General features: G+C 69.2%; 50 protein-coding genes and 1 riboswitch (2 of these 51 only partly in view). Of the genes, 21 read left to right on the top strand and 29 right to left on the bottom strand.

The window, feature by feature from the left end:
* Nucleotides 1-477, top strand: the 3' portion of a protein-coding gene (locus ASD84_RS23565; protein ID WP_056716600.1) for a peptidylprolyl isomerase. 273 nt of this gene lie to the left of the window's left edge; only the last 477 of its 750 coding nucleotides appear in the window; its start codon lies off the left edge, out of view; the stop codon is at nt 475-477.
* Here ASD84_RS23565 and ASD84_RS23560 read toward each other — a convergent pair.
* Nucleotides 464-1,345, bottom strand: coding sequence for an SDR family NAD(P)-dependent oxidoreductase (locus ASD84_RS23560; protein ID WP_056716598.1), 882 nt, complete (start codon nt 1,343-1,345; stop codon nt 464-466). The two genes, ASD84_RS23565 and ASD84_RS23560, sit on opposite strands and share 14 nt — an antisense overlap.
* A gap of 49 nt (nt 1,346-1,394) precedes the next feature.
* On the opposite strand from ASD84_RS23560, the gene pepN reads away from it, so the two are divergent.
* The 3 genes from pepN (at nt 1,395) to ASD84_RS23545 (ending at nt 5,926) form a co-directional block, all read left to right on the top strand.
* Nucleotides 1,395-3,851, top strand: coding sequence for an aminopeptidase N (gene pepN, locus ASD84_RS23555; protein WP_056716595.1), 2,457 nt, complete (start codon nt 1,395-1,397; stop codon nt 3,849-3,851).
* Between the two features lie 51 nt (nt 3,852-3,902).
* The gene (gene rmuC, locus ASD84_RS23550) at nt 3,903-5,285 is read left to right on the top strand and encodes a DNA recombination protein RmuC (RefSeq protein WP_082574215.1); all 1,383 of its coding nucleotides are present in this window, start codon (nt 3,903-3,905) and stop codon (nt 5,283-5,285) included.
* 74 nt (nt 5,286-5,359) lie between these two features.
* Nucleotides 5,360-5,926, top strand: a complete 567-nt coding sequence (locus tag ASD84_RS23545) for a hypothetical protein (RefSeq protein WP_056716592.1) — start codon at nt 5,360-5,362, stop codon at nt 5,924-5,926.
* 12 nt (nt 5,927-5,938) lie between these two features.
* On the opposite strand, the gene ASD84_RS23540 is transcribed toward ASD84_RS23545, so the two are convergent.
* From ASD84_RS23540 to ASD84_RS26135, 16 genes are all read right to left on the bottom strand, one after another.
* Nucleotides 5,939-6,790, bottom strand: coding sequence for an acyl-CoA thioesterase domain-containing protein (locus ASD84_RS23540; RefSeq protein WP_056716590.1), 852 nt, complete (start codon nt 6,788-6,790; stop codon nt 5,939-5,941).
* 25 nt (nt 6,791-6,815) lie between these two features.
* Complete coding sequence (locus ASD84_RS23535; RefSeq protein WP_056716588.1) at nt 6,816-7,301, bottom strand: hypothetical protein; 486 nt, start codon at nt 7,299-7,301, stop codon at nt 6,816-6,818.
* A 9-nt stretch (nt 7,302-7,310) separates the two neighbouring features.
* Nucleotides 7,311-8,582, bottom strand: coding sequence for a serine hydrolase domain-containing protein (locus tag ASD84_RS23530; RefSeq protein ID WP_056716585.1), 1,272 nt, complete (start codon nt 8,580-8,582; stop codon nt 7,311-7,313).
* Nucleotides 8,583-8,584: 2 nt separating this feature from the next.
* Nucleotides 8,585-11,407 carry an aminomethyl-transferring glycine dehydrogenase gene (gene gcvP, locus ASD84_RS23525; RefSeq protein ID WP_056716582.1) on the bottom strand — a complete coding sequence of 941 codons (2,823 nt, stop codon included), beginning with the start codon at nt 11,405-11,407 and terminating at the stop codon, nt 8,585-8,587.
* An 83-nt stretch (nt 11,408-11,490) separates the two neighbouring features.
* Nucleotides 11,491-11,580, bottom strand: a riboswitch (glycine riboswitch).
* Nucleotides 11,581-11,631: 51 nt separating this feature from the next.
* Entirely contained in the window at nt 11,632-12,237 is a 606-nt protein-coding gene (locus ASD84_RS23520) for a MerR family transcriptional regulator (RefSeq protein WP_056716577.1), read from the bottom strand.
* Nucleotides 12,238-12,379: 142 nt separating this feature from the next.
* On the bottom strand, nt 12,380-12,868 hold the full coding sequence (locus ASD84_RS23515; protein WP_056716574.1) for a bifunctional nuclease family protein: 489 nt from the start codon (nt 12,866-12,868) through the stop codon (nt 12,380-12,382).
* A 41-nt stretch (nt 12,869-12,909) separates the two neighbouring features.
* Nucleotides 12,910-13,647, bottom strand: coding sequence for a MerR family transcriptional regulator (locus ASD84_RS23510; RefSeq protein WP_056716571.1), 738 nt, complete (start codon nt 13,645-13,647; stop codon nt 12,910-12,912).
* A gap of 2 nt (nt 13,648-13,649) precedes the next feature.
* Complete coding sequence (locus ASD84_RS23505; protein ID WP_056716570.1) at nt 13,650-14,171, bottom strand: FHA domain-containing protein; 522 nt, start codon at nt 14,169-14,171, stop codon at nt 13,650-13,652.
* A gap of 50 nt (nt 14,172-14,221) precedes the next feature.
* The gene (gene gcvH, locus ASD84_RS23500; RefSeq protein ID WP_056716567.1) at nt 14,222-14,611 is read right to left on the bottom strand and encodes a glycine cleavage system protein GcvH; all 390 of its coding nucleotides are present in this window, start codon (nt 14,609-14,611) and stop codon (nt 14,222-14,224) included.
* A 10-nt stretch (nt 14,612-14,621) separates the two neighbouring features.
* Entirely contained in the window at nt 14,622-15,362 is a 741-nt protein-coding gene (locus tag ASD84_RS23495; RefSeq protein ID WP_056716565.1) for a DUF881 domain-containing protein, read from the bottom strand.
* Nucleotides 15,355-15,687: a small basic family protein gene (locus tag ASD84_RS23490; protein ID WP_056716562.1), complete on the bottom strand. Its 333-nt coding sequence runs from the start codon at nt 15,685-15,687 to the stop codon at nt 15,355-15,357. The genes ASD84_RS23495 and ASD84_RS23490 overlap by 8 nt, the downstream gene beginning before the upstream one ends.
* On the bottom strand, nt 15,684-16,529 hold the full coding sequence (locus ASD84_RS23485) for a DUF881 domain-containing protein (protein WP_056716559.1): 846 nt from the start codon (nt 16,527-16,529) through the stop codon (nt 15,684-15,686). Before ASD84_RS23485 ends, ASD84_RS23490 begins: the two co-directional genes overlap by 4 nt.
* The gene (locus tag ASD84_RS23480) at nt 16,522-17,145 is read right to left on the bottom strand and encodes a CDP-alcohol phosphatidyltransferase family protein (RefSeq protein WP_056716897.1); all 624 of its coding nucleotides are present in this window, start codon (nt 17,143-17,145) and stop codon (nt 16,522-16,524) included. The genes ASD84_RS23485 and ASD84_RS23480 overlap by 8 nt, the downstream gene beginning before the upstream one ends.
* A gap of 10 nt (nt 17,146-17,155) precedes the next feature.
* Entirely contained in the window at nt 17,156-18,223 is a 1,068-nt protein-coding gene (locus tag ASD84_RS23475; RefSeq protein ID WP_056716557.1) for a hemolysin family protein, read from the bottom strand.
* The gene (locus ASD84_RS23470) at nt 18,216-19,556 is read right to left on the bottom strand and encodes a hemolysin family protein (RefSeq protein WP_056716554.1); all 1,341 of its coding nucleotides are present in this window, start codon (nt 19,554-19,556) and stop codon (nt 18,216-18,218) included. The genes ASD84_RS23475 and ASD84_RS23470 overlap by 8 nt, the downstream gene beginning before the upstream one ends.
* 9 nt (nt 19,557-19,565) lie before the next feature.
* Complete coding sequence (locus ASD84_RS26135) at nt 19,566-20,234, bottom strand: acyltransferase (protein WP_056716551.1); 669 nt, start codon at nt 20,232-20,234, stop codon at nt 19,566-19,568.
* An 80-nt stretch (nt 20,235-20,314) separates the two neighbouring features.
* On the opposite strand from ASD84_RS26135, the gene ASD84_RS23460 reads away from it, so the two are divergent.
* The 3 genes from ASD84_RS23460 to ASD84_RS23450 all read left to right on the top strand — a co-directional run bounded on the left by ASD84_RS23460 (nt 20,315) and on the right by ASD84_RS23450 (nt 24,790).
* Complete coding sequence (locus tag ASD84_RS23460; protein WP_056716547.1) at nt 20,315-21,445, top strand: CDP-glycerol glycerophosphotransferase family protein; 1,131 nt, start codon at nt 20,315-20,317, stop codon at nt 21,443-21,445.
* A 12-nt stretch (nt 21,446-21,457) separates the two neighbouring features.
* Nucleotides 21,458-22,792 (top strand): TIGR04338 family metallohydrolase, encoded by a 1,335-nt coding sequence (locus ASD84_RS23455; protein ID WP_056716543.1) that lies wholly within the window; start codon nt 21,458-21,460, stop codon nt 22,790-22,792.
* Between the two features lie 78 nt (nt 22,793-22,870).
* Nucleotides 22,871-24,790, top strand: a complete 1,920-nt coding sequence (locus tag ASD84_RS23450) for a DUF3106 domain-containing protein (RefSeq protein ID WP_056716540.1) — start codon at nt 22,871-22,873, stop codon at nt 24,788-24,790.
* 17 nt (nt 24,791-24,807) lie between these two features.
* On the opposite strand, the gene ASD84_RS23445 is transcribed toward ASD84_RS23450, so the two are convergent.
* The 4 genes from ASD84_RS23445 to ASD84_RS23430 all read right to left on the bottom strand — a co-directional run bounded on the left by ASD84_RS23445 (nt 24,808) and on the right by ASD84_RS23430 (nt 28,195).
* On the bottom strand, nt 24,808-25,713 hold the full coding sequence (locus ASD84_RS23445; protein ID WP_056716537.1) for a hypothetical protein: 906 nt from the start codon (nt 25,711-25,713) through the stop codon (nt 24,808-24,810).
* An 86-nt stretch (nt 25,714-25,799) separates the two neighbouring features.
* The gene (locus tag ASD84_RS23440) at nt 25,800-26,732 is read right to left on the bottom strand and encodes an LLM class flavin-dependent oxidoreductase (RefSeq protein WP_200954706.1); all 933 of its coding nucleotides are present in this window, start codon (nt 26,730-26,732) and stop codon (nt 25,800-25,802) included.
* Nucleotides 26,729-27,457 (bottom strand): SDR family NAD(P)-dependent oxidoreductase, encoded by a 729-nt coding sequence (locus tag ASD84_RS23435; RefSeq protein ID WP_162251590.1) that lies wholly within the window; start codon nt 27,455-27,457, stop codon nt 26,729-26,731. Before ASD84_RS23435 ends, ASD84_RS23440 begins: the two co-directional genes overlap by 4 nt.
* A 66-nt stretch (nt 27,458-27,523) precedes the next feature.
* Nucleotides 27,524-28,195 (bottom strand): HAD family hydrolase, encoded by a 672-nt coding sequence (locus tag ASD84_RS23430; RefSeq protein WP_056716892.1) that lies wholly within the window; start codon nt 28,193-28,195, stop codon nt 27,524-27,526.
* A gap of 76 nt (nt 28,196-28,271) precedes the next feature.
* Here ASD84_RS23430 and ASD84_RS26065 point away from each other — a divergent pair, with 76 nt between their 5' ends.
* On the top strand, nt 28,272-28,406 hold the full coding sequence (locus tag ASD84_RS26065; protein ID WP_268788489.1) for a hypothetical protein: 135 nt from the start codon (nt 28,272-28,274) through the stop codon (nt 28,404-28,406).
* Here the strand turns inward: ASD84_RS26065 and ASD84_RS23425 are convergent.
* A complete protein-coding gene (locus tag ASD84_RS23425) occupies nt 28,398-28,709 on the bottom strand; it encodes a hypothetical protein (protein WP_056716531.1) in 312 nt (103 codons plus the stop codon). The genes ASD84_RS26065 and ASD84_RS23425 overlap by 9 nt on opposite strands.
* Nucleotides 28,710-29,083: 374 nt before the next feature.
* Here ASD84_RS23425 and ASD84_RS23420 point away from each other — a divergent pair, with 374 nt between their 5' ends.
* Nucleotides 29,084-29,779 carry a sigma-70 family RNA polymerase sigma factor gene (locus ASD84_RS23420; RefSeq protein ID WP_056716528.1) on the top strand — a complete coding sequence of 232 codons (696 nt, stop codon included), beginning with the start codon at nt 29,084-29,086 and terminating at the stop codon, nt 29,777-29,779.
* A gap of 528 nt (nt 29,780-30,307) precedes the next feature.
* Nucleotides 30,308-30,751: a DUF5709 domain-containing protein gene (locus ASD84_RS23410; RefSeq protein ID WP_056716521.1), complete on the top strand. Its 444-nt coding sequence runs from the start codon at nt 30,308-30,310 to the stop codon at nt 30,749-30,751.
* Between the two features lie 235 nt (nt 30,752-30,986).
* On the opposite strand, the gene ASD84_RS23400 is transcribed toward ASD84_RS23410, so the two are convergent.
* Nucleotides 30,987-31,313, bottom strand: a complete 327-nt coding sequence (locus tag ASD84_RS23400; RefSeq protein WP_056716513.1) for a hypothetical protein — start codon at nt 31,311-31,313, stop codon at nt 30,987-30,989.
* Between the two features lie 81 nt (nt 31,314-31,394).
* Here ASD84_RS23400 and ASD84_RS23395 point away from each other — a divergent pair, with 81 nt between their 5' ends.
* The 3 genes from ASD84_RS23395 (at nt 31,395) to ASD84_RS23385 (ending at nt 35,561) form a co-directional block, all read left to right on the top strand.
* Nucleotides 31,395-31,892, top strand: coding sequence for a DUF6328 family protein (locus ASD84_RS23395; protein WP_056716510.1), 498 nt, complete (start codon nt 31,395-31,397; stop codon nt 31,890-31,892).
* Between the two features lie 311 nt (nt 31,893-32,203).
* Nucleotides 32,204-32,878 carry a GAF and ANTAR domain-containing protein gene (locus tag ASD84_RS23390; RefSeq protein WP_056716506.1) on the top strand — a complete coding sequence of 225 codons (675 nt, stop codon included), beginning with the start codon at nt 32,204-32,206 and terminating at the stop codon, nt 32,876-32,878.
* A 274-nt stretch (nt 32,879-33,152) separates the two neighbouring features.
* A complete protein-coding gene (locus ASD84_RS23385) occupies nt 33,153-35,561 on the top strand; it encodes an ATP-binding protein (protein WP_056716504.1) in 2,409 nt (802 codons plus the stop codon).
* A gap of 25 nt (nt 35,562-35,586) precedes the next feature.
* Here the strand turns inward: ASD84_RS23385 and ASD84_RS23380 are convergent, their stop codons facing one another.
* From ASD84_RS23380 to ASD84_RS23365, 4 genes are all read right to left on the bottom strand, one after another.
* Nucleotides 35,587-36,195 carry a hypothetical protein gene (locus tag ASD84_RS23380; RefSeq protein ID WP_156392269.1) on the bottom strand — a complete coding sequence of 203 codons (609 nt, stop codon included), beginning with the start codon at nt 36,193-36,195 and terminating at the stop codon, nt 35,587-35,589.
* On the bottom strand, nt 36,192-42,305 hold the full coding sequence (locus ASD84_RS23375; RefSeq protein WP_156392267.1) for an RHS repeat-associated core domain-containing protein: 6,114 nt from the start codon (nt 42,303-42,305) through the stop codon (nt 36,192-36,194). The genes ASD84_RS23380 and ASD84_RS23375 overlap by 4 nt, the downstream gene beginning before the upstream one ends.
* Nucleotides 42,302-45,895, bottom strand: a complete 3,594-nt coding sequence (locus tag ASD84_RS23370) for a LamG domain-containing protein (RefSeq protein ID WP_156392265.1) — start codon at nt 45,893-45,895, stop codon at nt 42,302-42,304. The genes ASD84_RS23375 and ASD84_RS23370 overlap by 4 nt, the downstream gene beginning before the upstream one ends.
* Before the next feature lie 125 nt (nt 45,896-46,020).
* Nucleotides 46,021-46,920, bottom strand: coding sequence for an MBL fold metallo-hydrolase (locus tag ASD84_RS23365; RefSeq protein ID WP_200954705.1), 900 nt, complete (start codon nt 46,918-46,920; stop codon nt 46,021-46,023).
* Nucleotides 46,921-47,142: 222 nt separating this feature from the next.
* Between ASD84_RS23365 and ASD84_RS23360 the strand changes: the two genes are divergently transcribed.
* From ASD84_RS23360 to ASD84_RS23335, 5 genes are read left to right on the top strand one after another with little or no spacing between them, the layout of a single operon-like run.
* A complete protein-coding gene (locus ASD84_RS23360; protein ID WP_056716487.1) occupies nt 47,143-47,940 on the top strand; it encodes an enoyl-CoA hydratase/isomerase family protein in 798 nt (265 codons plus the stop codon).
* Nucleotides 47,940-48,818 (top strand): MBL fold metallo-hydrolase, encoded by an 879-nt coding sequence (locus ASD84_RS23355; protein ID WP_056716484.1) that lies wholly within the window; start codon nt 47,940-47,942, stop codon nt 48,816-48,818. The genes ASD84_RS23360 and ASD84_RS23355 overlap by 1 nt, the downstream gene beginning before the upstream one ends.
* Nucleotides 48,819-48,876: 58 nt before the next feature.
* Complete coding sequence (locus ASD84_RS23350) at nt 48,877-49,653, top strand: SDR family oxidoreductase (RefSeq protein WP_056716481.1); 777 nt, start codon at nt 48,877-48,879, stop codon at nt 49,651-49,653.
* 43 nt (nt 49,654-49,696) lie between these two features.
* Nucleotides 49,697-51,817, top strand: coding sequence for an MBL fold metallo-hydrolase (locus ASD84_RS25935; RefSeq protein ID WP_235531240.1), 2,121 nt, complete (start codon nt 49,697-49,699; stop codon nt 51,815-51,817).
* Complete coding sequence (locus ASD84_RS23335) at nt 51,814-52,062, top strand: hypothetical protein (protein ID WP_056716478.1); 249 nt, start codon at nt 51,814-51,816, stop codon at nt 52,060-52,062. The genes ASD84_RS25935 and ASD84_RS23335 overlap by 4 nt, the downstream gene beginning before the upstream one ends.
* 67 nt (nt 52,063-52,129) lie before the next feature.
* Here ASD84_RS23335 and ASD84_RS23330 read toward each other — a convergent pair whose 3' ends face one another.
* Both ASD84_RS23330 and ASD84_RS23325 read right to left on the bottom strand, forming a co-directional pair.
* On the bottom strand, nt 52,130-52,972 hold the full coding sequence (locus ASD84_RS23330; RefSeq protein WP_056716476.1) for an enoyl-CoA hydratase/isomerase family protein: 843 nt from the start codon (nt 52,970-52,972) through the stop codon (nt 52,130-52,132).
* A 137-nt stretch (nt 52,973-53,109) separates the two neighbouring features.
* Nucleotides 53,110-54,138, bottom strand: coding sequence for an AraC family transcriptional regulator (locus ASD84_RS23325; protein WP_200954704.1), 1,029 nt, complete (start codon nt 54,136-54,138; stop codon nt 53,110-53,112).
* A gap of 87 nt (nt 54,139-54,225) precedes the next feature.
* Between ASD84_RS23325 and ASD84_RS23320 the strand changes: the two genes are divergently transcribed.
* The 3 genes from ASD84_RS23320 to ASD84_RS23310 form a co-directional block, all read left to right on the top strand.
* Nucleotides 54,226-55,182, top strand: a complete 957-nt coding sequence (locus tag ASD84_RS23320) for an AraC family transcriptional regulator (RefSeq protein ID WP_200954703.1) — start codon at nt 54,226-54,228, stop codon at nt 55,180-55,182.
* 107 nt (nt 55,183-55,289) lie between these two features.
* The gene (locus tag ASD84_RS23315; protein ID WP_056716473.1) at nt 55,290-56,195 is read left to right on the top strand and encodes an alpha/beta hydrolase; all 906 of its coding nucleotides are present in this window, start codon (nt 55,290-55,292) and stop codon (nt 56,193-56,195) included.
* A 10-nt stretch (nt 56,196-56,205) separates the two neighbouring features.
* Nucleotides 56,206-57,671 carry the 5' portion of an acetoacetate--CoA ligase gene (locus ASD84_RS23310; protein WP_200954702.1) on the top strand. It continues 538 nt past the right edge of the window, so the window shows 1,466 of its 2,004 coding nt (coding positions 1-1,466); it begins with the start codon at nt 56,206-56,208; its stop codon lies off the right edge, out of view.

Below are 57,671 nucleotides of genomic sequence, written 5' to 3'. Positions count from 1 at the left end.
ACCCTCGACGCTGACAAGGCACCCTGCACGGTGGAGTCGTTCGCGTCCCTCGCCGAGCAGGGCTACTACGACAACACGTCGTGCCACCGCCAGGGCAACGACCCCGGCTTCGAGTTCCTGCAGTGCGGCGACCCGAACTTCGACCCGAAGGCCGCGACGCCCGGCCAGGAAGTCGGCTCCGGCGGTCCCGGCTACACGATCCCCGACGAGATCACCGGCGACGAGACCTACCCGGCGGGCACGCTGGCCATGGCCAACACCGGTGCCCCGAACTCCGGCGGCGGCCAGTTCTTCATCGTCTTCGGCGACTCCGGCTTCTCCCCGGCGTACACCGTCTGGGGCAAGCTCGACGACGCCTCGCTCAAGACCCTGCTCAAGGCGACGGCGTCCGGCAACGACGACTACTGGACGTCCATCGGCAGCAGCGGCGGCCGCCCCAACACCCCGGTCACGTTCAAGAGCATCACGATCGGCTGAGCTCCACCGACTTCGCCCACAGGGCGGCGGCGAGCACCTCGTCGTCGGCCTTGGGCGACATCCGCGCGGGCGCGGGCCAGCCCCACAGCTCGGTCCGCCCGTGCGGACCGATGTAGGAACCGCCGGGGACGTCCATCGTCGCGGCGTACACCGAGCACAGCGCTCCCCGCCACGCGGGCATGCTGACCAGACGCTGGCCGTAGTGGCCGACAGCGGTCAACACCGGGTGGCCGGAGCCGCTGGTGATGGCGGTCGCCGTCGCCCCCGGGTGCGCTCCGACCGAACGCAGCGGCGAGCCCTCGGCGCGGAGCCGGCGATCCAGCTCCCTCATGAACAGCAGGTCTGCCAGCTTCGATGCACCGTAGGCCGCGAAGGCGCGGTACGGGCGCCGCTCCCAGGCCAGGTCATCGAGGTCGATGTCCCCCGACCGGTGTTCGCGCGAGCCGATCACCACGACGCGGTCGGTCAGCAGCGGCAGCAGCCCCTGGGTCAGCGCGAAGTGACCGAGGTAGTTGGTCGCGAAGTGCATCTCCACCCCGTCAGGCGACAGTGCGTGCGGGAGGCCGAGCACCCCCGCATTGTTGATGAGTACGTCGACCGGTCGGCCCTCGTCCGTCAGGCCGGCCACGAAGGCACGGACCGAGGCGAGGTCGCTGACGTCGACCTGCCTCACCTCGACGCGACCCTTGTCGTGACCGGGCACCGAACGGGCAGCCGCTTCGCCCTTCTCGACGCTGCGGCAGGCCATCACGATCTCGGCACCACGGGACCCGAGGATCCGGGCAGTCTCCAGGCCGAGGCCTCCGTTGGAGCCGGTGATCACGAATCGGCGCCCCGACTGGGGCGGTACCTGGGTCCATGGACGCATGGCCGAAAGGCTCCCACATCGCGGTTGGCCTGCTCACTACGCTGGCCCGATGAGCACCGAGTCGGGGGCGATCAGCCTCACCCGCGCCGAAGCAGAGCACCGGGCGAGCGTGCTCACCGTGACGTCGTACGACGTGGAGCTGGACCTGACCGTCGGCGACGACGTGTTCGCCTCACGCACGACGATCCGGTTCACCAGCAACACTGCCTCGACCTTCGTCGACGTGAAGCCGACAGCGCTGCACACGATCAGCCTCGATGGTGCGTCGATCGATCCGACGGCCCTGGCTCGTGGACGCGTCGCTCTCACGCTGGGTGCCGGTGAGCACGAGCTGGTGGTCGAGGCGACGATGCCGTTCCGCAACGACGGCGAGGGCCTGCACCGGATGGTCGACCCGGCCGACGGTCTGGCCTACGTCTACGGAATGTCCTTCATGGATGCCGCGCCGTCGATCTTCGCGTGCTTCGACCAGCCCGACCTCAAGGCGCCGTACACGATGCGGGTGACCGCTCCCGCCGACTGGATGGTCGCCGGGAACGCCCCTGCGCGCGAGGTCGGCAGCGAGGGGAACGCCCGCCGTTGGGAGCTCGGCCCCACTCCCCCGCTCTCGACGTACTTCGTCACGGTGGTCGCCGGCCCGTACCACCGCCTGACCGACGAGCACGACGGCATCCCGCTCGGACTCAGCTCACGGCAGAGCCTGGCTGCGATCCTCGACCGCGAGGCTGACGAGCTGTTCACCCTGACCCGGCAGTCGTTCGACGAGTTCCACCGGTTGTTCGGGGTGCGGTACCCGTTCGGTGACTACCACCAGGCGTTCGTGCCGGAGTTCAACGCCGGCGCGATGGAGAACCCCGGCTGCGTCACGATCCGCGACCCCCTGCTCTTCGAAGGCACCAGCACCCGCGCCGATCGCAGCTTCCGCGCGGCGCTGATCGCCCACGAGATGGCGCACCAGTGGTTCGGCAACATCGTCACCCCGCGCTGGTGGGACGACCTCTGGCTCAACGAGTCGTTCGCCGAGTACATGGGCTACCGGGTGATCGCCGACGTCACGCAGTACGACGACGCGTGGCTGCACCAGTCGTACGCACGTCGCGTGTGGGGCATCACCGCCGACTCCCGCCCCACGACGCACCCCGTTGCCGGCAATGCCGCTGAGGACGCGCTCGCTGCGTTGCAGAACTTCGACGGGATCTCCTATGCGCGCGGCTCCAACGTGCTCCGGCAGCTCGCCACCCGGCTCGGGGACGAAGCGTTCTTCAGCGGGGTGCGCGAGCACTTCGCGCTGCACCGCTTCGGCAACGCGACGATGCACGACCTGTTCGCCAGCTGGTCGAAGGCTGCCGGCGGGACCGACCTCGACGGCTTCGTCCGCGACTGGCTGCTCACTCCCGGCCCGGACACGCTCACGATCGACCGCAGCGCTGGCCTGGTGCTCCGTTCGTCCCCTGTCGACCACCCAGCCGACCGCACCCATCTGCTCGCCGTCGCCGTGCACCGCGACGGCGCCTGGGTGCAGGCGCCGCTCGTGGTCGACCGGGCCGACGTCGCGTTCGATGCAGGTGAGGCACCGGTGCTCCTGGACGCGAACGAGACCACGTGGGCGGTCAGTCCGCCTGACCCGGTCACGCTGGCGGCACTCCCCTGGCTCGCGCCGGCGATGACCGACCCCCAGCTCCGGGCAACGATGTGGAACAGCGTCCGTCTGGGTCTCTTCAACGCCACCGTTTCACCCGCGGCCGTCGCCGACCTGCTGGCAGCCTCCCCGCCCGTCGAGGACACCGCCGACGGGATCCGCAGCCTGATCCAGTGGACCCTCGACACGGCCCTCCCGCTGGCACCCGAGGGATCCACCGCCCGCTTCCACGCCGCGGTCAGGGACGCGGTTGCTCGTGCCGACACCGGCTCGGAGCTCCAGCTGTCCGCCTTCCGGGCAACGGTCCTGTCTGCCGCCGACCCGTCGGAGCTCGAGCGCTGGGCCGCCGGGGAGGACCTCCCGGACGGCATCGCTCCCGACTCGGACTTGCGCTGGAAGGCACGCCGCCGGCTGGCCGAGATCGGCGCGACGGACCGGGCTGCTCTCGACGCAGCCCTCGCCGCCGAGCCCAGCGGGTCCGCGACGGTGCACCACGCCCGCTCCGTCTCCTCGCTGCCGCTGCTGGAGGCCAAGGAGTTCGCCTGGGCGCGGGCGACCGGGGAGGTGTCGGTCGCCAACTACGAGATCGAGGCAGCCGGCAAGGGACTCTGGCGACCCGACCAGCTCGCCCTCACCGAGCCGTTCGCTGTCGCCTACTTCACGCGGCTCGGGGAGCTGATGGCTGCGCACAAGGGCTGGGTGCAGGGCGTCGTGATCGAGGCGTTCTTCCCGATCACGCACCGCGACGACGCCACGGTCGCGGCGGCTCGGGCCGCCCTCGAACAGGAGCTCCCGGGCGCCGTACGACGGCGGCTGGCGGACCGCTTGGACGAGCTGGAGCGCAGGCGGGCCGCGGTTGTCGCCTGAGTGCGGCGTGCCCAGCGGGGTTCTGTCGCCCCCCGCTGTTTGACTGTCTCCATGCTCACGATCGTTGCTCTGCTCATCGGACTCCTGCTCGGCGCAGGTGCCAGCTGGCTGGTCCTGCGGGCCCAGCAGGAGTCGTCGATCGCCGCGCTGACCCAGGCGCACGACGGCGAGGTCCGGGACCTGAGGCACGAGGTCCAGCTGGCCCACTCGCGCAACGACGTGATCGTCGCCGAGATCCGCGAGCAGGACGCAGCCGCCAGGGCGGCCGTGGAGAGTGACCTGGCGGGCGCCCTGGCGACCGTCGATGCGCTGCGCGCCGCCCTCGAAGCAGCCCGCGAGCAGCACCAGGCGACGGTCGACCAGCAGCGCCAGACCGAGCGTGAGCGCGAGAAGGCCGAGGGCGGCCACACCCAGGTCCTCAAGACCCTGACGCCCGTGGCCGACCAGCTGCGCACGATGCAGCGCCGCGTGGAGGAGCTCGAGCAGCAACGCTCCCACCAGCACGGCGAGCTCGCCGAGCAGCTGCGCAGCACCCAGGTCACCGTGGCGGAGTCGAAGAAGGCAGCCGACACGCTGGCATCCGCGCTGACCAACAACGCGGTTCGAGGCGTGTGGGGCGAGACCCAGCTCCGCACCCTGGTCGAGTCCGCCGGACTGCTGCCGCGCGTCGACTTCGACACGCAGCACTCCATCGAGGCCGATTCCGGCGCGCGCCGCCCCGACATGGTGATCAACCTGCCCGGCGGCAAGCAGATGGCGATCGACGCGAAGGTGCCCTACAACGCCTTCATCGACGCCCACGGCCCGCAGGTCACCGCAGGAGAGCGGCAGCGCCTGCTCGTCGACCACGCCCGCAAGGTGCGCGGCCATGTCGACGCACTCGCGGCGAAGAGCTACTGGACCGGACTGACGGCGAGTCCCGAGTTCACGGTGGCATTCATCCCGAACGAGCAGCTGCTGTCGGTGGCGCTCGACACCGACCCGTCCCTGCTGGAGTACTCCTTCGGGAAGGGTGTCCTGCTCGCCACCCCGACCAACCTCTGGGCGATCCTCAAGACCGTCGCCTTCACCTGGCGCCAGGACGTGCTCACCGACGACGCCAAGCAGCTCTTCGACCTCGGGCGCGAGCTGTACCGCCGGATCAGCACGCTGGCCGACCACGCCGACAAGCTGCGGCGCTCGCTGGAGAGCACGGTGAAGAGCTACAACACCTTCGCGAACTCACTGGAGTCCCGCGTGCTCGTGACCGCCCGCAAGCTCGACCAGATGGACGAGTCCGCCGTGCTCGGGACAGCCCGGCAGATCGACATCGCGCCGCGGGCGCTCACCAGTGGCGAGTTCGCGGTCATCGCCGATCTCGAGCGCCCGGAGCTGACGTTCGACTTCGACGTCGCGGACGCCGAGATCGTCGGCGACGAGCACCGCACAGGCTGACGCCGAACCTTTACCATCCGCGGAGCCCATCGCTCCGAAGCACGTGTGACAGATCACTCCCATCGGAGGTCCACATGCGTGTCCACAAGCCCACCCCGTCCTTCTACGTCGCCACTGCTGCCCTCGCTCTCTCCCTCGGCGGCACTTCCTGGGCCGTCGCCCAGGCGGGTCCCGGCAACCCGGGAGAGCAGGGCAATCCGGGTCAGGAGCGTTGGGTGCTGATCGACGCCAACGGCCAGATCGAGGCACAGTCCGGCGGCTTCACCGTCGCCGCTGGCTACCCCACCCTGCCGAACACGGCAACGACCGGCGACAACTCCCTGCGGGCGTCCGGCAACGTCTACCTCAGCGCTGGAGAGGACCTCTCCGACAACGGCATCGTGACCACGATCGCGCTGCAGAACCAGGTCGACCAGAACGCCGACAGCATCACGAACGGACGCGCACCGACGGCCGACGCCAACCCCGAGTTCAGCGGCGAGATCTCCGCGACCGTCTGCGGCCTCGCCGGCATCGTGGCCTGCGCACCGGCCGGCACCAACAACACCAGCCACTTCGTGGTGAGCCCGCGCAACAGCGACGGGACCGTCACCCAACCGGGAGCACGCAAGCGGTTCTACGTGATCGTCACCAGCGACTGATGACCAGCTGGCTCAGGCACCCGGCGAACCGTGGTGACCCTCCGCATCGAACCCGGAGAAGTCCACGGTGCGCCGGGTGTTGGCCAGCGAGCTCACCGTCGCCGTACCGATCGAACCGCTCCGGTCGAACACCTCGGCCGTCCCCGCTCCGATGCCGTCGACCGCGACGTGATCAGTGCTGCGAAGGCCGAGCACCACGCCGTCAGGCAGACGGGACAGCACGAGGCTGATGTCGGTGTTGATGAACTGCACGCCGCCGCTCCCCCAGTTCGTCACCATGCTGGTGGCGTCGGCGATCGATGCGACGGCCTGGAACGGCGTGCACTCCTCGCCGAGCACGATCGGGACAGCCGTCTGCCAGGTCTGGTGACGACCGGCGTTCTGGTGCGCGCCGAAGTCGTCCGACCACGACGCCTCGCTGGCGAAGAACGGTGTGTCGGGCCGACCCGTTGCCGGCAGCAGGTCCAGTGCGGGCGCGACCGGTCGCCCGTCGGCCGACCACACCTCTCCGTCCGGATTGACGGTCGGTCGCAAGAAGGTCGCGCTGCCTCGGGCAACGACCTCGCCCTCCTGCAGGACGACGGCGTCCACCAGCATCAGGCGGGTGCCTTCGCGGACGACGGTCGCTTCGGCCGTGGTGGCGATCATCGCTGCCGGACGGAAGAGGTCGACGTGGTACCGCGCGGGGACCAGGTCCTGACGTCCAGCCGCAGCGACCGCGTCCTCCAGCGCACGGGCAAGGAGACCGCTGATGGCCACGCCGTGCATCTGGTCGGCCTTCCAGAGGCTCTGGGCCAGGGGCAGGGGCTGATAGGTGTCGCCGTCGCGCTGGAACCAGGCAAACTGCAACGTGTTCTCGTTCACCCGCCCATCATGGCGTAGTCGGGCCTCAGCCTGCGCCCTGGCACTGCTTCCCGTAGGCGAGCACGATCGTGTTCTTGAGCTTGAGAGCCTCGACCGGGTCGGTCCCGATCAGGTCGGCGAGCTTCGCCGTCGCCGTGGTGTCGCCGCCCAGGCCCGCTTCGATGATCGGCGGGATCTGCTCGTAGACGGCGATCGCCGCCTGGACGTCGTCGCCCTCGAGGGTGCTCAGCGCGTCGACCTCCTCGTCGAGGTCGTCGAGGTTGCCGAGCGTCTTGCTCCAGCTCTCGGTCGGGAGATGGGCGAACTGGGAGACGATCTGGCCATTGACGGAGAACTGGGCCGCCTGCTCAGGGGTCGCGCAGTCCCCGGTCGCCGGTGCATCCGATGCGCCGCCGTCGGATGACTTCGCTCCCCGGGTGGGATCGGTGTCGCCGGGGTCCTCGTCGCTGCCACATCCGGCAAGGCCGAGTACGACTGCCATGACCGCGACGACCTTGACCAGTGTGTGCATGGCCCGAGGTTAGGGCAGAAGCGTGACCTGCGGGTCGTACGGCGCGCGCGTGTAGACGAAGGTCGCGCACTCGAGATGGACGACCGAACCGTCGGCGCCACGATGAACGCGCAGCCGCTCGCCCCGGTGGTAGCCGTCGATGCCGGTGAACTGACCGTCATCGAGCGCGAAACGGTCGCTGCGTTCTGCAGTGCGCAGGTCGCGCACGTCGAGCTCGCCGCCGACCCATTCGAAGCCGAGCGCCGTGTTGCCCCAGAACCAGACGCCCAGGAGTTCCCGGACCGCTGTCGGCACCGGTTCCGACGTCGGAGCCCAGGGCTCAGCGGCGACAATCGGGTCCGCGCCGAGAAAGAGCGCGGGCACGCGGTCCGGCCGGAGGCCGGTCGTGGCGTTGGTGAGTGCGACCACGGCGTCGCGTGATGAGCGATCCACGAACAACGACGCCTGGAACCCGGGCATGGAGCCGGTGTGGCCGACCAGGGTGCGGCCGGCAAGGTCCACCAGTCGCAGTCCCAGACCGTAGGCATCGGCGGGTTCGACGGGTGCCGCCATCTCCGTGAGGGTCGATGCGGACAGGACCTCCGGGTGGCCCACCGCCAGGAAGTCGGCCCAGCGCAGCAGGTCCGCCACCGTGCTCCACGCCTGACCCGCCGGGGCCATCGCACCGGTGTCGGTGTGTGGCTCGTCGGTCAGCGTGTGGGCGAAGTGGTCGACGCTGCGGCCGGGCGCGTGATTCGTGGGCGGGTGGTAGGACGTCCCGGCCATGCCCAGCGGCGCCAGCAGCCGGGTCTCCACCGTGGTCCACCAGTCGACGCCCCGCAGGCGCGCGACGGCCTCGCCGAGCAGCCCGAAACCGAGGTTGGAGTAGTGGTAGTACTCCCCCGCCGCAGCCACCCGACCGGACCCGTCGTTGGCCGCGATCAGCGACGAGGCGTCACCGCCGTCGGATCGCTCCCACCACGGACCGACCGGCTCGCTCTGCATGCCGCTCGTGTGCGAGAGCAGCTCGCGCACCGTCGCGGCCGCGTAGCCGGTCTCGGGCACCACCGACCCGATCGGGTCGTCCAGGCCCAGCAGCCCTTCGTCGCGCAGCTGCAGCACGAGCACCGCAGTCATGGTCTTGGTGATCGACCCGATCCGGTACGACGACGCGCTGGTCACCCCGTCAACGACCGAGATGCAGCCGCTCCACACCGGCACCCCGGCGCGAGCGACCGCGACCGACACCGAGGGCAACCGACCGGCACCCTGCAACGAGGCCAGCGCGTCGTCGTACCGCATGCTCACTCGTCGTAGGCGTCCATCGGCGGGCACGCGCACACCAGGTTGCGGTCGCCGTAGGCCTGGTCGATGCGCGCCACCGGCGGCCAGTACTTGTCCGGCGAGATGCCGGCCGGGAAGACCGCGACCTCGCGCGAGTACGAGCGATCCCACTCGCCCACCAGGGCACGCGCGGTGTGCGGCGCGTTGTGCAGCGGCGACGCGTCGACGTCCCACTCCCCTGCGACGACCCGGTCAATCTCGCCCTTGATCGCGATCATCGCGTCGCAGAAGCGGTCGATCTCGCTGAGGTCCTCGGACTCGGTGGGCTCGACCATGAGCGTGCCCGCGACCGGGAACGACATCGTCGGCGCGTGGAATCCGTAGTCGATGAGGCGCTTGGCCACGTCGTCGACCGAGACGCCCGTGTCCTGGCTGATCTTGCGCAGGTCGAGGATGCACTCGTGTGCGACCAGCCCGGTGTCGCCGCGGTACAGCACCGGGTAGTGCTCGCCGAGGCGTGCCGCGATGTAGTTGGCCGACAGGACCGCGACGGCGGTCGCGCGGGTCAGGCCCTCGGCTCCCATCATCCGGACGTAGGCCCACGAGATCGGCAGGATGCCCGCTGACCCGAAGGGCGCCGCGCTGATGGCACCAGTGCCCTCGCGCCGGTTGCTGTCGGGGTGCAGCGGGTGCGTCGGGAGGTACGGCGCCAGGTGGGCGCGCACCGCGACCGGACCGACGCCCGGGCCACCGCCGCCGTGCGGGACGCAGAACGTCTTGTGCAGGTTGAGGTGCGAGACGTCGCCACCGAACTTGCCCGGCTGGCCGTAGCCGAGGAGCGCGTTGAAGTTGGCGCCGTCGATGTAGACCTGTCCACCGTGCTCGTGCACGATGTCGCACAGCTCGGTGATGCTCTCCTCGTAGACGCCGTGCGTCGACGGGTAGGTCACCATGATCGCCGCGAGGGTCTCGGAGTGCTGCTCGCACTTGGCCCGCAGGTCGTCGAGGTCGACAGTGCCCTCGTCGGTGGCCTTGACCACCACGACGCGCATGCCGACCATCACCGCGGACGCGGGGTTGGTGCCGTGCGCCGACGACGGGATCAGGCAGACGTCGCGCTGGTCCTGGCCGTTGGCGCGGTGGTAGTTGCGGATCGCGAGCATCCCGGCGAACTCGCCCTGGGCGCCGGCGTTCGGCTGGATGGAGACCCGGTCGTAGCCGGTGACCTCGGCCAGCCAGCCCTCGAGCTCCTCGATCATCTCGACGTAGCCGGCGGCGTCCTCGACGGGCACGAACGGATGCAGGTTGGCGAAGCCGGCCAGCGAGATCGGCTCCATCTCTGTCGTCGCGTTCAGCTTCATCGTGCAGGAGCCGAGCGGGATCATGCCGCGGTCGAGCGCGTAGTCGCGGCTGCTGAGCTTGTGCAGGTAGCGCAGCATCGAGGTCTCGTTGTGGTGGGTGTTGAACACCGGGTGCGTGAGGTAGTCGGTGGTGCGCTGGTGCGCCACCTGAAGGCCCTCGAGCGGCTCCGCGGACTGCGGCGAGACGCCGAAGGCGGTGTGCAGGGCCCGCAGCGTCGCGGCCCCGGCAGTCTCTCCGAACGCGATGCCCACGGTGTCCGCGTCGACCAGGCGCAGGTGCAGGCCCTCGGCCCGAGCAGCCTTCACGATCGCGGCAGCATTGCCGGGCGTACGCACCTGCAGGGTGTCGAAGAACGTGTCGTTGACCAGCGTGAAGCCGCCGCCCTGGAGCGAGGCCGCCGCGCGGCCGGCGAGCTCGTGGACCTCCGTCGCGATCGCCTTGAGGCCCTCGGGACCGTGGTAGACGGCGTACATCGCAGCGGTCACGGCGAGCAGGACCTGAGCGGTGCAGATGTTCGACGTCGCCTTGTCGCGACGAATGTGCTGCTCGCGGGTCTGCAGCGCGAGGCGGTACGCCGGCCGCCCCTCGGCGTCGACCGAGACACCCACCAGGCGGCCCGGGAGCTGGCGCTCCAGGCCTTCGCGGACGCTGATGAACCCGGCGTGCGGGCCGCCGTAGAACAGCGGGACGCCGAAGCGCTGCGCCGATCCGACGACGACGTCGGCACCCAGCGTTCCCGGGGCCTCGAGCAGGGTCAGGGCGAGCAGGTCGGCGGCGACGACAGCCAGGCCGCCGCGCTCGTGGACGGCGTCGATGACCGGCTTGATGTCGGCGATCCGCCCGGACGCGCCGGGGTACTGCACGAGCACGCCGGACACCTCGCCCTCAGGCAAGCCGTTGGTCAGATCGGCGACGAGGATCTCGATGCCGATGCCCTCGGCGCGGGTGCGCACCACGTCGATCGTCTGCGGCAGCGCGTCGGCGTCGATGACGAAGGGGCCTGACGCCTTGCGGTTCGCACGGAAAGCGAGCGCGACGGCCTCAGCGGCCGCCGTACCCTCGTCGAGGAGGGACGATCCCGAGGTGGTCAGACCGGTCAGGTCCGACACCATGGTCTGGAAGTTGATCAGCGCCTCGAGCCGGCCCTGCGAGATCTCCGGCTGGTACGGCGTGTACGCGGTGTACCAGCTCGGGTCCTCCAGCACGTTGCGCCGGATCACCGCAGGAGTCACGGTCGCGTGGTAGCCCAGGCCGATCATCGGCTCACCGGGGACGTTGGCGCCGGCCAGCGCCCGCAGCTCAGCGGCCGCCGTCTCCTCGTCCACCGCTTCCGGCAGCGCAAGCGCGTCGGTCGACCGGATCGACTTCGGGACGGCAGCGTCCATCAGCTCGTCGAGCGAGGTGAAGCCGAGACGCTCGAGCATGGTCTCGACCTGGGCTGCGTCCGGACCGATGTGGCGGTTGACGAAAGGGGTGCTCATGAGCAGGCGGGTCCTTGGGGATCGACAAAGAGAGATCGAATCCCTCCCCCTCTGTCACTGCGCCGGTGCAGCTCCACAGTTGCCTGCTCCGCACGGTCCGGGCGCCTGAGAGGTTCCGGGGAGGAATTGCCCCTTCGGCGCAGGCTCGGGCCTGACTCTCCCGTGCAGCATCAACAGCAAGAGCCACCCTACAGCGCAGGGTGGCTCTTGTCGGAAAGACTGGCCTAACTGACGATGCGCGCGGCGCGCCGCGCAGCGAGCTCGTCGCCCTCGCTGGTCTCGCCGACCTCGGCATCAGCGTGCTCACTCGGCAGCTGGGCAAGCGTGCCCTCGATCTCGCGCCAGACGCCGCCGATCGCGATGCCGAACACGCCCTGGCCGCCCTGGAGGAGGTCGATGACCTCGTCGTTGCTGGTGCACTCGTAGACCGAGGCGCCGTCGCTCATCAACGTGACCTGGGTCAGGTCGTCGGTGCCGCGCTCGCGCAGGTGGCTCACCGCGGTGCGGATCTGCTGCAACGAGATGCCGGCGTCGAGCAGGCGCTTGATGATCTTCAGGATCAGGATGTCGCGGAAGCTGTAGAGCCGTTGCGAGCCGGAGCCCTTGGCGCCGCGAACGCTGGGCTCGATCAGCCCCGTGCGCGCCCAGTAGTCCAGCTGCCGGTAGGTGATGCCGGCGGCGTTGCACGCCGTCGGACCGCGGTACCCGAGGTCGCTCGGGACCGGGGAAACGTCGTCGGAGAAGAGAAGCCCTTGCTCCTCCGCGGCGGCGGCCGCCTCAGCATCACGCTGTGCGGACTGCTGTGCCGTCTCCGGCTGCTGCTCGTTCACTGGTCCTCCACGGGATCCAACATTCATGCGTGTCATTCGACACTTCAAGGTACGGCGGCAGTCCGGGTCGGTCAAAGACGTCACTGGGCGTGTCGTGGAAAACCCTCAGCCTCAAGGTGAGGTTGAGGCTGAGACTTTGAAATCAACCCTCGCTGGGGCCGAGATCCTCTGCCTCGAAGTCGTCGGCGGAGACGTGGTCGAGGAACTCGCGGAACCGCTCGACCTCGTCCTCCTCCTCGGCGGGCGCGGCGATGCCGGCCTCGGCGAGCACCGCGTCCTCGCAGTAGATGGTGGTGCCGGTGCGCAGGGCCAGCGCGATCGAGTCCGACGGACGCGCGCTCACCTCCACCCCGGAGGCGAACACCAGCGTCGCGAAGAAGACGCCGTCCTTCACGTCGGTGATCCGCACCTCGGAGAGGTCCGAACCCGTTGCGGTGAGGATGTCACGCATCAGGTCATGGGTCAGCGGCCGCGGCGGGGTCACCCCCTGCTGGGCGAAGGCGATCGCGGTGGCCTCGACCGCGCCGATCCAGATCGGCAGATAGCGCTCGCCGCTCGATTCCCGGAGCAGCACGATGGGCTGGTTGGACGGCATCTCCACCCGGACTCCCAGGACCTCGACCTCGCGCATGGCTCCAGCCTACTGCGCGCAGCGCAGCGCGCGAGCCCGGATCAGATGCGGCGCAGCCCGGCCTTGACGAGGGTCGCGTGCAGCCGCACCGAAAGAGCGGCGAGCTCGCTGATCGCTTCCTCGGCCCGGGCGTTGGCTCCTGCGTCGCGACCGCCGCGCACCGGCGCGACGACCTGCTGGATGAGCCCGACCTCACGGTCGGCAGCGGTCCGGAAAGCACGCAGGTGGCGCGGCTCGATGCCGAAGTCGGCGAGCTCGCGGGCCGTCTGTGCGATGACCAGGGCGTCGGTGTCGTAGTGCCCGGTGGCCGAGGGGGTGATCAGCGCGAAGTCCTCGAGCTGTCCGAGCAGCTGCTCGTCGATCTCTGCCACCTTGATGAGCTCCTTGCGCGAGAGTCGCAACTTGTCGGTACGACGAAACGACTCGGGCGCGGGCAGACCGTCGACTCCGATGGCCACCTTGGGCACCGTGGGCACGACGGGGTCGGGCGCCGGCGGCTCGAGGCCCCGGTCCATCGCGTCGAGGTGCTCGCGGATCACCCGGCGCGGCAGGTAGTGATCACGCTGCATCCGCAGGATGTAGCGCAACCGCTCGACATCGGCCGTGGAGAACTTGCGGTAGCCGGCCGCCGTGCGGTCCGGCTTGATCAACCCGTCGTCCTCGAGGCCACGCAGCTTGGAGATGCTGATCAGGCCGCCGAAGTCGGGCTCCAGCATTTCCAGGACCTGCCCGATGTTGAGCAGGGGGTCCCGCTCACCGCGGGCAAGGGCCACGGCCATGCTCAGAGGCTCTCGTGACCGGAGAAGAAGACCAGGCGGTACTTCCCGACCTGGACCTCGTCGCTGTCCGTGAGCTGCGTCTTCTCGATCCGGTCGCGGTTGACGTAGGTGCCGTTGAGGCTGCCCGCGTCCTCGACGGTGAAGGTCGCTCCATCACGACGGAAGACGGCGTGACGGCGGGAGACGGTGACGTCGTCGAGGAAGATGCCACTCTCGGGGTGACGTCCGGCGCTCACCTCGTCGGCGTCCAGCAGGAACCGGCTCCCCGAGCCGGGACCCTTCTGGACGACCAGCAGCGCGTGCCCGCTGGGCAGCGCGTCGACCGCAGCCGCGTCCACAGCGCTGAGCGCGCGGTCAGAGGTCTCCACGCGATCGGCGGCAGCGCCGGCTCCGAACTGGATGGTGGCGGTCGCGTCGCTGACGACGGGTGCCGCCGCGTCCTGCTCGACCAGGCGGGTTCCGCACTGGGAACAGAACCGCGCATCGTCGGGGTTCTGCCGACCACAGGCGGTGCAGAACGGCATCAGGGGGGCTCCTTGAAGGGTCCGGATTGGTCGATGACGAACGTACCCGATCAGGTGTCGAGCTGTGCCTCATATGCGGACGCGTCGAGCAATCCGTCGAGCTCGCTGCGATCCGCGGGGATGACTTCGAAGAGCCAGCCAGCGCCGTAGGCATCGTTGTTGACCAGCTCGGGGGTCGCGTCGAGCGCCTCGTTCACCGCAACGATCTCGCCGGTGACCGGTGCGTAGACGTCGCTGACCGACTTGGTCGACTCGAGCTCTCCGCAAGGGGTGCCGGCGCTCACCGCAGCACCGATCTCGGGAAGGGAGACGTAGACGATGTCTCCGAGGGCCTCCTGGGCGAAGTCGGTGATGCCGACCCGGACGGACCCGGCGACCTCTCCGGGCTCACGCAGCCACTCGTGCTCGACGGTGTACTTCAGCTCGGCGGGGTTCGTCATGTCCAGAAGATTACTGCCCCTGATCAGGCGCGGCGTATCGAGGCCGGTCGCGTCGCGCGACAGCTTCGATGTCGATCGCCTTCAGCTCCCGCGCTTCGATCCGCGCGCCGTCCTCCTCGATCTGCTTCTTGGGTCCCAGCGCGAAGGTGAGCGCCCCCCTGAGCACGCCGGGCTCGCCGATCACATCGATGACGTACGGCGCCTCGACCTGCTCCCCGTCGACAGCGAATCCACCCTCGGTCTCGGCGAAGGACGTCTGCGCCACGACCCGTACGGTGCCGTTGATGGACATCGCCTCGGCGCCGACGGTGCGCAGCTCCTGGATCGTGTCGAGCAGCGAAGCCAGGCTCAGCCGGCCGTCGACCTCGGTGATCGTGACCCGGATGCCGGGGCCGGTGACGGGCACGAGACCGGCCAGGATGTTGAGGTTGTCGACCGATTTCTGAGCCTGGTCGAGCGCCGTCTGCCGCTTCGTGGAGTCGTCGCGCAGGTCGGTAGCGACGTCCTCCAGCCGGTCGACCTCGGCCTCGGCGCGCTGGCGGGTGCCCGCCAGTCCGTCGAGCAGGTCGATCAGGTCCTGTTGCCGCAGGCCGGCGTACGTCTCGTCGGTCCCGGTGACTCGTACCTGCGTGACGGCGGCAAAGCCCAGCATCGCCAGCAGCAGCCCAGCAACGATCTGCTTGCGTGACGGCCGGAGGAGCGCCTGCCGGAGGCGCTCGGAAGCAGTGCTGGCAGGGCTCTCCTCAGGCATGGAACAGATGCCTCCGGATGGCGGCGGCGTTGGTGAAGATCCGGATGCCGAGGACGACGATGACGCCGGTCGAGAGCTGACCGCCGACGCCGAGGCGGTCGCCGAGGTACACGATCCCGGCCGCGATCACGACGTTGCTGAGGAACGAGACGACGAAGACCTTGTCGTCGAAGATGCCGTCGAGGTAGGCGCGCAGCGCGCCGAAGACGGCGTCGAGTGCGGCGACCACGGCGATGGGGAGGTAGAACTCCAGTGACTGCGGGACGTCGGGCGACAGCACGAAGCCGAGGGTCACCCCGACCAACAGACCGAGAACGGCGATCACGGCGCGTCACCTCCTTCGATCTTGGGATTGGTCAGCACCGTCGCCGACCGTAGCCCCCGCAGGGATGCGGGTGCCGCCGGAAGGTGCAGGTCGTCCTCGTTGTCCATGCCGTACGGAAAGCCGTACTGGTCCTTCAGCGCGAGGAACGCCAGGCCGCTGGACGTGTCGACGAAGTTGGCCGCAAGGGTGCGCTGGTTGCCGATGACCAGGATCGTGTACGGCGGCGCGATCCCGACTCCGTTGACCTCGACCGGTTCGCCGGAGTTGCGGATACCGGTCACCGGAGAGAGCCGCTGGCCGTTGATGGAGATCGCCTCGGCGCCCGCCGCCCAGAACGCGTTGGCCAGCAGCGCGAGGTCCGCATCGCGCACGACCTCGTCGTCCTCGCCGGCGTCGGGCGGGTCGTCCAGGATGGCGCGGACGCCGTCACCGGTGACCGGCTCGAAACCCGTGAGGGCACCCGCCGCGGTCGCGTCCGCCCGGGTGTCGCCATAGCGAGAGCCCAGGGACCGCAGCGTCGCCTCAGCAGCGGTGTTCGCGGAGCGCTGGTCAGCGATGTCGGCCTGCAGGTCACCCACGACCGCACGGCGTGACTCGATCCGCGAGATCAGGCTGGCCCGGCTGGCGTCGTCGACATCGGCGTTCTGCGAGGTCTGGACCGCGGCGACCGTGACCAGCATCGCGAAGGCCGCCACCACGAGGACGACGGCAACCCGCGAGCCGGGACCCTCGCGGGTGTCGGGACCGCGCCTCGACGCAGCCGCCTGGTAGTCGCGGTCGAGCGCCTCCAGGGTGATCAGGGTCAGCAGCGGGGTCCGTGTCCGGTCGATGGTGTCAGCCACGCGAGCCCGCCCCACGTGGGCGCCGCTCGGTGGTGGCCAGCAGCTTGCGGACCTGCCACGCGTACAGGACGCCGGCCCACCAGTACAGGCCGATCCCCCACAGCGCGAGGGACCAGCCGAAGATCTGCGCGAGCGTGGCGACCGTGCCCTCGCCGTCACCCAGGAACAGCAACGGGAAGGCGTAGAGCAGGTTGAAGGTCGCGGCCTTGCCCAGGAAGTGCACCGGCAGGGCGCTGTAGCCACGGGTCCGCAGCAGCGGCACCAGGCCCCACAGCAGCAGGTCGCGCAACGGCAGGGATGCCGCGACCCACCACGGGATCACGTCACGCAGGGCGAGACCGATCACCACGGCCAGGATGTAGAACCGGTCAGCGACCGGGTCCAGCAGGCGGCCCAGCTCGGACTGCTGGTTCAGCTTGCGGGCGAGCCAGCCGTCGAGGAAGTCCGTGCCGCCAGCGACCATGAGGACGACCAGCGCCCACACATCGGCCTCGGGACCGAGCACCAACCAGAGGAACAGCGGGACGCCGAGCAGCCGTGAGGCACTGATCACGTTGGGAACGGTCAGCACCTGACGGCCCGCGGCAGCCTCGTCGCGCGTCTCGGGTGCACCCACGATCGCCACCCTAGTTGGCCGCCTGCTCGTCGGAGTGCGCCGCATCGCGGATGACGCCGACGAGTTCCTCGATCACGTCCTCGAGCGCCGCGACGCCGAGCGTCGTACCGTCGGCGTCGACGACTCGGGCCATGTGGGATCCACGGCGCTGGAGGACCTCCAGCGCGTCGTGCAGTGGCGTGTCCGGCGTGACGGTCGCGAACGGACGGATCCAGCGGTCGCCCACCGGCCGCATGCGGCGCTCCTCGTCGGGCTCCAGGACGTCCTTGATGTGCAGGTACCCGATCAGCTCGCCGGGCCCTTCGGCGTCGTCGGACACCACCGGGAAGCGGCTGAAGCCCGTCGCCGCACAGATGGCCTCCACATCGGCGCCGGTGGAGCCGCGCACGACGGTGGCCAGGGAGTCCTGACTCATGGCCACCTCGGCGATCGTCTTCTCCGTGAAGCCGAGCGCGCCGGCCAGGCGGCCGTACTCGTCCTCGGCGAGCAGACCCTCACCGTGCGACTCCTCGACCAGCGCGGCCACCTCCTCGCGGGTGTAGGTGCTGCCGATCTCGTCCTTGGGCTCGATGTGGAGCAGCCGCAGGATGCCGTTCGCGAAGGCGTTGATGACCACGATGACCGGACGCAGCACCAGCACGATGCCGTACATCGGCGGGCCCAGGATCAGGGCCGCACGATCGGGGCCGGCGATGGCGAGGTTCTTGGGCACCATCTCGCCGAGGACGACGTGCAGGAACACCACGATGGTCATCGCGAGCACGAAGGCGACCGGGTGCAACCATCCATCGGGCACGTGGAGCTCGTGGAACACGGGCTCGATCAGGTGAGCCAGGGCCGGCTCCCCCACGGCGCCGAGGCCCAGTGAGCAGATCGTGATGCCGAGCTGCGCGCCCGCCATCATCTGCGAGACCCGCTCCATCGCGGCCAGCGTGATCTTCGCCATCCGGGAACCGGCCTGGGCCCGGGGCTCGATCTGGCTGCGACGTGCAGAGATCAGGGCGAACTCGGCACCGACGAAGAACGCGTTGGCGGCCAGCAGGAAGACGGCGAGCAGGATGGCAGCGGCGTCACTCATCGATGGCCTCCACGCGCAGCGAGATCCGGTCGATGCGCAGCCCGTCCATGTGGTCGACGGTCAGCACCGCCCGTCGAGCCGGCTCGTCGTCGTCCTCACCCTCGGGTGCCAGGGGTACGACGGCCCGGTCGCCCGATTCCGGGATCCGGCCGAGCACCTGCAGGACCAGGCCAGCGACCGTGTCGTAGTCCTCGCCCTCCGGCAGCTCGACACCGGTGAGGTCCTCGACCTCGTCGGGGCGCAGCAGGCCGGACAGCGACCAGGTGCCGTCGCGTCGCAGGCGTCCGCGACTGCCCAGCCGGTCGTGCTCGTCGGCGATGTCACCGACGATCTCCTCGATCACGTCCTCGAGCGTCACGATGCCGGCATGGTCGCCGTACTCGTCCAGGACGATGGCCATCTGGAACCCGTCGGCGCGCAGCAGGGCCATCAGCGGATCCAGTCGCAGGGAATCGGGGACCACGATGGGCCGGGCCATCAGGTGCTTGACCTTGGTGGTCGCGCGCTCGTGCAACGGCAGGGCGACGGCGTTCTTGACGTGCACGGTTCCGACGACCGTGTCGGACTCGTCGAGCACGGGAAACCGGGAGTTGCCGGACTCGCGGGCCAGGGCAATGACCGCGCTGGCGCGGTCGTTGGCCTCCAGCGACCGGGTCCGCACCCGAGGGGTCATGATCTCCCCCGCTGTGCGGGTGCCGAACTCGACGGATCTCTCCATCAGCTCGGCCGTGTCGGCGTCGAGCGTGCCTTCGTCGGCGGAGCGCTGGATCAGCGAGGCGAGCTCGGTCGAGCTGCGTGCGGAACGCAGCTCCTCCTGGGGCTCGACCCCGAGCCGTCGGACGATGGCGTTGGCGCTGCCGTTGAGGACCTTGATCGGGCCGGCGGCCAGAGCGGTGAAGGCACGCATCGGCCGCTGGGTGAGGCGAGCAGTGGTCATCGGGAGCGCGATCGCGACGTTCTTCGGGACCAGCTCGCCGACCAGCATCGTGAAGAACGTGCTCAGGACCAGGCCGGTGCCCACGGCGACCGGTGAGACGGCACCCTCGGAGACCCCTGCGCTGCGCAAGGGGTCGCGCAGCAGCTCGGCGATGGCTGGCTCAGCGAGGAAACCGATCGCGAGGTTGGTGATCGTGATGCCGACCTGCGCGCCGGACAGCTGGGTCGACAACGAGCGCAGCGCCTTCTGCACGCCGATCGCCGCATGATCACCCTGGTCGGCAGCGCGGTCGACCTGACCGCGGTCGACGGTCACGAACGCGAACTCGGCGGCGACGAAGAGGCCGCACGCCACGATCAGGAGGATGGCAAGTCCCAGCAACAGCCAGGCGGTCATCAGGGTCCTTCACGAAGCGGGGTGGGAGGCCTCCACCTTAGCGGTCGGCACGATCCAGCCGACGCCCGGTTCGAGCCGCCGGATGACACGGGCGGGAACGCCTCCCACGACGGTGTGGTCCGGCACCGTGCCTCGAACCACCGAACCTGCCGCCACCACGGCGTTGCGCCCGATGGTCGCGCCCGGAAGGATGATCGCCCCGTGCCCGATCCAGGATCCGGAGCCGATGCTGACCGGCTGGTGCGCTCCGAACTGCTGGCCCACCGGGACGTCGGGGTCCTGGTAGCCATGGCTGGCGTCCGAGATGAACACGTCCTGGCCGAACCACACGTCGTCCCCGATCGTGATCGACTCGTGCGCCGTGACACAGATCCGGGCGCCGAGGACGCACCGGTCGCCGATCACCAGCCCGCGCGTGGGCAGCACCGCCTGCGTCGGTCCGTAACCGACCGAGAGGGTGGCGAAACGCCCGATCAGGGTGTCCTCGCCGACGTGGATGGCGCTGGCGCCGTACACCGTGGCGATGGGGAAGCCGAGGCAGCTGCCCCGCCCGAATCGACCGAACCCGTCGGCCAGATCGGTGCCCGGAGCGACGTCGCCGACCTGCTCGACCCACCGCCAGACAGCATGGACGGAACGGTTCAGGAGACGGCGCACGGGCAGCCGGACAAGAGGCACCGGGCGAGGTTACCCAAACGCAACATTGGCAAGAGGTCGCCGGTTCGTTCCCGCACCGTTTCGGGCCGTAACATCGGCTGGTGCAGCAACCCCACGTCATCGCCTACTTCGCCGACGACCCGACCCGGGTCTACCAGCTCCTGCAGTGGATTCCGGTCCTGGAGCGGCTCGATGCGACCCATCCCGTCGGCATCCTGACGCGGAACGCGGAGACCCAGGCGATCGTGGAGGAGCGGACCTCGCTCCCGGTGTACTTCGCGCCGGGCTTTGCCGACCTCGCGCAGCTGTACGACGACCTGGACGCCAAGGTCGTCGTGTACTGCAACAACTCGATGTGGAACTTCAACTCGCTGCTCGACGGTCGGATGCTGCACGTGCACATCAACCACGGCGAGAGCGACAAGCACTCGATGGTCTCGAACAACGCGAAGGCCTACGACCGCGTCTTCGTCGCCGGCGAGGCCGCGGTGCAGCGCCACCGCGCCGCGCTGATGGAGCTCGACGAGTCGCGCCTGGTCCGGATCGGCCGCCCCCAGCTCGACCTGCGCCCCGCTCCCCTGCTCCCCCGCACCGAGCGGCGCACCGTGCTCTACGCGCCGACGTGGGAGGGCGACGCGGAGTACAACGACTACACGTCGGTCGACGTGTTCGGGGCCGAGATCGCCGCGTCGGTGCTGGCCGTCGACGGGGTGCGCCTCGTCTACAAGCCGCACCCCAAGATCACCTCGAGCCTCACCCCCGCGATCCGCGAGGGACACCAGGCCGTCCTCGACCTGATCGAGCGGGCCGCCGAGCGCGACCCGGAAGCCGGCCACGCCGCCATCTGGCAGGGCGACATCCTCGCCGTGTTCCCCGGGTGCGACGCGATGATCACCGATGTCTCGTCGGTCGGTCTCGACTGGCTCTACCTCCAGACCGACAAGCCGATCATGATCACCGACCGGCACCACGACGCCGAACGGTTGCGCCAGGAAGTACCGGTCAGCCGGTGCGCCGACGTCCTCGACGTGGACAACATGGCCGAGCTCACCGAGCTGCTCAGCGACCGGCTCGAGCACGACGAGCACCGGATCGCCCGGGCCGCGATGCGCCACCACTACTTCGACGACAACGGCGTCGGCGACAGCACGGTGCGCTTCGTCGAGGCGATCACCGAGCTCGTCGACCTGCGCGACAGCCACCAGGGATCGGCGGTTGTCGGCGCCGCCTGACAACCTTGTTCCATGCCTGAGACCCGGGACGTCTACGCCGCGGAGGACCTGTTCGCGAGCTGGCTCGACGAAGCCAGTCGCCGACCCGGCGAGCCCCTGCGGATCCAGGTGGGTGGCACGCAACAGGCCTTCGAGCCGGAGACCGAGCCCCGCTTCACCGACCCCGGGCACGTCCAGGAGTTCGTCGACCGGGTGCTCGCGCACCTTCTCGCCGCCGAGAGCCGCTATGACGACGGGGCTGGTCTCGATCTCGCCGGCGTTCCGGTCGCCGTGCGCGCCCGGCGCGGCCACCGGCAGGCCCACTACGAACGCGATGAGCTGCCGCTGCGGGGCGTCATGGCCATCCCGCCGCGCGAGGTCGGCGGCGCGTGGTCGTTGCGGGCGGCCGTCGTACTCCATGAGGTGGCGCACCACCTCAGTGGCGGTGCCGGCCACGACAAGACCTTCCGTACGACGTTCCTGCGGCTGCTCGAGGACATCGGCATGCCCGTGCTGGCGGACCTGCTGCACACCGCCTACCGGCTCAACGGGCTCGACACCGGGGTCGACGACGAGGACCGCACCCTGCTGCGGATCGGCCGACTGCTGCGCCAGGCCGAACGCACGTCCAACACCGCTGAACGCGACGCGTTCTTCAGCAAGGCGCAGGCCCTGGCCACACGCCACCAGATCGCTCTGGCCGTGGCGCGCGCCACCGCCAGTGTCGAGGAACGACGCGAGGACCCGTCCTGGGAGACGGTGCTCATCGGAGAGACCGGCAAGCGATCGCTCGCGCGCTACGTCCGACTGATGCTCGGGATCGCCCAGGCCAACGACCTGCGCGTGGCGATCTACACCAGCAACACCCGCGTCACGCTCTACGGCTTCCCCTCCGACATCTCGATCGTGAAGGCGCTCTACGCCTCCCTGGTCACGCAGATGGTCACCGACGGCGACACGCACCTGCGCTCAGGCGCCCACAAGTCCGACACCCGCGAGGTCTGGAACGCCCGCCGGCGACGTTGGGAGCTCCAGCCGGTGCACGGGTCGACCGCGCGGGCCGCCTTCTACGAAGCCTGGGCCGACCATGTCGGTGAGCGGTTGAAGACCGCACGCGAGCTCGCCCGGGCGGCAGCCATCAAGGCCGACGTCGACGCGCCCGCTGCCTCCACGTCAACCGAGCTCGCCCTGCGCGCCAAGGAGGTGGAGGTCGTCGACTACTTCAAGCTGATGCAGCGCGACCACGGCATCCGCGGAACCTGGAAGGGCACGGCTTCCGCTGTCCACGCTGCCCCGGGCTCGCGGGACGCCGGCATCAAGGCGGCTGCACGGGCCCGACTCGGCACCGAACGGGCGATCAGGAGCTGAGCCGCGACACCCCGGAATCTGGGGAGGTCTTTACTGAAAGCCCGGTGCCACACCGGCGAAGTCCCCTACGGTCACCCGGTGAGCCTTGCCGATGCCGTCCCCGTTCCCCCGCCCGCCGAGAAGAAGCCGCGCCGCCGGGCTGCTGCCGTCGCGGGCGTCGTCGGAGTCGGCGCCGTCGTCGGTGTCGGCGCATGGGCGGTCCAGGTCTGGGCTGCACAGGGACCTCAGCCCGCAGAGGCCCTCCCGGCCAGCACCCTCGCCTACATCGCGGTGGACCTCGATCCGCCCGGGGGCCAGAAGGTCGCGGCCTTCGACGCCTTGCGCAAGTTCCCGTCCCTGAAGAAGGAGCTCGACCTCGGCAGCCAGGACGACCTGCGCCGGTCGCTCGTGGACGAGGTCACCTCCGACAGCGGCTGCGACATCGACTTCGACGACCTCGAGTCGTGGGCGGGCAACCGGGCGGCGCTCGCCGTCGTACCCCTCAAGAAGCCGGAGGTCGTCGCCGTCGTGCAGATCGATGACCCGGAGAAGGCCGAGGCAGGCCTGAAGAAGATCGCCGGCAGCTGCGACGAGTTCGGGTTCGCGGTCTCCGACGGTTGGGCCGTGCTCGCTGAGACCGACAAGATCGCGGAAGCGGTCACGACCGCCGCCGGGCGCGCGACGCTGGCCGACGACGCCGACTACACCGAGCTCACCGGCGCGGCCGGCGATGCGGGTGTGGTCACGCTGTTCGCAGCCCCCGAGGCGGGACCGGCCCTGCTGGACGCCTCGGAGGAGAATCCCTTCGTCGCCTTCTACCTGGTGGCGTCTCCCCTGAGCTATGCCGATCCGGTCAGCGGCCTGATGACCTACGTGAGCGTCCTGAGGTTCGAGGACGATGCCTTCCTCTCGGGAGGCACCGGTGACGGTTCCGGCGACAACTTTCCGGAGCTGTCTGCAGAGGAGAAGGCGCTCATGGAGCGCATGGACAACTATGACGACCTCTCCCCCGACGAGCGGAAGAAGCTCGACGACGAGTTCGAAGCGCTCCTCGAGGAACAGGTCGCGGAGCGCTCCCCGGAGGAGAAGGCTCTCGACAAGCGCATGGAGAACTACGACAGCCTCACCCCGGACGAGCAGAAGAAGCTCGACGACGACATGGAGGCGTTCTACGAGCAGAAGTACGGGGACGACTTCGAGGACGAGTTCAACTTCGGCGGCCCCGAGCTGTCCGACGACCTCAGGAAGCAGCTCAGGGACTTCTCCGGACTGGGCGGCGTGCTGCGCTTCGACGACGGGTCACTCGAGCTGGAGGCTGTCGGCGACCCGCTGATCGCCGGCTTCGGCGGGCGGTACGACGGCGCCGATGCGCAGCGCATGATCACCGATCTCCCGGCCGACACGGCGGTCGCGTTCGGTGGTGGGTTCGCCGAAGGCTGGGGCGAGGAAGCCGTCTCGAGCTCGGGCAGCTTCTTCGGGATGGGCGACGAGGAAGCGGATCTGCTGGCCGAATTCGAGAAGGCCACCGGTCTGACGCCGAAGGACCTGGAGGCCCTCGGGGGCGAGGCAGTGGCCTTCGCAGGCAAGAACGGCTTCGGCAGTGCCGTCGAGTCCGGGAAGACGGAGACCTTGCCGATCGCGGCCCGCGTCACCGGCGACGCGGCAGCGATCGAAGGCGCGCTGGCCAAGCTTCGCGCGACGCTTGACCCCGAGACGGCGAAGTTCGTCGCATCCCGTCGCACCGACGACGGTGTCGTGATCGGACCCGACGCCGCGTACCTCGAGGAGCTGGTCGATCCGAAGGAGACGCTCGGCGACTCGGAACGCTTCCAGGACGTCGTGCCCGATCCCGACGAGGCCATCACCGTGACCTTCGCCGACTTCGACGCGGGTGACTGGCTCGAGGAGGTCGCCGGCTCGTCCGGGGGCACGGAGCTGAAGTCGCTCGACACGGCCGGTCTCACCGTCACCAAGGACGGTGACCAGCATCGGTTCCTGCTGCGGGTCACTCTCGACTGACTGGCTCCCGGGCCGACTCAGTCATCGATGTCGACCGTCGTGACGTCAAAGCCGTCCCAGTAGGTGGCGCGCGAGGCGTCGAGGATCAGCTCATCGGCGCCGACGCCGGCGTGGACGGTGCCCCGCAAGACGATGCCACGCTGCTCCGTGGGCCGGAGACGGACGGGCTCGTCGAAGGTGATGCAGGCCTGTGAGCCGTCGGCCACGGCCAGCGGCGTCAGCCCTCCCGGGATCCGGGCAACCGATCGGGTGGGGTCCCAGCGGACCGGGAACGCCACCGGTCCGTCGGCCGTCGCCAGCCCCAGGACCCCGGTGGGCAACCCGGCCAGCCCGGCAAGGTCGTCGGGGATCGCAGCAGCGATCCGCGGGGCGGCCGGCGCCGGGACTCCGTGTCGATCACCTGCGTCGCGCACGATGGTCGCGCTGGTGGGCTGGAGCCGGACGAGCACGAAGTCCTGGGGCATGCCTCGGGTCGGGTGCGCGATGGTGTCCCAGGCAAACCCTGCGACCTGGCGCGGGTTGCGACACGCCCACGACAGGACCGCCGGAGGTACGGCGGCCAGTCCCAGCGGTCGGGCCAGGATCGCCCGGGCGTCCTGCAGGGAGAACAGGGTCACGTCGCCGGCGAAGACGACCGCCGTGTCCCCACTCACGACAGTCCAGCCTGCGCGTGGCCGGCGACGCCACACCTTTGCCTTGAGCGCGTGCCGGTTGGTGAGGACCCAGAGGGCACCACTTGCGGCGCCGTACAGGACCGGCGTGACCAGCGGTCCGCGCGCCGTACCGATCGCGACGTACGCGAGCCTGCCGTCGCCGAGGATGCGGGCGACCTCGCGCGCATCGTCATCGGGCAGGGTCGAGTCAGCGCGCCCCACCGGCTCGTCGAGCAGGTCGGTGCCGGCGAAGTGCGGAGAGGTGGTCATCTCCCCGTTGTACAGCCGTCGAGGCCTGATCGGCCCTCGCTGTGACCGCTCCCACCCGTGACCTCGGTCTCTCGAGGGAAGGCGGCTCAGGACAGCAGGTCCGCGACGAGGTCGACCTGCCGCGGGTCCTCGCTGGTCGGGATCAGGTGCACCTCGTCAGCCCCGATCGCCGCGAAGCGTGCCAGCAGCCCGCGCAGCTCCGCCAGGTTGCCCGCGAACCCAGCGGTCGGGGCCAGCGCGTCGACGACCTGGGACGGGAGCCAGTTCATGTAGTGCCGCAGGTGTCGATGGACCTGGCCCCGCGGATCGTCCGACGTCTCCGTGAGCGCGAACCAGAAGGAGGTGGTCAAGCGCGGCGCCCACCGGCCAGCAGCGCTCCAGGCGTCCCGAGCGACGTCGAAGAGCAGCTCCGTGCCGGCGACATCGTTCGCGTCGAGCGCCATCCCGGCAAGGCCGTCGGCCCACTGTGCCGCGGAACGCAGGGTCCGCGGCCCATGGGTCCCGACGAGGAGCTCGGGTCCAGCGGGGCGGTGCGGCGGCGGACCGACTGCTCGGGTCGCACCCGTGAGGTTCTCGCCGCTCCAGACCCGACGCAACGTGTCCGCCCGTTCGGCCAGGTCGGCCATGGTGCGGTCTGCCATGTCCGCTCCGACGGCCGCGTAGTCCTCCTCCCGCCCGCCGACGCCGAGGCCGACGGTGAGCCTCCCGTGGGACAGGCGGTCTCCGGTCGCGAGTGCCTTGGCGAGCAGCACGGGGTCGTGCAGCTGCGGTACGACGACAGTGGTCGTGATCCGGACCCGACGGGTCCACGCCGCCACCGCTCCGATCAGCGTCAACGCGTCGGGATTGTCGAAGGCGATCCGCTCCCCGAAGCAGAGCGAGCTGAACGGACCTGCGTCGACCAGCTCGGACCATTCCTGCAGGCAGTCGGGTCCTATGTCGGGCTCCATCACAGGCAGGGTCATACCGACGCCCATGCCGTCGACCTGTCCGGCCGCCTGCGGGTCCTGCTGGGTCACCAGACGACACCGCGGTCGACGACGAGGTTGGCGCCGGTCACCGAACGAGCGACGTCGGAGGCGAGGTAGAGGAGCGCCTCCGCGACGTCCTCCGGCGGCATGAAGCCCGGGATGACCGACTGGCTCTTCGCGATCAGGTCCCAGTTCACCTCGGCAGGCAGCCCTGCGGCTGCGGCATCGATCATCGGGGTGGCGATCCCGCCCGGCGACACACAGTTGACGCGGACCCCGCGAGTGCCGAGCTCGACGGCGAGCGCCCGCATCCCCAGCAACAGGGCAGCCTTCGACGCGCAGTACTGGGCGTTGTAGGGCTGGCCCATCACGGCCGAGATCGAGGCCACGGAGACCACGTTGCCCGCACTCGCGACCAGTGCCTCAGCGAACGCCTGGGTCAGCATGAGCGGCGCCAGCGCGTTGACGTCGAAGTGCTTGCGCAGTCCGCCCGGCGTCAGCCTCCCGAGCTCCGCGAACTGCTGGATGCCCGCGACGTTGCACAGGACGTCGAGCCCACCGAGCTCCACCAGCACGCCGTCGACGAACGCGTCGCGCGCCGTGTCGTCGGCGAGGTCGCAGGCCACCACACCATCAGTCGCGACCACGTCGGTGGCCACCACGCGGGCGCCCTCGGTCCGGAACAGTTCGGCTACGACGCGACCGAGGCCGCCAGCAGCCCCTGTCACGACCACACGCCGGTCGGTGAAGCGCTGGGGTCGTGGAGTGGACAAGGGGTCCTCCTGGAGCAGTCCGGTGCGCGCCTGGTGCGGCACCCGAAGGACAGCCTAGAACGTGTTCTAGTTCTTGTCAGGCACCCCGTTCAGCACGACGTCGAGGTCCTCGACGAGATCCGGCAGGCCGGTGTAGACCTCGGCGGCCCCCGCACCCAGGAGCTCGTCGCGACTGAAGCCGCCGGTCAGCACACCCACCGCCCGAAGCCCGGCACGTCTGGCCGCCTCGGCGTCCCAGACCGTGTCGCCGATCACCACGGCCGAAGCGCCGGTGACGCTGTCGACGGCCACTGACAAGAGGTCGGGAGAAGGCTTCGTGGCCTTCACATCCTTGCTCGAGACCACGCCATCGATGCGTGGACGCGCGTCCACGACGTCCAGCGCGTGCTCGAGATGGTCGGGGTCACCCGACGACGCGAGAACGATCTTGAGACCGCGATGCCGCAGCTCGTCGAGGAGGTCGGTCGCACCCTCCAGGGCGGCGATCTCGTGGATGACGGCATCCAGCTCTCGCTTCCAGGTCGCGCGAAGGCGATCGCCGTGGGCGTGCTCGACCGACTCACCGGCAACTGCGCTGACCAAGCGGTCCCCACCCATGCCGATCGAGCGGTGGATTCGCCATGCCGGCACGGCGAGCCCGACCTCGCGGAAGGCACGCTGCCAGGCACGCGCGTGGTGGTAGTTCGAATCGACCAGAGTTCCGTCGACGTCGAGGACCGCAGTGTCGAAATCCGTCACGATGCAGCAGTACCCGGGCCGGGACACCCCATGCACCCGAGGCGTTTGCCCTGGATGTCGCCGGGTACCGGAGGCCATGAACACAACGGTCGTCGCCTTCATCGCCGTAGCCGCTGCTGTGCTCGTCGTCTTCCTGGCTGTCTGGCTGCTCGACGCACGCCGAGCGAAGCGGGTCGAGCACGACCCGGAACGTACCGAGCAGTCACCGTGACTGGAGGGACCGGCTGAGCTCGAGCTGGATCAGCGAGGTGGCGTAACGCTCGAAGTCGAGACGGATCGAGTGATCGTAGGTCCGCACGGCACGCAGGAGCGCAGCGAGCGCCAAGCGCGTCGCCCGCCCCTGCTCGACGCCGAGAGGCACGTAGCAGCGGGCGATGTCACGCGCCATCATCTTGTGGAGCCGGACCACCTGCCGTTCGAGCCGGACCCGATCCGGTCCCGGCGCCGTCTCGGCCAGGCAGAGCAACAGGTCAGCGTCGGGCTTCGCCCCTCGGGACGCGTCAACGGTGGACATCGACTCGTCCCCAAGAAGCCGCCCGTACTGACCGCACTCTGACCTCCTGATGCCGGACCTGAACAGAAGCGCAGGTACCCCAACGGGTCAGAACCATGCGGGTTCCGGTCCAGTACACGGGTCGCGCCTAGTCCGAATTGACCATCTCGGCCCTTGCCCTCGTGGGCCGTTCGAACTATGTTCGAGGGGAGGTCAGGCCGTACGGCGGTCGCTCGATCCGTTGACCCGCTTGAGCCAACAGGCGGGGCCGCGCAACCCACAGGGGGCGCGTGATGATCAGACAGTTTCCCACTTCTCGGCATCTTCTGCGGCGACGCACAGCCGCACTCCTCCGTTCAGCGCACGCGTCCGACGACCCGCGGGCACGACAGGAGATGCTCAACGAGGTCGTCGTACTGAACCTGGAGGTCGCACGTTCACTCGCAGCCCCCTATGCCGGGCGAGGCATACCGACTGAAGATCTTGAACAGGTCGCGTACGCCGCGCTCGTCAGGGCAGCGGCCGACTTCGACCCGTCGCGGTCGAGCGACTTCCTCGCCTATGTCGTACCGACCGTCCGCGGCGAGGTGAAGAAGTACTTCCGCGACCACGGGTGGACCGTCCGGCCGCCACGCCGTATCCAGGAGATGCAGGCATCGGTTGCCGTGGCCCGTGCCCAGCTGCAGCAACTGCAGGGCCGAGAGCCGACGCTCGAAGAGGTCGCAGTTGAGGTCGACGGCGACTTGGCGCTGGTGTCGGAGGCAGCATCGGCAGGGGGTTGTTTCACACCCACGTCGCTCGATCGGCCGCTGACCGACCAGTCGGGCTCGACGATCGGGGACCTCATCCCGGCAGATTCCACCGACTTCGACGCAGCCGAAGCACGGGTCATGTTGTGGCCCGTGATCCGGCGGCTGCCTCCGCGAGACCGCAAGATCCTGCGCCTGCGTTTCTTCGAAGGCCGGACGCAGCAGGAGATCGGCGACGAGCTGGGCGTGACCCAGATGCAGGTGTCCCGCCTACTGACCAGGATCCTGCGCGACCTGCGACGCGCCATCGACTCCGACCCGACTGATGCGCTCGGCGCCTGACACGGACCTGTCGTCGACACGATCCGGCCGCACCTCGCGGTGAGAGCTGGAGCTCCGTCGCTGGCCCTGCTTGCGCTTCACGACGTACGTCGCTGCGGCCACGACGCCCGCGGCGACGAGGGAGTTGCGAATCCAGTGACGTTGCGGCTTGGCGTGCGGAACAGCGAGCCTGTCGTGGACCTGCTCCGCCGCGTCCGCGGCTGCTTCACGCAGGCGCTCGCCGACGAGCGCGCCCACCTCCGCGGACCGGTGCGCGGCGTCGGTCGCAAGTTCTGCGGCTCTCGTCGTGGCGTGGCTGACTGTCTCGCTCCGCCAATCGGGGTCCGTGACCCGGTCTCTCACCCGGTCGGCCGCGTCCTGCACGAGCCCAACGTTCGTGTGAGGTAGCTGCATGGTGGTTTCCCTTCACCGTGAGACTGGATGGTCGATCGCACTGCGGGGTACCCAGCGACTGCCAGCCCATGCGTGTCGGCTGGGTTCCATCGGGCCTCCGTTTGCCCGATCGGCCGTTGGGTACTGCGCCGCGACATGACCCAGGCAGACGAAGGACGCGAACAGTACGGCGATCAGGCGGTCGATCCCGAGAACCAACTGCAACCCGAGGACACCCTCGAGGACCGCGGCGTCGCCGACGTCCTCGACGAGGGCTACTCGCCGCCGGATCGCGAACCCCACCACTTGCGGTCAGGCACGACGCTCGCCGAGCAACGCGAAGGAGCCTCGCTGGACGAGCGGCTCGCCGCGGAGGAGCCCGAGCCGGACCCGTACGAGCCCAGTGATCACGAGGTCGCCGATCCTCGGGCAGGGCGCCTGGTCGCTCCGGACGAAGGTCAGCAGATCGACGTCGAGAGCGACGCCATCGCCACGGACGTCGGCATCGATGGCGCGGGGGCGAGTGCCGAGGAGGCCGCCGTACACGTCATCGACGCGGAGGCCGATCCCGGTGCTGGCCCCGAGACCGAGCCCGAGTGAAAGGATCCTGCTGTCCCGCAGCACGCTCCTCGCGAGCGATCGACCGGAGGATGCGGACAGCGCTCGAGGCGACCCCCGTCAGGGCGGTCGCCTCGTCGTCACTGACAGCGCCGCCGACATCGGCCAGCGCCAGCTTCAGGTGGGCCAAGGCCAGCGATCGCTCGGCGTCGGCGGCGTTGAAGCGCGCCCCCGCTGCCCTCAACCGCTGTGACGTCACCTCGTCCACCATCACGGCTTACCGCCCGACGGCTCTGAGCAGCTCGGCCTTGCTCATCTTCGATCGGCCCTCGATGTTCTTGTGCCTGGCCTCTTCGTAGAGCTGGGCCTTGGTGCGACCACCAGCGCCCTTGTGGGAGCGCAACCCGCCGCGTCGGCCTGAGGAGATGTCATCGGTCGACGTCCGACTCGATTCCCTGGCCTCACCGTGCCGTGCCCGTTCCTTGTTCACGGTGCGCGCCGCAATCTCCTCGGCCTCGTCCTCTGGACGGCCGCGCTCCTCGAGACCGGACTTGATGTGGTCGTACTGACGTTCGCGCTTGTCGCTCCATTGGCCGCGTGGCATGAGGTCCTCCTGGTCGACGGTCGCCTTTGACGATTCGCCGTACCCGTGGATGGGATCGCCAAACGGTGGGTAACGGAGGGCATGAACGACCACGCACCTGTGCCGCCAGAACGGCTGACCCGCAACTGGGACGAACTTCTCCAGGAGATCAGGGTCGCCGAGACCGGGGTCCAGATCCTCACGGGCTTCCTGCTCACCGTGCCTTTCAGCCAGCGGTTCGAGCACCTGAGCGACTTCCAGCGCGACCTCTACCTCGTGGTGCTGGCCGGCTCGGTGGCGACCACCGCACTGATCGTCGCGCCGGTGGCGTTCCATCGCGCGCTGTTCCGCCACCGCGCCCGGCACTGGCTGGTCGAAGCGGCCAACCAGTGCGCCCGCGCTGGCCTGGTGATGATGTCGCTGACCATCTCGGGCGTGCTCTTCCTGGCCTTCGACATCGTGGCCGGGGACCCCGCAGGAGGCATTGCCTTCGGATGTTCCCTCGTGCTCTTCACGCTGTTGTGGGCAGGTCCGCCGCTGTTGTCCGGACGCCGGCACCACGGTCACGCCGGTTCGTCGGAGCCACCTACGCATCCGTGACGTCGTAGTCGTCGACCATCGCGGCCATTGCCCTTGGGAGGGCACGGTGCGTTGCTTCAGTCATCGCGCGATCCCCCTGCGATTGGAGGTCGGACGTCGCCTCATCGAGGTCGACCCCAACTCCGTGGACTCACCTCACCGGTCACTCCCCACCCGCTACTGGCACCGACGAACACGCCCAGCGGCCCGGATTTCGGACGGTTCAGGAGACACTTTTCGTTTTCGTTGCCGGGCGCCTCGGTGCGGTGGTATCACTTCCTCAGGGGGGCGCGAGGCCTCCCCATTCAGGGGTACGAAGGGGGGTTCGCACGATGACCAGTGATCCGAGCGAGTTCGCCGAAATTGCGCTCAGGCTGCACGAAGAAGGAAGCGTCGACGAGACCGCCGAGCGGGTTCTCGAATACGGCCTCAAGGCAGTGAATTGCGCCTATGCCGGCGTCATTTTCGTGCACGGCGGCAAGCGGGTGGAGACCGTGGTCGCCACCCATCCCATTGTCGAGGTGCTCGACCAGATCCAGCTCGAGCACGGGGAAGGCCCCGACATCGACGTGATCTCCGACGTCCCCAGCATCATCGTCCACGACACGACGACCGAGACCCGGTGGCCCGACTGGGGCAAACGGGTCGCCGACGCCGGCATCCGGAGCCTGCTGAGCGTGCGCCTCTACACCACCAACGACACCGTCGGGACGCTCAACCTGTACGACGTGCAGCCGCACCACTTCGATGCCGACGACCAGGCCGTCGCCCACATCCTGGCCCGGCACGCCGCGATTGCACTGGCCAACGCCCGCAACAACGAGCAGCTGCTGCAGGCGATCGATGCCCGCAAGCTGATCGGGCAGGCCCAGGGGATCCTGATGGAGCGCTACGACCTGAACGCGGACCAGGCGTTCGCCGTACTGCTGCGTTACTCGCAGGACTACAACGTGAAGCTGCGCCTCGTCGCGGAGCGCCTGGTCGCGACCCGGGTGCTGCCTTCCTGACGCCGGTCCCCGATCTTGGCGCGAGGGGCCGGGCTCAGTTGCAGGGAGCCCCTTCGCAGCAGGGGCGGATGTAGCCGCACCCGTCGCACCGTTCGTGCGAGGTCTCCCACCGCATGAGCGTGTCGCAGTTCGGGCACGGTTCGGTCAGGTCAGCCATGCGCCCAAGCCTAGGTCTGTCGGGGCGTGGGGTGTGGTCGACACGACGGCGTCCTGGACCCAGGGCGTTCTCGGGCAAGCAGGTGCAGACCGAACGGACGTCGATGAGAATGGCGCCATGCCCCGGAAGCTCCCGTCGGGAACGGTGACCTTCGCCTTCACCGACGTCGTCGGCAGCACGCGCGCCTTCATCGAGCATGGACCGGCCTACGTGGCAGCCCTTCCTGTGGTGCACCGCGCGATCGCCGCGTCGACCACGGCCCACCACGGCGTGGTTGTCGAGACCGAAGGTGACGGCGCGTTTCTCGCCTTTCCCGATGCGCTGCAGGGACTAGAGGCGCTGAGAGAGATCCAGTCCCGACTGGAGCGACAGCCCGACGACGGACCGTGGCTCCGGGTCCGGATCGGCGCGCACACCGCGGAAGCCGAACCGGTGGACGACGGCTATCTCGCCCTCGGCGTCCACGTTGCGGCCCGCGTGTCCGCGGCGGCCTGCGCCGGACAGGTCCTGCTCAGCCAGGCGCTGGTCGACGAGCTGGGTGCTGCCGCACCACAGTCGGTCGTCGACCTCGGCGCCTTCGACCTCAAGGACATCCGCGAACCTGTGCGGCTGTGGCGCGCCTGCGGTGACTCCACATCGCCCCGGGCGACGCCGGCGCGACACACGAACGTCGCCGAGCCGCTGACCAGCTTCCTGGGGCGACAGCAGGAGCTCGAGGAGCTCGACCTGCTCCTGGGGACGCCGGGCCTCGTGTCTGTCGTGGGGCCCGGCGGCACCGGCAAGACCCGGCTCGTGAGCGAGTACGCCCTCAGCCGGGCATCCGGGCGGCCGTCCGGGATCTGGCTGGTCCAGCTCGCCTCTCTGACCGGCCCGGGCCAGCTGCTCGGAACGATGACGACTGCGGCTGGCTTTCCCGGTACGACGACCGTGAGCGCGTTCGCCGACGAGCTGGCGCGACGCGGTGACCCGATCCTCGTCCTGGACAACTGCGAGCACCTGGTCGACTCGGTGGCAGACCTGGTCCACGACCTGCTCGTCGAGGCCCGTTCACTGCGCATCCTCGTGACGAGCCGCGAACCGCTCGAGGTCCCGGGCGAGCGGGTGCTGCGACTGCGCCCCCTCGCGACCGGCAGGCCCGGAGACGGATCCGCCGTGGCCGACGACCTGTTCATCGCACGGGCCCGGTCGGCAGGTGCGTCCCTCGGTCCGTCGGACCGTGACGTCGTACGCGACATCAGCCTGCTCCTGGACGGCCTTCCGCTCGCCGTCGAGCTCGCGGCCGCCCGGGTCGGAATGCTCCCGCCGACGGACCTGCTGGCCAACCTGCGGCAGGGCCGGGTCGCGCTGCGGCAACGCGGAGGTCCCGCACGCCAGCGCAACCTGGAGTCGTTGGTGGGATGGAGCCTCGACCTCCTGGACGACCGGCATCGCGACGCGCTGCGGGTGCTCTCGGTGATCCCCGACCGATTCAGCGCATCGATGGCCGTCGAGCTTCTCGCACGGATGCCGGGGTTGCCCGCCAATGCGACCGTCGAGCTCGCGCGACGGAGCCTCATCGACCTGGATGGTTCTGAGTACCGCATGCTCAGCACCATCCGCGACGTGGTGCGCGCCGACCTCGTGGACCATCCCGACCTCAAGGAGGCGGCGACCGAGGCCCTCTTCGACTGGGCGGTCCATCGCTCGGCTCATCCCGACACGCTCGAGTCCGTCAGCAGCTGGGAAGCACGCGCGATGGAGGACGCCGTCGCATGGGGGCTGACCCATCAGCGCGAGGGCGCAGGCGACGTCATGCGGCAGGTGGCCCGTTGGGCCACCACCCACACACGCTCCCCCGAGGTCCTCTCCCTCGCCGAGACGGTGATCGCGACGATCCCGCACCCGACCAGCGTCGACGAGGTCCGCCTCGTCTCCGCTGCCATCCGGGTCCTGATCGGGCTGCACTCGGAGGTCAAGGTGACCGAGGACCTGGTGCGGCGCGTCATCGCAGCGGGTCGCGGAACCGCGGATCCCGAGACCCTGCGCGAGGTCGCCGGCGCCACCTCGTCGATCATGCTCAACCTGGGCTTCCCCGACGAGGCCCTGTCGCTCCAGCAGGAAGCCGTCCACCTCGCCGAGACCACCCTGGCGCGCGCCGGAAGCCTCGCCGACCTGGGCTGGGTGCACCACATGCGTGGCGAACTGGAAGAGGCCGAGCGCATCTACGAGGAGGCACTCGCCATCACGCCGCCGGAGGTCTTCAACCACCTCACGCTGATGGGCAACATCGCCGAGGCCCAGCTCGATGCGGGGCGCTTCGATCAGGCTGCGGCCCAGGCCCGCAAGGCGCGACGTGCAGCCCAGGGCGATCCGATGCTCGCCGCCTGGACGCTCGGTCTGCTGGCCATTGCCGAGATCGGCCGCGGTCCGAGCGAGTCCGCACGGTCCATCGCGGCACAGGCCGAGGCCGAACTGGTCGAGGTCACCCGACGGGACAGCCCCATCGGCTACGTCCTGGACCGCCTCCGCGAGGTCCGGCCCAGCTGACTTCGCCGGACAGTGCGGAAGCGCGTCAGCGGACCTTGCCCAGCACCCACTCCGCGACCGGGCTGTCGGGGTCGGTTCCTAGCAGCTCCTCGGCCGCCGCGCGGGCCCCTGCCATGTCGCCCGTCCCGAGCAGGAGCAACGCCTCGACTGCGGGCGTCGGCAGCAGGATCCCCGAGCGAGACTTGTCCACCAACGCCGCGCGCTCGCGCGCGAGCCGCAGCAGCACGTCCCGGTTCGCGATCCCACCGAGCTCGTCGAGCCGTGCTTCGAGAGCGGCCACGAACGCCGCAACCGCCTCCGCGTCTTCAGGATCGAGCGCCCACGCACCCCCGGGCGTTTGACCTGGCGGTGTCAGCCGACCCTGCCACAGGCCGTGTGACGTGCTCGGCGTACCTCGCACCGGACGCCCGCGATGGACGAACTCCAGGTGTGGGGCGACGACCACACCGAGGTCCACGTGGAACTCCAGCGGCGCCCGTCCCGACGGGTAGGCCCGGAACTCCGCCACCGCAGCGTCGCCGTCCCCGAACGGACGGCGGAACCGCAGCTTGTCGCGGACCCACCCACGCTCCTTGAACGGCGGTACGGCGACCGCGCGCACGAAGCTCTCCAACGTCGGCATCCCTTGGCTCACGCCGCCAGACAGTACGCCGACGCCGCGAGCGCCGCCGGCTCGTCCAGCGTGCCGACACCCGTGATGTCGTCGGCCCACATGACCGCCGCCGAGACGCACGACAGCCCGCGCTTGGCACCCTTGACGAAATCGAGCACGCCTCCGAGGCCGCCCCCGCCGTCATCGGGCTCGTACTCCGGCACCGGGACAGGTTCGGGCACGGGTACGGGCGGTGTCTCGATCTCGGCAATCTGGAGCTTGGGGACACGCTTGCCGCCGATCCGCCGCTCCTCGTTCTGCGGACCGTCCGAATAGATCAGCGCACCGCTACGAGCTCCCGGGACCGGGCTCGACGGGATGCTGTACACGACATCACTGTCGTAGCCAGTCAGGTAGGGCCCACCGATCGACCAGCCGAGGTGCGCAGTGACACCCGCCTTCTTGTACGCGAACACGTACCACTCCGCCTCCTCCTGGGCGAGCTGCCACTGCGAGGCCGACTTGGTCTCCCAGACCCACAACTCACCGTTCATGTCGGTGTAGACGATGTCCGCGAAGCCGTCGAACCCGGTGCCCTTCTTGCTCCCCAACGGCACCGGCACGTCGGTCCGCACGATGCCAGGAGCGTCCACGCCAGCCGGCCCGACCATCAGCCGGACGATGTCGGCCCCCGTGTTGTTGGCCATGTTGTGGCGTGTGGACCGGTCGCTCGGATTCACTGAGCCCGCACCCGAGGTCGAGGTGGCGGAGTTCATCGCGGCGTTGATCGCGCTGATGATGTCTTCGAGCCAGTCGTCGATACCCCAGGCACCCGCAGGATCGGCCACGTTGACGGGGTTGTTGGCACCGTAGGTGTAGCCGTTGAGTGACTGGCCGTCCTGCTGCGCGAGCAGCGGGTCGACCGAGAGGAAGCGACCCAGCTCGGGGTTGTACTCCCGGGCACCGAGGTGCGCCAGTCCCGACGCCTTGTCCTGGGGCTGACCGAGGAAGCGTCGGTCGTCGGGCCAGGCCGGGTCGGTCCCACGCGGCACACCGAACGGATCGCTGAACCTCTTCGCTCTGGTCGCGGGAGCCGCAGCGTCCCACTGCGCCGCCGCCGTGCCATGGTGGTCACCGGCCAGGAAGGTCAGCTTGCTCGTGGTGCCGGGTTTGCCCACCCGCACCCCCACCGACTGCCCACCGTGGTTGTAGGTGCGCATACCCGACACGGCGAACGACGTCACGCCGCTGGTGACCGTCTTCACCGACTTGACCACGGTCGCGCCGAGGTAGAGCGTCGTGGTCCCGGCAGCGCCGTTGGCCGGGCGTCGGATGAGCAGGTTGCCGTCGGCGTCGTAGATGTTGGTGTACGTCGTTCCAGACTGGCTGAGGTTGTCGAGGCGGCCCTCGCTGTCCCACGTCATCGTCTGGGCGACGCCGCCCGGGGACTCCGAGCTGACGGTCTCGCCGGCTTTGTTGGCGCAGAAGGTGTCGGTGTCGTTGACCGTCGTCCCCGTCTTGGCCTCGGTCTTGGTGAGGACGTGCGGGCCCATCGTCGCCGAGAGGCAGGTGCCGCCGTAGGTGTAGGTGGCGACCTTCGCCGCTGCGGTGCTGGTGAGCGGCCTGAAGGTGACCGTGTTGCGCAGCCCTGACGGCTTGTAGGTGTAGTCCTGCCAGTAGTGCTCGGCACCGGTGTCCAGGTTGGCTGTCGTCCGGTAGGCCGTCGTGCAGTTCGCGGTCTTCGGAGTCCATGCGCTCGCGAGCCGCTGGTAGCCGTCGTAGGCGAAGCACTGGTGATCGGCGTTGGCGACCGAGGTGTCAGAGATCGCGGTGACCTTGCCGACGTCGTCGTAGGTGTAGTTGAGGTCGAGCAGGTGGTTCGTGCCGCCGTACTCCGCGGTGTCGAACCGCTTCACGCGGCGCAGGCCGTCGTACTCGGTGTTGAGCCAGACCCGGTTGACGTTCGAGTCCGAGAGTCCGAGCGTCGTCTGCAGGTTGTCGCCGAACTCGGAGTACTGCGTGTCCAGAACGACGCCGCTTGCTCCGGACAGCTTCATCGGCTGCCCGGAGGCGGTGTAGGTGCGACTGATCGTCTCGGCTGGGAGCCCGGCGACGGCCGGCTCGGTGCTTGACTGGATCGTGCCGTCGCGGTTGAAGACGCTGGTGACCTCGAGCGTCGCTGGAACCCGGTTGCCCGTTGGAGTCGCCGGCGGCTCGACGACCAGCGGGTCGTCGGCCGGGAGCGTGATCCGGGTCCGCGTCGGCCGGTACATGTTGTCGTAGGCCAGGATCGAGCGCGTGTAGTCCTTGCCCGCCTCGCGCCGGGTGGACCAGTCGAGCTGGCCGTCGGCGAGATCGTCGAAGTGCCACGACGCGACCAGGTTCGCCGGAGCCACGACGCCGGCATAGGTCGCCGTCTTGCGGTTCAGCGAGTCGTACTCATAGCTGAGCACCCGCCCCACCGCATCCTTGGTCGACTCCACGCGGTCGACCGTGTCGAAGACCGTCGTGGTGGTGCCTTTGTCGGGGTCGGTCGAGGACACTGTCCGTCCGTGCAGGTCGTAGCCATACGTCCACACCGTGTCGTCGGGACCGGTGAGCTTGCTCAAGCGGCGACGCGGATCGAACTCGAACTTCGTCCGGGTGTACGTCGCCACGTCGGCGTCAGGACCGGAGTACGTGCGGCGCTCGACCACCCGGCCGAGGACGTCGGTGACCTGACGGCTGGCCGAGCCCCCGGCTGGCGGCTCGATCGCGACCGAGTCACCCGTGTAGTAGGTACGCGTCGTCTTGCTGACCCGTGCCGTTGGCGTGGAGAAGTACGTCGTCTCGGCCGTCGGGCGGCTCGCGCCGTCGTACGTCGTGTCCACCTGGACCCCGCTACCCGGGTCGACGACCTGCCGAATGCCGTTGGGTTCGGCGTTGTCGTCCCACACGTCGGTGAACGAGCGCTGGGTCAGGCCGCGGTGGTCGTAGTGGGTGTCGGTGAGGATGCGTCCACCCCTCGGCGAGGGCGTCTGTGTCTGCCGCGGGCGCAGCAGCGCGTCGAAGACCTCGTACGACGCGATGTGGTTCTGCGTGTTGCCCTGCGGCGCATACGTCGCGATCCACGAGCCCTTGACGAAGCCGTCAGCGTCGACCGCACCGCCCATGGAGTACTCGAACTTGGTGATGGGCGTCGACCCGAGCGAGCGGTTGGCGATCGGCGTCCAGACCGCAGTCAGGCGGCCCAAGGCGTCATAGGTGCGCTCGGTCATCTTGCCGTTGCTGTCCACTGCGCTCACCGGCAACATCCACGCCGCGTCGTAGCTGGTGGTCAGGGTGTGGCCCTTGTCGTTGGTCACGACCGTCGACTGGGGCACGCCGGCGCCGGCTGGGGTGTAGCGGGTCTTGTTCACGGCCTGCTTGGCGTTCGTGACGTCCAGGACCCGTCCGAGCGTGTCGTAGGTCGTCGAACTGACCGCCTGCCACGACGGCACGCCTGCGGCGTAGCCGGTTGCCCGGGAAATCCGGGTCTCGTTGCCTTCCGAGATGCTCTGGGAGTCCCAGGTCGTCGAGCCGTCGTAGAAGTGCGCCACGTCCTCGAGCACGTCACCGGGGGTCGCGTTGTTGGCCGGGAGCACGGCGGCGTCGTACGCCGAGCACGCGCGAGCCACGACCTGGCGCCGCGCGACCAGGGTGTTCAACTGGACGCCGCCCGTGCGGGCGTACCAGGTCTTGGCACAGGTGCGCTCGGTCGCGGCAGCCGTCTCCGGCTGGTTGACGTAATTGTCCACCAGACGCGGCTGACCGAACTGGTCGAAGTCCGCGACGTCGGTCGTCGTCGAACGGTAGACCGGGCTGGCGCCCGAGGTGATCCGCTGCCATTCCTGGGTGGTCTTCTCGCGAACCATGAAGCCGCGGACGGTCACGCTGGAGGCAGTCTTGCCGTCGAGTTCGCCGGCCGGGAACGTCATTGTCTGGGCGGTCGACGACCACGGCGTGTGAATGGATCCGGACAGCTGGATGCCGTAGGTGCCCGCCGAGGTGCGACCGTCGTAGACGACCGTCTCCCTCTCGAACCCGGCGTACTGGTCGGCATCGGTGATGGCCGGTGAGCGAACGCCGGTGACCGAGACCTGCTTGGTACCTCCGCTGCCGTTGCGGTCGCCGTCCATTCCACGCAAATAGGTCGTTCTGGTGGCCGAGCGCAGCGGGGCGTCCGCGTCGCCGACGAGGGTGGTCACGCGGTCGTAGCCGCGCCACTGCGACCACGTCCGGTAGGCATCCGCCACGAGCGGGTTCTCGTCGTAGCGCCAGGCCGCGTCGTCGCTGGCTCCGTCCTCGTCGCCGTAGACGTAGCTGGTGTTCTTGGCCTCGCCGGTCGTGGTGTCGACCTCGCGGACGTTGGTGACGACGTACTTGTTGAACCAGTCGCGGGTCGGTTCGCCGCCGTACGGCGCCCAGTAGACCGGGAAGCAGCGCCGGGTGTTGGTCGCCGGCGTCGGCAGGTCAGTGCTGGTGCAGTCCTGGGCCGAGTAGGTGATGTCGATGACGGCACCAGTGTCGGTGACCACTTGGCTCAGACGCGGTCGGATGAGCGGGGCGATCCCGTCAGTTGCTGTGTCGACCCTGTTACGCATCGACTCGTCCAGGCTCGGCACGAGCAGGATCGGGCGGACGTCGATCGGTGTCGCGGCCGCGAGGCCGCTGTGGGTGATCTTGGAGAGCCAGAGCACCTGGTCAGTAGTGTCCCCGACATCGCCGGGGTCGACCCACGTGTGGTCGAGGGTCCAGCGGTCGACCTCACGACGGTTGCTGGTCGCGGTGGCAAGGCTGGTGGTGACGCGGGTGAGCCTTTTGCGGCTGAAGAACGCGGGCGCCGGGTCCTCCTTGCATGGACCGTCGACGTCGCAGATCGAATCGAACGGCACGTCTGGCCAGCGCGCCTTGGTGGCATCGGTCAAGGACGAGCAGTCGGCGGCAAGACAGCGTTCGGCGTACCCCAGGTCGATCCCCTGAGGGGCGGAGGTCGCACTGCCGTCAGTCTGGAAGATGGCGCCGCGGCGCAGTCCGTAGTCGATCCGGCTGAGATAGCCGCCCCGGATGTAGCGGGTCGGCGAGTTCTCGTTGCCTGAGCGGGCGTAGTAGTTGGCCTCGGGGGTGTACCAGTAAGTCGCGGCGTTGCCGTGCCGGTCCGAGACGAGGTCCAGATTCCAGCGCCACGCCTGCTGGCACCAGGAATCAGCAAAGGTGGTCTTCTTGCACACGTCGGCGCGTGCAGGGTCGCCTGCGTCGTCGGAGTACACCGGCACCGTCCAGACCGAGTTGGTGACCGGCGAGCCGTTCGTCCATCCGGGCAGCCGATTGAGGCCGAAGTCGTACGTCGTGCCGTCGCCGGTCTCGACTCGCCACCGCTCGCCGTCGTTGTCGCCATTGGTGGCGCCGTCGAGGCGGGTCACGATCGTGCCGTCGTCCTCCTGGAGCCGGAATGAGTCGGCCCCAGTGGGGATGAGCACGCTCGAGTGGCCGTTGAGGACCAGGCGCAGCTGCTCATGGCGCCAGCACAGGTCGTACTTGGAGGTGTGTCCGTCGTCGTGGCACGACAGATAGCTGCGCTCGACGTACGACGAGCTCAGGGACATGCCCTCGCCCAGGGCCGAGGGTTGGTTGTTGGAGGTGAAGGTGCGCCCGTCCGTGCTGCCCGAGTCGTAGACGACCGAGAGCCGTGGCGTCGTACCAGCCGCCGCTGGCGGCAGCCTGAACGGGAAGGTCCACGTGTAGGAGCCTGCCGATCCGCCGGCAGCCCAGGTCGACGACGCGGCCAACGGTGTCGCACTGTAGTCGCCGTTGCCGGTCTGTCCCTGGGTGACCTCGCCGCCCGCGGTGAGGGTGGCCGCCGGCGCGAGGCGCCCGGTCGCATCGGCCTGCTCGCGCAGAGCCTTGCGGCCGTTGTCCTGAGAGGCCCGCCAGTTGGCGAGAGCCTTCTGGTGCGTCTCGCGTCCGCGCTTGGAGCGCAGCGGGGAGACATCGTCGGGCTTGCCTGCGCCCGGCGCTACGACGGCGGTCGGCGTCGACAACGCGATGGCCTCACCCGAGGCGCTGTTGACGGCCACCGTGCAGGCGGTGACGAGGACGAACCCGAACGTGAATACCTTGTGCGCGACCTTCACCACTCCACTCCGTTCACCGAGCGGATCTGATCAGCGGTCAGTGCGCCGGCCCAGATGCGGACACCTCGCAGGCCCCCCGGCAGCAGGTCGGTCCAGCCGGTGCCGGACGATCCCCGGCCGGCACTGAGCTCACCCGTGCCCTGCGCGGGCTGGGTGTAGGCGGCCTGACCGAGCTCCACTTCGCCGAGGTGGAGCCGGATCACGCCGCTGCGGGCGTCGTGGACCGCAGCAAGTCGAACCGCCTGGTCCAAGGTCGCGGGGACGTCTGGGTTGCTGGCCTCGCTCGGCGGCGCGGAAGAACCGGAGGGTGCCCAGCGGCCGAACGTGAACACACCGACCGCCTTGCCATTGGCGTCCACGCCGCGCTTCTCGAACCACAGAGCCCAGGACGAGCTGCCCTGCGCCACGTTCCCCTGCTGACCTGTGACGCGGGCCCGGTAGCCGTTGGGCTTCTGGCTCAAGCGTTGGGAGTCGAGTCGGAAGACTGCCTCGACGGTGAAGGAGCCGGTCTCGTCGACCATCGGCCCGGTGGCCGCCAGCGCGTCGTCAACGCCGTCGAGCTCGACGTACCCATTGGCGACGTCAAAGGTGGCGCCGTTGACGCCGGTCAGTGCGGGGCGGGCGAAGGCCGAAACGTCGGGCAGGGACGAGGTGCCCATGGACCTGGTCGACCAGGAACCGACGAGGCTGAAGGTCGGCGCACCGGTCTCCGGGTCGATCGTGGCGACGTCCGACAGCTCAGTCTGCGGGACTGCGCGCTGCCACACCCGAAGCTCGTCGACGAGACCGCGGAACGGCGCCTGTCCCGATCGGCTGCCCACCTCGAGCGGACCGTCGGTCGCTGTGGGCGCGGCGGGCGCAACGGCTGGGGCACTGGCGACGGTCCTGCCGTTGACCGACAGGGACAGCGTCTTCGCAGCCGGGTCATACACGCCGGCCACCAGTGTCCAAGCGTTCTTGCCTGCAGGCGCGGGCGAGGTCGCGCGGACCCAACGGGTCGCGGTGCCGTCGTTGTAGCGCCACCCGAAGGACCAGGAATCGCTCGCAGCCAGGTAGTCGAGGCTCGCACCCGACATGCCGGAGACAGAGCTCTGGCTCATCACCGTGCGGTCGGCCGCGCCATCAGCAAGCATCACCCAGGCCGCGAAGGTGAACGGCTGCTCGGTGCGGACCGCGACGCTTCCGCTCCTGGTGACGCCCGGAGCGCCGCTGAAGCTGAGGGCGCGGTCGAGGGGCAGGCCGTTGGCGTCGCGGAGCTCGCCACGACGGCCGGTGCCGGCCGGGCTGATCGTCGCGCCGGCGCCGACTGTGAGCGGGTTCTGTGCGCCCTCCGCGTTGGAGTCGGCGACCTGCGCGCCGTCGTCGCGGGTGACGTGCCAGCGCCCGAACTCCCCAGGGGGAGCAGCCACGTTGAAGCGATAGGTGTACGGAAGGCTGGCCCGGTCGAGCACGTCGTAGGCCGTCACCCGAAGCGAGTGCGGCCCGTAGGTCCCGGGTGTCACGGTGGACGTGGTCGTCGTGCTGGTGACCGTGGCGCCCGCTCCGGTCACCGACGAGGCGTAGCGCTCGATGTTGGGATCGTCGTCAGTCGGGTTCGGAGCCAGGGCGAACTTGCCGGGCACTCCCGGACCGCCGGTCCAAGCGATCGTTCCGCCGGTCTCTTCGGGGTAGACGCCGTCGGAACTTGTGACTTGCGGGGGCAGCGGTGCGTCCGTGTCGATCCGGAAGTAGCACCAGCCGCTCCACGTCGACTCCAGGGTGCCACTGCCGACCTCGGCAATGTTGTAGTAGGACTGCGTCAGCGCCCGCACCCGATAGGTCGTCCGTTCCTTGAGCGTCAGCCCGAGGTCCGCCATCCGCAGCAATTCGGTGGTGTTGTCAGGGTCGAATCCTTGTCCGGAGGCGGGTTTGTAGCGATAGCCATCGGTCGTGCCGATGGAGTTCAACCACGATGACGTGGCCGTGTCGTAGCGGTCGAGCTCGAACTTCGCGCGGAGCTCGCCCTGAGCCGTGCCGGTCGGCGGGTCGACAGCGGTCTGCATGATCGCCCGGAAGGTCGGCTGGGTGTACGCGGTGATCGTGAACGGGCTGCTGCTGTCGCAGTAGTACGAGCCGGCCGACAGCACGCCCACGCCGGTCGGTGTCGCGGGCTTGCGCACGTAGTCGACGCGGAGCACGCCGGCCTGGTCGAACCGCTTCCACGCAATCTGGTCGGACTCGTCCTGAGCACGCAAGAGCAGGGTCAGCCGGGAGATCGTGCCCGCCGCGAGGTCGCCGGCAGCATCGGTCAGCGCCGCACTGCGGAACGCAACCTCGCGATCGGGGCACGACGTGCTGTAGCCGTAGGCAACGTTGCGGGTGCCGAGGTGACGGACCACGGACGGGCCTGGCCAAGTGGAGGAACTGGAGATCGCGCCGGTCTGCTTGAGGTCGACCTCGCGTGCCGAACACGAGGCGGAGTGCCGTTCCACCGAGGCGAACTCGGCGCCGACGACCTTGTCGCCTGAGTTGAGCGTGCTCCGGCCGAACTCGTAGTAGAGCCGCTTGATGTAAGGACCGGTGCAGAAGCTGCTGTACGACGTGGGGCAGCGGCCCATGCCCTCGTCACCGGTGAACTGCCAAGCCTCTACGCCGTCCGAGCGGAGCATCGTGCGCTCGGCCCGGTCGATCGGGAGCGTCGGGTCGACGTAGACCGGGTAGACCGTGTCGGGGTCGCGCAGCAGGGAGGCGAGCGGACGTACGCCGATTCGTGAGCCGCTGACCGTGGTCCGCATCGCAGCGACCCTGTCACCGCGGCCGGGCCCGAGGTGAGGCGCCCGGAAGCGACTGCCGTCGGTGCGCCGACCTCGGCTGTCACGCGGCAGTGCTTTGTCGGCAGCGTCGCCGCTGGAGTCCCACATGACCGGCTGGGGCGAAGAGAAGACCGTCTCGGCATTCTCGTCCACCACCGCGAAACCGCCGCTCGCGTTGGGCACGATGCGGCCGCGCCGCGCCTTGGCCGGGAAGCTCAGGTCACTCAGCTGTGAAAGTGCCGCCGCCTTGCGACTCTTGAGGACGTACACCTGCTGCACGCCCTCGAGGGTGGCCGTCAGCCGTAGGTCGACGTCGGGGAAGACATCTGGGTACGTCGCCGTGGGACCGTCCACGACCGGGGTCCGCAGCGTGCCGGGGAGGTCAAGGGAAACTCCCCGCCCGTGGAACGTCGCGGTGAGCTGCCGCTCGCCGGCGCCCGGCAGCGTCAGCAGAACCGCGGATGAACGCGGCCGCAGGCTGCCGTCAGGCAGCGTCACCAGGGCGAGATCGAGGGGCGCCCACTCTCCTGCGAGGTCTCGGCCGAAGACCGGCACCGTGGATGTCTCGAGGCTGAGCGATGCGCCGTCGGGGTTCGCGAAGGTCTGGGAATACTCGTCCCTGAGCTGGGTCACCTCGACACGCTGGCCGACTGCCTGGGCGCGCGCCATCACCGACGCAACCGGGTCCGTCTGAACGGCGGGTGGCGGGCTCGCAGCGCTGGTGCCGGCCAGACCGGAGAGGACCACTGCGCCGCCCGAGAGCGCCAGGGAAAGACACAACGACAGAGAGCGACGCACGAGACCCCCAGAGACCGAGATGATGCCGAGTGGGCGTCATCCTGCACCACCAGGCAGGTCCAGGCGAGTGATTCCGGCGAAATCGTCAGCGCAGTGCCGCATGTCGAGGACTCTCGGTAGACCCCTCAGGCATGACAGCTCAGCGGCCTTCCGCCGTTGTAGGTCACCATGTCCGCGAGGGCGGCGCCAGCGTCCAGTGGACTCCCCCATGGCTCACCCCGGACCTCCGCGTACGCGCGGTGGAGATTGCCCACGATCCGTTCACGATCGAGCAGGTCGGTGAACTCACCGAGGTCGGTCTCCAGTGCAGCCTCGAGCGGCGTCAGGCCGGCCGCCACCCCGGCGACCGCGACATCCTGCACGAACCGGAGATAGCGCACCACGTCGTCGATCACCTCGGGGCCGCTGACAGCTCCGTGCCCGGGGACGATCGTCTCCGCACCCAGCTGCTCGATCACGGCCAGCGTCTCGAGCATCCCGCCGACCGAACCTTGGACCACGAACGGCGTGACGTCCCTGAAGAGGAGGTCACCAGCGAACAGGACGCGCCGCTCAGGCAGCCACACGATGGTGTCGTTGTCAGTGTGTGCGGGCAGGCCCAGGTGCCTGACCTCGCATCTCAGGTCGTCCACGTGAAGGGTGACGCTCTCCTCGAAGGTCAGGAACGGAGGAGCGAGCACGACGTCGCCCCACTCGACATCGGTCCAGAACGGTGCTGACCGTGGCAGCCCCCAGGCCCGGAGGGCCGCCCTCGAGCGCTCCTGACCGACGATGGTGGCTGTCGGGAACAGGTAGTTGCCGAAAGTGTGGTCGCCGTGGTGATGGGTGTTGACCAGGGTGCGGACCGGCTGGTCGCTGATGCCCGCGATGATCTCGAGGTAGGCCGTCGTGCGGGCTTCCGTCGCGCAGGCGTCGATGCTGATGACCCCGTCCGAACCGACCACGAATCCCGTGTTGTTGATCCACCAGCTCCCGTCGGGTTGGACGTAGGCATAGACGTCCTCGCTCACCTCGACTGCTTCCACGAGATCCTCCGCTCCACCGCTCCGTACGACTCCTGATGGCAGCGTTGGCCCAGATCAGGCGCCTTGCAAGCCCCGCCGCGCACCGAGGCATGGCCGTACCAGCACCGGGCAGACGCGTCCTAGTGGACAACCAGTCGGCGTTCCTACGGTGGCAGGACCGGTACCCATCGATCGAGTCACTGCACCCACAGCGGGCCGCAGGTCCTCGGGTCAGGAGCTTCAATGAGCCAGGTGCTCTTCGAGATGAGCGACGACGTCGCGATCGTGACCACCTCCAATCCGCCGGCGGAGCTCTTCGACGCTGGCCAGATCGCAGGCCTGCGCGCTGCGATCCGTGGGGCGACCGAGCAACGCGCGCGAGCGATGCTGATCAAGAGCGATGCGCGCCTCTTCTCCGGCGGGGCGGACGTTGCCACGGTCTTCCACCGCAGGTCCCGCCAGGAGGGTCGCGACCTGCTCGCCGACGGCATGGAGGTGATCGCCGAGCTGGAGGACGCACCGTTCCCCGTCATCGCGGCCGTCAACGGCCTGTGCTTCGCCGCTGGACTCGAAGTCGCGCTCGCCTGCGACTTCATCTATGCCGCCGACGACGCCGTCTTCTCCCAGGTGGAGGCATTGATCGGAGTGACCACCCTGCTCGGCGGTGTCTATCGGCTCGCTGAGCGGTGCGGACCCGCGATCGCACGCGAGATCGTCTACACCGCTGACCAGTACACAGCCGATCAGTTCGCGCAGTGGCACATCGTCAACCGGGTCGTTCCCGCGGCGGACCTGCACCAGGTCGCCCTCGATGTCGCGCAGAAGATCGCGAGAGGTCCGGCGCTGGCGCACCTGCAGACCAAGCGCCTGGTCCGGCATGCGCTTGCCCACGATGCACGCGCTGCTGACCGCCTCGTGCTCGACGAGGCCACCAGCGTCTACGACACCGAGGACATGCACAACGCGGTCGGCTACCTGGTGGAGCACGGTGCTCGCAAGTTCCGGGCGAACCACCATCTCATCGCCTTCGAGGGCCGCTGATGGGTACGGCGGCCGGCGGGCTCTCCTACGAGGTCCTGGTCGTGGACGGTCAGCCCATCCCCGGACGACCTGCGCCCGACGGATCCCCCGCCATGTGGTCACCGACGTCGGCCACGCTGATCTGTGGCGAGAAGTCCGCCGTCCTCGTGGACGGCCTCACCACCAAGGAGCACGCCTCAGCGCTGGTCGAGTGGATCGACGGCCGAGGGCTGGAGCTGCAGGCGATCTACGTCACCCACGGACACGGTGACCACTTCTTCGGCCTCGGGCCGCTCGTGGCGCGGCACCCGGACGTGGCAGTGGTCGCTCTGCCCGAGGTGGTCGAGCACATGCGGGAGCAGGCCTCCCCCGAGATCTACGACAAGCTGTGGGGCCCGCTCTTCGGTGACCAGATCCCGGAGGAGATCGTTTCAGCCGCGCCACTCACGGGCGACCGGATCGACCTCGAGGGTCATTCCCTCATCGTGCACCGCGGGGGCCACTCCGACAGGTCGGACACCACGTTCCTCCACGTCCCCGAGCTGGACCTGGTCGTCGCCGGCGACATCGTCTACAACGGAGTGTTTCCCTTCACGCTCGACACGGACCGGGCCAGTCGCGACGAATGGCGCGAAGCGCTGGACCGGATCGCTGCCTGCAGGCCGACCCACGTGGTCGCGGGCCACAAGGCACCGGGCGCCGACGACGATCACCGTCACGTCGCCGAGACCCGCAAGTTCCTCGACGACTTCGACGCCGCTCTCGACTCCGGAGCATCGGCGGAGGAGATCTTCGACAGCCTCGTCACGACGCACGACGGACGGCTCAATCGGACCGCCCTGTGGGCCGGCGTGTTCGTCCACACCCGGAGTCGGGACGAGGCCGCCGCGGCGATCTGACGCCTTGGCGCACTCGCGACACCCACCCGTCACACCCACCGACAGCAAGGACACCACCATGCAGGACCTGTTCTCCATCGAGGGCAAGAAAGCAGTCGTCACCGGCGGCACCCGCGGCATCGGCTACATGATCGCCGAGGGCCTGCTCAAGGCTGGAGCCGAGGTCTTCATCTCCTCGAGGAAGGCCGACAGCTGCGAGCAGGCCGCGCGCGAGCTCGGCAGGTTCGGACTCGTCCACGCCTTCGCCCGGGACCTCAGCCAGGAGTCCGAGTGCCGACTGCTCATGGAGGACATCGCGGAGCACACCGACACCATCGACATCCTGGTCAACAACGCAGGCGCCACCTGGGGCGCGCCCCTCGAGGAGTACCCCGAGAGCGGCTGGGACCGGGTGATGGATCTCAACGTCAAGGGGGTCTTCAACATGACGCGCTTCCTGCGCCCGATGCTCGACAGGGCCGCCGCACCCGGCGACCCGTCCCGGGTCATCAACATAAGCTCGATCGACGCCACCATGGTGCCGCTGTTCCCGGCCTTCGCGTACTCCGCTTCCAAGGCTGCGGTCAACCACCTCACGGTCCACCTGGCAGCCGAGCTCGCGCCGACGATCCTCGTCAACGCGATCGCACCGGGACCGTTCCACACCAAGATGATGGACGCGATCCTCACCGAGCACGGTGAGGAGATCCGCGCCATGACGCGAGTCGGACGGACCGGCGAGCCGGACGACATCGCCGGCGCCGTCATCTTCCTGGCCTCCCGCGCCGCCACCTACGTGACCGGAGCTGTGCTCCCCGTCGACGGCGGTCTCAGCACGACCGGTCCGGCCCACTGACGCGGAGCACCAGCACCGTACCGGCGAACAGAAGGAGCGCAAAATGAGAGCCATCGTCTATGCAGAGAATGGGCCTTCCTCCGTGCTGCGCCTGGTGCACCGCGACCTTCCGGAGCCGGGAACCGGCGAGGTGCGGGTCCGCATCGTCCGATCAGGTGTGAATCCCACGGACTGGAAATTCCGTGCCCGGTTCCCCCTCGCCCACGACGAGGTCTCGCCAGGCCAGGACGGTGCAGGAGTCATCGATGCGATCGGCCCCGGCGTGGAGACTCTGGCGGTCGGAGATCCTGTCTGGGTGCTGCTGGCCCAACACGGACGCGCCCACGGCACCTCGAGCCAGTACACGGTGCAACCCGTCGAACGGGTCTTCCCCCTGCCGTCGGGTGCAAGCTTCGACCTCGGAGCCTCGCTCGGCGTACCAGCTGTCACCGCACATCGGGCGCTGACCTCGGCGCAGGACGGACCGACGAGGCTCAGCCCGGGCGCACTCGACGGGAAAGTCATTCTGGTTGCGGGTGGCGCCGGCGCGGTCGGCAACAGCGCGATCCAGCTGGCGCGCTGGGCCGGAGCAACCGTCATCACCACGGTGTCGGGCCCGGAGAAGGCCGCCCTCGCGTCGGCAGCCGGCGCCCAACACGTCGTCAACTACCGCACGAGCGACGCGGCCGCCGCGATCCGGGCCATCGCACCGGGCGGCGTCGACATCGTGGTCGAGGTCGCTCCGGCACAGAACAACGAGCTCGACCTGGCGGTCATCAGGAACCACGGCACGATCGCCATCTACGCCGACAACGGCGGTAGCACGTTCACGGTCGACATCCTCAGGACGTTCTGGCTGAACGTGCGCTACCAATTCGTGCTGCTCTATCCGCTCGATCCCGAGCTGCTGCAGGCTGCGGCTGAGGACATCAACGCTGCAGTGGCATCCGGCGGCCTGCAAGTGGGCCGGCAGGTCGGTCTGCCGCTGCACCACTACCCGCTGGACGACGCCGCCGCTGCCCACGACGCGGTCGAGGCCGGCACGATCGGAAAGGTCCTCCTGGACATCGACCGACCGGTCGAAGCGACCCCCGCGGTCACTCCTTCGTTCAGCTCCACGCCCACGAACCACGCCATCTCCCCGGACTCGGGCCGGCACTGGGCCGACCAGGGTGCCTGGCAAGTGGCGCCGGGTGTCCACCGAATCCCGTTGCCGCTGCCTTCCGACGTGCTGAAGGCCGTCAACGTGTACGTCATCGAGACCGACGCCGGACTCACCATGATCGACGGCGGCTGGGCGATCGACGCGGCGCGAGAGGTCTTCGAGCGAAGCCTGCGCCAGCTCGGGGCCGGCTTCGGTGACATCGACCGGTTCCTGGTCACCCACGTGCACCGCGACCACTACAGCATGGCGGCCGCGCTCGGAAAGGAGTACGGCGCGGACGTCGCGCTCGGAGCCGACGAGAAGGCCACCCTCGACCTGCTCAACGACCACAGTCGGCCGCGCACCGAGACACCGTTCTTCGCCAGTCTCGTCAGCGCGGGCGCCGCAGAGCTCGCCGAGCGGTGGAACCAGGTCGAGAGCGCCGTGCCGAACCAGTCGGTCTGGCTCTACCCCGACACCTGGTTCGAGGGCGACCACGAGATCCCGGTCGGCGGGCGGACCCTGAATGCCGTGCACACCCCGGGGCACACCGCTGGCCACTACGTCTTCGCCGACCGGTCCGCTTCCCTGCTCTTCGCCGGCGACCACATCCTGCCCACGATCACGCCGTCGATCGGGTTCACGATGCCGCCGGCGCCCGACCCCCTGGGCGACTTCATGGCGTCGTTGACCAAGGTCCGGGCGCTGCCCGACCTGCGGGTCCTGCCGGCGCACGGTCCCGTTGCCCCGTCCACCCATGCACGGGTGGACGAGCTCCTGCTCCATCACGAGACACGGCTGGCGAAGAGCCTCGCGACCCTGGCAGGAGGCGGGCGGACCGCGTACGACGCAGCGAACCAGCTCACCTGGACCCGCCACGAGCGGTCCTTCGACGAGCTCGACCTGTTCAACCAGGGCATCGCCGCGATGGAGACGAAGGCCCACCTGGAGCTGCTCGTGGCCCGCGGCTCGGCCATGCGCACCACCGCGTCCGAGGGCGTCGTCCTCTTCGCGACGACTCCCGACCTGCCAGCACGATGACCGTCACGATCCCGAGCGACCCGTTCGACCTGCCCCTGCCTCCGCTGGTCGTGGGGCGCTACCGCTCCCCCGACGGCCGGGCCGAGGTCGCGTTGCGCAGCAACGTCTGGGTGGGCGGAGCATGGTGGTCGTGCCTGGACCGGACCTTCCGGGCCGCGGAACGGCCAGCTCACCCACCGCGGACAACCACCGCTGCCTGCAGCGGCGTCGAGGTCGAGTTCCGGGCGCTCCCCCGGCTCGCCTGATCGTCCAAACGCACCGCCGCGCACCCTCAGCGATCGCTGGAGGTGCGCGGCGGATCAAGCGGTGGGTTCAGATGCCGGCGCTCTTGGGGAACGGTCCGTTCTGGATGAAGTCGCGGCGCTTCTCGTACGGCAGCTCGAGGAAGTGGATCATCGCGGCCTTCGCGTCGTCGGACTGCATCGCCTCCATCCAGAACAGGCTCTCCATCTCGAAGCCCGCCTGGATGTTGGTGTCGAAGCCCTTGTAGATCGACGCCTTCGCCTTGGCGATGCCGACCGGCGGAAGCGTGGCGATCTCGCGGGCGATCTCGAGCGCACGCGCCGGAGCGTCGTCCACGACCTCGGTCACGATGCCCATGTCGAGCGCCTCCTCCGGCGTCACGACGAGGCCGCGCAGGATCATGTTGACGGCTTTGCCGAGGCCGACGAGGCGGGAGAGTCGCTGGCTGCCGCCCGCGCCCGGAATGATGCCCAGCCGCACCTCGGGCTGGCCGTAGCGGTAGTCGCCGCGCTCGCCGATCCGGATGTCGCACGCAAGCGCCAGCTCCTGGCCGCCGCCCATGGTGTCGCCGTTCATCGCAGCGATCGTGACCTTGGGCAGAGCCGCGACCTGGTCCAGCAGTGCCTTGAACTGGCGCACCACCTCCGCGGCGTAGCGCGACGTCTCCGGCTCCTTGACGACGAGCTCGTAGAGCTCCTCGACGGCGAAGTGCGTCAGGAAGCCGACCTCCTCGGGGCGGGACTGGAAGACCACGGCACGGTACTTGGGATCGGCCATGACCGGGACGATCTTCCCGAGCTGGTCGAGGGAATTGACGTTGAGGTAGTTCAGGGGGCTCGAGGAGAACGTCACGACGAGGACGCCGTCGACGTCCTCCAAGGTGAACTGTTCGGTGGATTCGGGCAGAGACATGGTCCAGGCGCCTTTCGTTGTGGTGGCTGTCACAGCAGGCTATGAAGCCGCCGCGGCGCCCCACTAGAACGACCGCGCCTCGCCGTAGGACGCCCGTGCCCCACCCTCCGTGGCGCGCCTTCCGCGCTCGGCTGCAGTCACCGCTCGGGATCGGTCGCTTCGCGCCGGAGCCGCGACGGCGACGTACCGAACCATCTCCGCGCGGCACGCGTCAGGCTGGACTGCTCCCCCAACCCGAGCTGGGCAGCGATGCGCGCGAAGGACATGTCCGATGTCGTGATCAGCTTGCGCGCCTCTTCGCGCCGCACCTGGTCCACCAGGTCCTTGAAGCCGGCGCCCTCGGCGAAGAGACGTCGCTGGAGCGACCGGGGGTGGAGGCTCAGCAAGCGCGCCACCTTCGCCAGGTCCGGACGATCCGGCCCGTGCTGGCCTTCGAGGATCTTCATGACCAGGTCGGTCACCGGAACGTCGTCCTGCCCGAAGTGGGTCTCCAGGAAGTCGACGGCGATGTCGCGCAACAGGTCGTTGCCCCCGACGACGGGAACGCTCAGCAGGTGCCGCGGCACCCTCAGGATCGCGTGCTCGCAGTCGAACGCCACCTCTGCTCCGAAGTGCTCGCGATAGGTGACCGCAGGGGCGAGTGCTGCATGGGGCAGCTGCACCGAGCGCAGTCCGTAGGGCCCCCCGCCGCTGACCAGCTCCACGACCCGATGGACGAGGCCGATGCCGTAGTCGATCGACTGGGGTGAGGCCGTTCCCGTCGAGCTGGCAAAGCGAATGGCCAGGACACCCGAGTTTCCCAACGGGTCGGGTATCACCTCGTGTGAAAGGGCCGGGCTCATCACGAAGAGGAAGCGACTCGCACAGTCGAGCGCGTCACCGACGGTGCGTGAGTTCTCCATGGCGATGGCGAGCGGCCCCAGCACGTGCGGGTCCTGCCGGGCAGCCATCCGCAGACCAAGGTCCGGCAGGTCGAGACGCTGCGCGGCGTCCTCGATGAGGCGTTCGACGACCTGCAGGCTGACGAAGGCGTCGTGCTGGGTCGTCAACCCTTCATCGATGCCGTACGCCGCGAGGTAGTCCTCGCCGTTGCCGCCGAGCTCGGTGATCAGGGCCGGCAGGCCGCGCAGGATCGACGCACGGATCGGGAGATCGGTGTCGCGCAAGGACAAATCCTTGTCGTCTGAGGGCAAGTAACCGAGGTCACATCGAAGCACACTACGAACAACCGATGAAAGACCAGGAGCACCACCGTGACACTGACCCAGTTCAAGCCTGCGCCCCTCTCGGAAGCCCTCACCGATGAACGCCAGTTCCATTGGCGCGCCGCCGTGAACGACCGTGTGGCGACGATGGACCTGCGCCCGACCGGGCGCATTCCGGGCGTCGGCACGATGACGGCACGCGACCTCGGCGACCTCCTGATCACCGACTGGCGCAGCCCGGATGTCGAGGGCGTGCGCGGGTCCGCGATGACGGGCAAGGACGCCGAGGCGCTGCTGGTCTTCACGGTGACCACGGGCCGGCAGATCATCCAGACGCCCCAGGAGACGGTCGTCCTGCGCCCCGGCGCCATCCTGGTGATGAGCACACGCACCACGGGCAGCTTCGTCGTGCCCGAGACGATGAGCAAGCGCACGGTACGCGTTCCCCTGACGGCCCTCGCGCCGTACGACACCGGTGCGCGCCTGCCAGACTTCCTCTGCCTGGACACCGTGGCCAACCCCCTGGCCCGGTTGACGCAGGACTTCCTGATGGGCGTGGACGCGCAGCTGGAACAGATGTCGCCGGCTGACGTCGAAGGCGCCCGCACTGCCCTTCTCGTCCTGATCGCGGGAATGATCCGCGCGACCCATGCACCCGACGTCAGCGAGACCGACTTCCTTCCCTTCCTGCGCCAAGCGCTCGAGGACTGGATCCTGGCCCACCTCACGGACGGTGCCGTCCGGGTCAGCGACCTCGCGGCCGCACACAACGTCGCGCCTCGAACAGTTCACCGCGCCTTCGCCGCCACCGGCGACACGATGGGCTCAGTGGTGCGTTCGCACCGCCTCGCCGCAGCCCGCAACGACCTGGTGCACACGAGCGCTTCCATCGCTGCCATCGCGCACCGCTGGGGATTCTGCGACGCCAGCCACTTCGGCCGGGAGTTCCGTCGCGAGTTCTCGATGTCGCCGGGCGACTACCGCGGTGCACACGGCATCGCCTGACGCATGGCGCTCGGGTACCAACGCCGGGCACAGGCGTTCTATGAGGCGCAGGTCACAGATTCCTAGGGTCGTAGTACCCCAAGACCACGACAGAAGGCGGCCCCCAAATGACTCGCGAGAACATCGAATTCCAGGGCGAGGGTGACGTCACCCTGCGCGGCTGGTTCTACCCCGCAGAGAACGCCACAGCACCCGCGCCCGCTGTGGTGATGACTCACGGCATGACGGCCGTCAAGGAGCTGTACCTCGACGACTACGCCGAGTACTTCGCGGCGGCCGGCCTCAACGTCGTCGTCTACGACCACCGCAACTACGGCGAGAGCGACGGCCTCCCCCGCCAGGAGACCGACCCGGTGCTCCAGCACCGCGACATCCGCAACGCGATCAGCTACGCGAGCACTCGTCCAGAGGTCGACGCCGCGCGGATCGGAGTGTGGGGCACCAGCTTCGCCGGCGGGCATGCCCTGATCGTGGCGGCCATCGACAAGCGCGTGAAGGCAGTCGTCTCGCAGGTGCCGTTCGTCTCCGGCTCGCGGTCGTTCGGTGCCCAGGTACGCGCCGACCACGCGTCGCACGTCCGGGACCAGTTCAACGGCGACCGGCTCAACCGCTTCGTCGGCGGCGAGCCGGCGCTGCTCCCGGCCATCACCGAGGACCCCGCCGGGCAGGCGATGATGCCGGCCCCCGACGCCTACGAGTGGTTCAGCAAGGGCAGCGCGACCCGTGCCCCGAACTGGAAGAACGAGGTGACGGCTCGCAGCCTGGAGTGGGCCTCGGAGTACGAACCGGGCAGCTACATCAGCCGGATCTCCCCCACCCCGCTGCTGATGCTCGTCGCCGACAACGACACCGTGGCGCCGTTCCAGTTCGCGCTCGACGCCTACGAGGACGCGCGGGAGCCCAAGGAGCTCAAGATGCTCTCCGGCGGCCACTTCGACGCCTACGGCGGACCCGGCTTCGAGGAGTGCGCCTCCGCGGCACGCGACCACTTCGTCAAGCACCTGCGCGCCTGAACGATCGATGATGAGCACCACGACCGATCGTCCCGATCCCACCGGCCTCGCCGCAGACCCGGGCGTCATCATGCGTCCCGCGTTCACCGGCGCCGAGCTGGCCGCGACCGGACTCGGCAAGTACGTCGCCTGGCTTGCCGACCACGGTCGGCGCTTCGACACCTACCACGACCTGTGGGCATGGTCCGTGGACGACCTCGAGGACTTCTGGGCTTCGCTCTGGGACTTCTACGACGTCGCGGGCTCCCGCGGCAACTGCGTCCTCGCCGACCGTGCGATGCCAGGTGCCAGCTGGTTCCCGACAGCACGGCTGAACTACGCCGAGAGCGTCCTGGGCGGGGTCGACGACCCCAGCCGCGTCGCGATCGTCGGAAGGTCGCAGACCAGAGCACCGGTGGAGCTGACCTTTGGCGAGCTCACCGACCAGGTGCGGCGAGCTCGCGCGGCGTTCCAGTCGCTCGGCGTACGCAAGGGCGATCGTGTCGTGGGCTATCTCCCGAACGTCCCGGAGGCCGTCGTCGCCATGTTGGCGACGGCCTCCCTCGGTGCGACCTGGGCGTGCTGCCCACCCGAGTTCGGCGCGAAGAGCGTGATCGACCGGTTGGCCCAGCTCGAACCCACGTTGCTGATCGCCGTCTCCGGCTACACCTACGGCACCAAGGAAGTGGACCGCACGGCCGAGCTGCAGACGATCCGGGCCGCGTTGCCGACGGTCCGAGACGTCGTCGGCCTGACCTACGGCATCCACACGGTCCCCGACGCCCACGTCTGGGAATGGTTGCTCGAGGAGCAGAGCACAGAGGTTCCCCTCGAGTTCGAGCCGGTGTCCTTCGACCACCCCTTGTGGACCCTGTTCTCCTCGGGCACCACGGGCCTGCCGAAGGCCGTGGTGCACAGCCATGGCGGCATCACCCTGGAGCACCTCAAGCTCCACGGTCTGCACCTCGACACCCGCGACGGCGACCGCGTGCTGCTGATGACCACCACCGGATGGACGGTGTGGAACTGCCTGGTCAGCGCCCTGATGGTCGGGGCGAGCATCGTGGTCACGGACGGCAACCCGCTGCACCCGGACCTCGAGGAGCCGTGGCGGACCGTGGCGGAGACCGGAGTCACCCTCTTCGGCACCAGTCCCGGCTACCTGATGGCCTGCCGCAACGAGTCCATGCGCCCGGGAGACACCTTCGACCTGAGCGCGGTTCGGACACTCGGGGTGACGGGCGCCGTACTGCCCGCCGAGGCCTACGACTGGTTGTACGACGTCCTGCCGGCCGATGTGTACCTCAACTCCATGAGCGGCGGCACCGACATCTGCTCCAACTTCGTGTCGGGCAACCCCTGGGTCCCCGTCTATCGCGGTGAGCTGTCGGCGCCGACGCTCGGCGCTGACGTCGCCGCCTTCGACGACGACGGCAACGAGGTGACCGACCAGGTCGGCGAGCTCGTGATCCGTGCGCCGATGCCATCCATGCCGGT

This window comes from Nocardioides sp. Root682 (genome assembly GCF_001427795.1).
Lineage (GTDB): Bacteria > Actinomycetota > Actinomycetes > Propionibacteriales > Nocardioidaceae > Nocardioides.
The sequence above is the reverse complement of the archived record's forward strand: the minus strand, read 5'-3'. Positions and strand labels throughout refer to the sequence as shown.

Coding starts and splice junctions, on each gene's coding strand:
- ASD84_RS23395 (WP_056716510.1), top strand. CDS start 31,395: ATGAACGACCACGCACCTGTGCCGCCAGAACGGCTGACCCGCAACTGG.
- ASD84_RS23445 (WP_056716537.1), bottom strand. CDS start 25,713: ATGACCACCTCTCCGCACTTCGCCGGCACCGACCTGCTCGACGAGCCG.
- ASD84_RS23515 (WP_056716574.1), bottom strand. CDS start 12,868: ATGCGCGAGGTCGAGGTCCTGGGAGTCCGGGTGGAGATGCCGTCCAAC.
- ASD84_RS23330 (WP_056716476.1), bottom strand. CDS start 52,972: ATGTCTCTGCCCGAATCCACCGAACAGTTCACCTTGGAGGACGTCGAC.
- ASD84_RS23495 (WP_056716565.1), bottom strand. CDS start 15,362: ATGCCTGAGGAGAGCCCTGCCAGCACTGCTTCCGAGCGCCTCCGGCAG.
- ASD84_RS23535 (WP_056716588.1), bottom strand. CDS start 7,301: ATGCACACACTGGTCAAGGTCGTCGCGGTCATGGCAGTCGTACTCGGC.
- ASD84_RS23410 (WP_056716521.1), top strand. CDS start 30,308: ATGACCCAGGCAGACGAAGGACGCGAACAGTACGGCGATCAGGCGGTC.
- ASD84_RS25935 (WP_235531240.1), top strand. CDS start 49,697: ATGAGAGCCATCGTCTATGCAGAGAATGGGCCTTCCTCCGTGCTGCGC.
- ASD84_RS23360 (WP_056716487.1), top strand. CDS start 47,143: ATGAGCCAGGTGCTCTTCGAGATGAGCGACGACGTCGCGATCGTGACC.
- ASD84_RS23475 (WP_056716557.1), bottom strand. CDS start 18,223: ATGAGTGACGCCGCTGCCATCCTGCTCGCCGTCTTCCTGCTGGCCGCC.
- ASD84_RS23420 (WP_056716528.1), top strand. CDS start 29,084: ATGCTCAACGAGGTCGTCGTACTGAACCTGGAGGTCGCACGTTCACTC.
- gcvP (WP_056716582.1), bottom strand. CDS start 11,407: ATGAGCACCCCTTTCGTCAACCGCCACATCGGTCCGGACGCAGCCCAG.
- ASD84_RS23315 (WP_056716473.1), top strand. CDS start 55,290: ATGACTCGCGAGAACATCGAATTCCAGGGCGAGGGTGACGTCACCCTG.
- ASD84_RS26065 (WP_268788489.1), top strand. CDS start 28,272: ATGAACACAACGGTCGTCGCCTTCATCGCCGTAGCCGCTGCTGTGCTC.
- ASD84_RS23510 (WP_056716571.1), bottom strand. CDS start 13,647: ATGGCCGTGGCCCTTGCCCGCGGTGAGCGGGACCCCCTGCTCAACATC.
- ASD84_RS23425 (WP_056716531.1), bottom strand. CDS start 28,709: ATGTCCACCGTTGACGCGTCCCGAGGGGCGAAGCCCGACGCTGACCTG.
- pepN (WP_056716595.1), top strand. CDS start 1,395: ATGAGCACCGAGTCGGGGGCGATCAGCCTCACCCGCGCCGAAGCAGAG.
- ASD84_RS23385 (WP_056716504.1), top strand. CDS start 33,153: ATGCCCCGGAAGCTCCCGTCGGGAACGGTGACCTTCGCCTTCACCGAC.
- ASD84_RS23545 (WP_056716592.1), top strand. CDS start 5,360: ATGCGTGTCCACAAGCCCACCCCGTCCTTCTACGTCGCCACTGCTGCC.
- ASD84_RS23355 (WP_056716484.1), top strand. CDS start 47,940: ATGGGTACGGCGGCCGGCGGGCTCTCCTACGAGGTCCTGGTCGTGGAC.
- ASD84_RS23530 (WP_056716585.1), bottom strand. CDS start 8,582: ATGCGGTACGACGACGCGCTGGCCTCGTTGCAGGGTGCCGGTCGGTTG.
- ASD84_RS23560 (WP_056716598.1), bottom strand. CDS start 1,345: ATGCGTCCATGGACCCAGGTACCGCCCCAGTCGGGGCGCCGATTCGTG.
- gcvH (WP_056716567.1), bottom strand. CDS start 14,611: ATGACGAACCCCGCCGAGCTGAAGTACACCGTCGAGCACGAGTGGCTG.
- ASD84_RS23505 (WP_056716570.1), bottom strand. CDS start 14,171: ATGCCGTTCTGCACCGCCTGTGGTCGGCAGAACCCCGACGATGCGCGG.
- ASD84_RS23390 (WP_056716506.1), top strand. CDS start 32,204: ATGACCAGTGATCCGAGCGAGTTCGCCGAAATTGCGCTCAGGCTGCAC.
- ASD84_RS23350 (WP_056716481.1), top strand. CDS start 48,877: ATGCAGGACCTGTTCTCCATCGAGGGCAAGAAAGCAGTCGTCACCGGC.
- rmuC (WP_082574215.1), top strand. CDS start 3,903: ATGCTCACGATCGTTGCTCTGCTCATCGGACTCCTGCTCGGCGCAGGT.
- ASD84_RS23470 (WP_056716554.1), bottom strand. CDS start 19,556: ATGACCGCCTGGCTGTTGCTGGGACTTGCCATCCTCCTGATCGTGGCG.
- ASD84_RS23335 (WP_056716478.1), top strand. CDS start 51,814: ATGACCGTCACGATCCCGAGCGACCCGTTCGACCTGCCCCTGCCTCCG.
- ASD84_RS23455 (WP_056716543.1), top strand. CDS start 21,458: ATGCCTGAGACCCGGGACGTCTACGCCGCGGAGGACCTGTTCGCGAGC.
- ASD84_RS23400 (WP_056716513.1), bottom strand. CDS start 31,313: ATGCCACGCGGCCAATGGAGCGACAAGCGCGAACGTCAGTACGACCAC.